This is a genomic window from Tsukamurella sp. TY48 (assembly GCF_019656655.1).
GTDB classification, from domain to species: Bacteria; Actinomycetota; Actinomycetes; order Mycobacteriales; family Mycobacteriaceae; genus Tsukamurella; species Tsukamurella strandjordii.
In genome coordinates this window covers 623803-679587 of record NZ_BPMV01000001.1, presented here as the reverse complement: position 1 = coordinate 679587, position 55785 = coordinate 623803, and the positions used below count along the sequence as shown (strand labels likewise).

Sequence of the window (55785 nt, the reverse complement as noted above, 5' to 3'; positions counted from 1 at the left end):
GCCGACGCACGCGATCAGTGGTTCCGACACCACGCCTCCGATTTCCGTAGTTGTGCAGGGCCTGTGGGCGATGCTACCTTCTGTGACACGCATCACGCAACGATGATTGCAACATATGCAACGTAGCAGATTGGAGAGCTCGATGGGCAACAGGGTCGAGGCGCGACCGGATGCATTGAGTGTGGCCGACAAGGCCGTGCCGGCGTGGGCGGACGGCCTCGACCGGACGGAATTCCTGGCCCGGGAGCCGCACCTGAGCGATCTGTCCACGCCCGTCCTGGTGCTCGACCGCGCGGCGATGGACCACAACGTGGCCGAGTTCGCCCGCTGGACCGCCGCCCATGACGTCGACCTCGAACCGCACGGGAAGACCACGATGGCGCCCGCGCTGTGGCAGGACCAGCTCGATGCCGGATGCACCGCCATCACCGTGGCGAACCTCCCGCAGTTGCAGGTCGCGGTGGCCGCCGGATTCCGAGACCTGCACGTGGCGAACGCGATCGCCGATCCCGCGGGACTGCGCTGGCTCGGCGCGGCCCTCGACGCCGATCCCGATCTGGCCGTGACCCTGTGGGCGGACGGCCTGGGCACCGTCGACGCACTGGAACGCGGACTCGCGGACGCCGTCCGGCAGCCCACCGTGCTCGTCGAACTCGGTGGTCCCGGCGGCCGTACCGGGGCCCGCTCGATCGACGACGCCTACGCCATCGGCGAGCGGATCGCCGCATCCGAGCGGCTGCGCCTCGGCGGCGTCACCGGCTACGAGGGCGCCTTCGCGCACGACACCTCCGCCGCATCGCTCGCCACCGTCGACGACTATCTGAACAACCTTCTCGCCCTGCACGACCGACTCCGGCCGCTGTACCCCGAGGGCCGGATCGTGCTCTCCGCGGGCGGCAGCGCCTACTTCGACCGCGTCGCAGCCGTGCTCGGGGGCGTCGAGGGCGCGCGCGTGGTGGTGCGGTCGGGGGCGTACATCATCCACGACGACGGCTTCTACCGCTTCATCACACCGTCGGGCCGCGACACCGAGGCGCCGAGACTCCGCTCCGCCATGCACGTCTGGGCGCGCGTGATCTCCCGGCCCGAGCCCGGACTCGCTCTCCTCGACGTGGGGCGCCGCGATGTCTCCTTCGACGAGGGACTACCCGAGCCGCAGGCCGCGGCTTCCGAACTCGGAGCCGAGCCGCGACCGTTGACCGCCGAGATCTCCGCCGTCAACGATCAGCACGCCTTCCTCCGGCTCGCCGCCGACGATCCGCTCCGTGTGGGCGATGTGGTCCGGCTCGGACTGAGCCACCCGTGCACCGTCTTCGACAAGTGGCGCGTCATCCCGGTGGTCGCGGACGACACGGCGAATCCGCTCGTCGTCGACCTGATCTCCACGTACTTCTGAGAGCGGAAACCATGCACGACATCCTCATCCGCGGCGCCGCCGTGGTCGACGGCACCGAGACGCCGCGGTACACCGCCGATGTCGCCGTCACCGGAGACACCATCACCGCCATCGGTACCGATCTCGGCGGCGCGCACCGCGTGATCGACGCCGACGGCCTGGTGCTCAGCCCCGGCTTCATCGACATGCACGCCCACTCGGACCTGCAGGTCCTGCTCAACCCCGAGCACCCGTCGCGGATCACGCAGGGCGTCACGTGCGAGGTGATCGGCCAGGACGGCCTGAGTTACGCGCCGGTCAGTGACGACACCCTCGCGGTCGTGCGCCGCCAGATCGCCGGGTGGAACACCGATCCCGAGGACTTCGACTTCGCCTGGCGCACCGTGGGCGAGTACCTCGACCACATCGACGCGGCCGGGGTGGCGACGAATCTCGCCTACCTCGTGCCGCACGGCCTGCTGCGCGCGCTTACGCGCGGCTTCGACGACGGGGTCGCCACCGCGGCCGAAGTCGAACGCATGCAGCAGATCCTGGCGCAGGGCCTGCGCGAGGGCGCGGCCGGCCTGTCGACGGGTCTCACCTACACCCCGGCCATGTACGCCGACGGTGCCGAACTGGACGCATTGCTGCGCACCACCGCCCGGCATGGTGGCTACTTCTCGCCGCACCACCGCAGCTACGGCGCGGGCGCGATGGAGGCCTACCGCGAGATGATCGACCTCTCGCGCGCCACCGGCTGCCCCCTGCACCTGGCGCACGCCACGCTGAACTTCGGGCCCAACAAGGGCCGCGCGCCCGAGCTCCTGGCCCTGCTCGACGAGGCGGTCGCGGGCGGTGCCGACATCACCCTCGACACCTATCCCTACCTCCCGGGCGCGACCACCCTCTCCGCGATCCTGCCGAGCTGGGTGGCCGCCGGTGGCACCGACGCCGTCCTGAACCGGCTGCGCGATCCCGCATCGCTGGCTCGGATCCGGGACCACCTGGAGCACACCGGGTCCGACGGCTGCCACGGTGTTATCGCCGAATGGAACACCATCGAGATCAGCGGCGTGGGCGATCAGGCGCTGGCCGGCTACGTGGGCCGCACCATCGAGCAGATCGCCGCGGACGAGCGCCGCGACCCGTTCGACGTGTGCATCGGCATCCTCCTCGCCGACCGCCTCGCCACCGGCATCCTGCAGCACGTGGGCCACGAGGAGAACGTGCGCGCCATCATGGCCCACCCCACCCACACCGGCGGCAGCGACGGACTGCTGGTGGGAGCCAAACCGCACCCGCGGGCCTGGGGGACCTTCGCCCGCTACCTCGGCCACTACAGCCGCGATCTGGGTCTGATGAGCCTGGAGGAGTGCGTCGGCCACCTCACCGGTCGCGCGGCCCGCCGACTGAAACTGCTGCGCCGCGGACTGATCCGCGAGGGCTACGCCGCCGATATCGTCCTGTTCGACCCCGATACGGTGATCGACCGCGCCACCTTCGACGCCCCGCGGACCCCCGCCGCGGGTTTCACCCACGTCCTCGTGCGCGGCGTCCCCGCGCTCGACGACGGCCACCTCACCGGCGCCCGCGCGGGCGGAGCGCTGCGACTCACCGATGAAGGAGTCCTGTGACCACCACCCTGCTCGACGACCTGCGCGCCGACCGGGCGCTCACCGTCGTCCGCGCCACCGAGCTGCCCGATGCCGCCGCCCTGTGCCGGGCCCTGGCCGAGGGCGGCATCCGCACCGTGGAGCTCACCTTCACCACGCCCGGCGTGCTCGGGCACCTCGAACGCGCCGCCACCGTCCCGGGAACCAGCCTCGGCGTGGGAACGGTGCGCACCGCCGCGCAGGCGCGTGACGCCGTCAACGCCGGCGCCCGGTTCCTGGTGACCCCGGACGTGAACGAGGACGTGGCGCAGGCCGCGCGCGACCTCGACGTCCCCGTCTTCCTCGGGGCGCTCACGCCCACCGAGGTCGCGCGCGCCGCCGCCCTCGGGTCGGTGGCCGTGAAGATCTTCCCCGCCCGCGCCTTCGGCCCGGTCTACCTCAAGGACCTGCACGGTCCGTTCCCGGGCCTGCCCCTGCTGCCGTCCGGAGGCGTCAGCGAGGACAACGCCCACGAGTTCCTGGACGCGGGCGCCGTCGCCGTCTGCGCCGGCACGTCCGTCGTGCCACCCGCCACCGTCGCCGCCGGCGACTGGGCCGACATCACCACGCGTGCCGCGCGTTTCGTGGCCGCACTCGGATAGGAGACGCCGATGTCCTCGGTTGTTGATTGGTTGCAGCACGATACGGGCGGGCTGCTGACGCTGGCGGCGGTCTCGATCGCCGTGCTGCTGTTCCTCATCATCAAGATCAAGCTCGAACCGTTCATCGCACTGATCATCGTGTCGGTCGGGCTCGCCCTGGTCGCGGGCGTATCGGTGGAGAAGCTGGTGGGATCGCCCCAGAAGGGGGCGGCGCAATCGCTCTTGGAGACCGGGTTCGGCGGCATCCTCGGGCACATCGCCCCGATCATCGGCCTCGGCACCGTGCTCGGCGCGCTGCTCGAACGGTCCGGCGGCGCCGATGTGCTCACCAGCTGGCTGCTGCGGCTGTTCGGGCCCAAGGGAGCGCCGCTCGCCATGGGCGTCACGGGCCTGATCCTGGGCATCCCGGTGTTCTTCGACATCGGCATCTTCATCCTGGCGCCGCTGGTCTACGTGGCCGCCAAGCGCGGCGGCAAGTCGCTGGTCATGTACGCCATGCCGATGCTCGCGGGCCTGTCGATGACGCACGCCTTCCTGCCGCCGCACCCCGGCCCCGTGGCCGCGGCGGGCCTGCTGCACACCTCGCTCGGCTGGATCATCCTGATGGGCATCATCTGCGGCATCCCGGCCTGGTTCGTCTCCGGCGTCGTCTGGGGCTCGTGGATCGGTAAGCGTGTGATCGTCGAGGTGCCGGAGGACTTCATCCCGGAGGAGGAGCACGCCAGCAAGAACCCGCCCTCGCTGGGCCTGATCGCCTTCATCATCGCGGTCCCGATGCTGCTCATCCTGGGCGGCACCTTCGGCTCGGTGATCCTCGAACCGGGATCGCAGCCGTACTCGATCCTCGTCTTCTTCGGCACCCCCGCGATCGCGCTGACCCTGGCCGTGGTGCTGGCCTTCTACCTGCTGGGGATCCGTCGCGGCATCAGCGCCACGCAGCTCGCGGAGATGACGGGCAACGCGCTCAAGCCGATCGGCATGATCCTGCTCGTGGTCGGTGCGGGCGCGCTGTTCGGCGCGGTGCTCCGCGCCACCGGCGTGGGCACCGCCCTCACCGACTCGATGTCGAACCTGGGGCTGCCGCTCCACGTATCGATCGTTAAATGCGTGAGAGAGTAACTTTAGTACTTCACAAAGATGGTTTTTCCGCTATCACTGTTACAGTCAAACGTATCATTTCTGAGGAGAGTGGTGCCCGCTTCCATGGTTTCAGAGGTCAGGACTCCAACACCCACAGATCTTTTATTTCTGGCAACCCATCGATCTCAGTTGACGCCGCGAACGACCATCGGCTCCCGGATCACGCGAACGCCTTCACAACACATGATTGCTCGAACAGCATAACGCGCGATCGATCGTCTTCAGGTTTATCCTTCATAACTATTTCCCATGATGGAGTGCTTCTGTGCCAAGCCTTCAGTTCTTAGAATCATATCCCCTAAAAAGTCGCTTTTAAATGAAGATGACAGTTGGATCTGCATATCATGGAACCCAATGAGGTGCCAGAGTCTCAGTCATCCCAGTTAGCAGACACCTAGTTTTTTGGTTTCATACACAGATGGTCACACTGGTGCCCAGGATCCGGGATCTGACATAATGATGTCCAGCAGGACGGCCACTGGAGCGTCCAATCCTGGAACCTTCTAGATCCAGACAGAAGAGGCGCCCTGGCACTTCTGGCTGAAGACTGCGCAGCATCCTCGCTTAATGCAGCTTCTTCCACTGAGGTCCATTTATATCGGGAGGTGATCATCTATATGAATCAAATATAAACGTACGCCGCCCCAGTGGTATCCATATACTTCCCCAGCCAAGCAAGACAACCCATCTTCACTTATAGCTGGTCACAGATCCACTGCCAGGTCCCCGCCGCTGGGAAGGCTTGCGGCAACCTTCATCGACACTCCTGACGACTGGTGCAAGATGCCCCATCCAAAGGCTGAGTTTACGCTCAATCCTTCATCTTCTGTAATCTCCCACTATGGATATCAAACTGACACCATGGTGGCAGGCTTCTCAACACTGGTGGTAGGCTTCAGCCAAAAAGTCAAAATTTGAGAAATTCATAATCCGGTCAAACCTGAGATATTAGCGCCTTCTCTGGCGCGTCCTTGTTTGAGCTCAAAACTGGTTGATTTACCTGATATTCAAGAACTTCCACAGTACGATCATATCATAAGAATTATGAGAGGATCCCCGGATATATGGCGTCATACATACTGGCGTGGAACCTTTGCGCGCTTTTCCAGAATCCGAACGGACACCGTGCAGCGGTTCGACTTCCTCGACTCCTACGTCGGAGATCTGCCGTCGGTGCTGCACCTGGACAAGATCCGTGACGCCCGCGTGCGGATCGGCGCCGACCCGCTCGGCGGCGCCGCGGTGGGTTACTGGGGCGCGATCGGCGACCGCTACAACCTGGACCTGACGGTGGTGAACCCCACGGTCGACCCGCAATTCGCGTTCATGACCCTCGACACCGACGGCAAGATCCGGATGGACTGCAGTTCCCCGAACGCGATGGCCTCGCTCATCGCGAACAAGGATCAGTACGACATCGCCACCGGTAACGACGCGGATTCCGACCGGCACGGCATCGTGACCCCCGACGGGGGCCTGATGAACCCGAACCACTACCTCGCCGTCGCGATCGACTATCTCTTCGCCTCGCGCAAGGGGTGGCGTGACGATGCGGCCGTCGGCAAGACCCTGGTGAGCTCGTCGATGATCGACCGGGTGGTGGCCGAGCAGCAGCGCACGCTGCTGGAGGTGCCCGTCGGATTCAAATGGTTCGTCCCCGGCCTGCTCGACGGCAGCGTGGGCTTCGGCGGCGAGGAATCGGCCGGCGCCTCCTTCCTGCGGCTCGACGGCGGGGTGTGGACCACCGACAAGGACGGCATCATCCTGGCCCTCCTCGCCTCGGAGATCCTGGCCGTCACCGGGAAGACGCCGACGCAGCACTTCGCGGTGCTCGGCGAGCAGTACGGCGTGCCCGCCTACGCCCGGATCGATGCGCCCGCCGATCGCGAGCAGAAGGCCGTCCTGGCGAAGCTGTCGCCCGAGCAGGTCTCGGCCGGTGAACTGGCGGGGGAGCCGATCACCGCCAAGCTCACCCGCGCGCCCGGCAACGGCGCGCCCATCGGCGGCCTCAAGGTGACCACCGAGAACGCCTGGTTCGCCGCCCGTCCGTCGGGCACCGAGGACGTCTACAAGATCTACGCGGAATCGTTCCGCGGTCCGGAACACCTGGCCCTCGTGCAGGCCGAGGCGAAGACGATCGTGGACGACGTACTTTCTTCATAATCGCTTGACCAGCTCATAGTCCGGTTCCCGCTATGGTGTGGGGGTGAGCAAGGGAAAGAACGCCAAGTACGTTCCAGTGAAGCAGTCCAACACGATGACCTACGTGCTGGGCGGTATCGCCGTCCTGGTGGTGATCGTGGTCGTGATCGGCGGCGTGCTGCTGCTGAGCAAGAAGGAGGGCTCGCCCGCCGACAAGGTGCAGGCGGCCATCGACAAGGCCACCCCGGTCTTCGTGCTCGGCAAGGACGACGCCAAGACGAAGCTGACCTTCTTCGAGGACCCCTACTGCCCCGCCTGCGGCAACATGGAGCGCAAGTACGGCGAGCAGATCACCAAGGGCATCGAGGACGGCAGCCTGCAGATCAAGTTCTTCATGCTCTCCTTCCTCAACCGCCAGAGCCCCTCGGGTGACTACTCCGATCGCGCGGGCGGCGGCCTGCTGGCGATCGCCAAGTCCTCCCTGCCGGAGGATCAGAAGCAGAAGGCGTGGCTGGGCGCCCACGGTGCGATGTACGCGCAGCAGCCGCAGGAGGGTTCGGGCGACCGCGATAACGCCGGGCTCGCCACGGTGCTCGGCGACGGTGCCAAGAGCAAGGGCGTCGAGCTGCCCGCCGATGTGACCGCTGCGATCCGCGACGGCAAGTACACCGCCGAGTCGGCCTCCAACGCCGCTGCCGGCAGCAAGCTGCTGCAGGAGACCGGCAGCACCGGCACCCCGACCGTGGTGCACAACGGTCAGCTGATCCAGGTGCAGGGAGACTGGCTCACCGAGGTCATGAAGTGACCTAGCCTGCTGACCAGCCGATTTGGTGGCGGCACGCGCCTCCTGTAATGTTCTCCCGGCGGGAAACCGCAGGTGAACAACTCGATACGGGGCTATGGCGCAGCTGGTAGCGCACCACACTGGCAGTGTGGGGGTCAGGGGTTCGAGTCCCCTTAGCTCCACCATCACAGCAGCAAGAACCCCTCTCGGAACTTTCCGGGAGGGGTTCTTCTGTATCGCGGGTCCGTGACAGGTCTGAACGAATCAGGCGGTGATCGGCCGTAGCCTGCGGACGCTGATCGTCGGGTAGTTTCGCTCTCGTGGAGACCGAATCGGTAGTTGGCGAACCCGGGTACCGCGTTTCGGTCCGGTTGATGATTTCCTGTATCGCCGTTGGTGTTACGGCGCTGATTCTGCAGTATTCGATCATTCCGTTCTACGCGCCACCGGGATTCGGCTTGCTCGCGAACGGCGGAGATTTCTACGTCTACATCGCCGGCGCCGAGAAGGTGATGAACGGCGAACCGCTGTACTCCTTCTGGTTCACCTACACTCCCTTCGCCGCGTTGCTCTTCGTGCCGTGGAGCCTCGGCAATACCGGGGTGCTGTGGTTCCTGCTGATCCTTTTCGCCCTCGGTATGACTGTGTGGAGGTGCCTTCGCCTCGTCGGTTATCGGCGTCAGTGGCAACTGGCCGTCGCGTCCTTCGGTATCACCCTCGCCGCCATCGATCTGGAGGCTGTGCGGGGGAGTGTGTGGCAGGGGCAGGTCAACATCCTCCTCATGGCGATCGTGGTGTGGGATCTGACCCGCCCGCCCGGCGCGCGACTGCGCGGCTGGTCCGTTGGCTTCGCGGCCGGCATCAAGCTCACGGCGCTGATCTTCGTTCCCTATCTGCTCCTCACTCGCCAATGGCGCGCCGCGGTGACCTCGGTTCTCACCGCATCGGTCACCGTCGTCATCGGATTCGTCGTTCTGCCCGGCGATTCGCGGGACTATTGGCTGGACAAGGTTCTCGACGTCAGCCGCGTCGGGGATGTCACGCATCCGGCGAATCAGTCGGTCAACGGGGTATTGGCGAATCTTTATGCGCCGGCTACGGTTCCGTTCGCGTTGTGGGCGGCCTGCTCCCTTGCGGTTGCCGGGGTGGCGTTCGCGGCGGCGCGAAAGCTGCGGACCCAGTACCGCGAGACGGTCTCGGTCTGTCTGGTGGGACTCGCCGGGTGCGCTGTGACGCCCTTGGCGTGGAGTCATCACTGGGTCTGGTTCGTCCCGATCATCGTGATCATGATTTCTCGTGCGCTCACGAGCGCGGGAGCCGTCAGGCGTCGGTGGGCGATCGCGACGGCGATCCTCGTCGCTGCGACGTCGATGTGGTTGACGGTGCTGATCTACGAGATCGTCAAGGCGATCGGTATGACGAGCGCGGTCGGTTACGTACCGGCCATGGACGCGGCGATCGAACACATCCCGCACTGGGCCCGCGTGATCACCTGTGGCGTGCCGGTGCTGATCCTCATCGTCATCAGCGGCGCAGTTCTGCTGAGCCGGCCGCGCATCGACCCCGCGCGAGACGAAGCCGGCGCACCTATGGCGAATCCGTCGCCGTAGTGCCCCGAGTCGGCCCTCGGCCTACAGTGGGAACGCAGGCTGGAACAGCGCAACGATCAATCGAGATCAACGAGGAGACATCATGACCGTTCTCGTGTCCGCCGTGGTGAAGCCGACCGCCGAGGGGCGCGCCGCGGTGCGCGAGGCGATTGCGACCGCGCTGCCGCTGGTGCGGCAGGAGCCCGGGTGCATCTCCTACGACGCCGCCGAGAACGAGTCGGAGTTCTTCTTCATCGAGCAGTGGGCGAGCCCGGAGGCGTTGAAGGCGCATTCCTCATCGCCCGCGTTCACCGCGATGGTGCAGGCGATCGGCGAGCTGCTGCAGGAGCCGCTGCAGGTTCGCACCGGTCTCGCGCTCTGACGGCGGCGCACGCTGTTTCGCTCATCGCCGCTGCAGCGGCGATCGGGCTCGAACGTCAGTCGATGCCTTCGATGATGCGGAAGTCGCGTTCGACGCCGTCATTGAGCACAGCCAGGGCCTCCTGGTAGGCGGCGCTCTCGCGGGCCGCGACCGCCTGCTCGAAGCTGTCGAACTCGATCAGGATGGTGCGCTCGGCGATCCCGGCGTCGTGCACCACGACGCGGCTGCCGCGTGACAGCAGCCGACCACCCGCGGCGCGGACCGCCGGGCCGGCCAGCGTGTCGTAGGCGGCGACCTTCTCGGGATCGTTGATCGTGCGGTAGACGCTCACCCAATAGCCCTTGGTCATGGAAACTCCTGCGGTCGACGGTGCGGGGACTGCTCGAACCGAAACGGACGATGCGCGTCGCGTCAACTGCTGCCCGCAGTGATGAGAATCACCCCGGTGTAATCACTGCGCGGCAAGCCTGCTGCCTGCACTGATAGGTGTTTATGATGGGTGAACCAGGACGTATCGATTTGTCCAATCAATGTCCCGGACATAACCTCGAATCCGAACCCAACCGGTACCCCCGAACGAAACGAGGAAGCACGTGTCGCTGATCAACAAGCAGATCAAGCCCTTCTCCGCCGAGGCATTCAAGGACGGCAACTTCGTCACCGTCTCCGACGAGGACATCAAGGGCAAGTGGGCCGTCTTCTACTTCTACCCGGCCGATTTCACCTTCGTGTGCCCCACCGAGCTCGGCGACCTCGCCGACCACTACGAGGAGCTGCAGGGCCTGGGCGTCGAGGTGTTCTCGGTCTCGACCGACACCCACTTCACCCACAAGGCGTGGCACGCCTCGTCGGACACCATCGCCAAGATCAAGTACGCCATGATCGGTGACCCGAGCCTGCAGATCAGCACCGATTTCGAGGTGCTCCGTGAGGGCCAGGGCCTCGCCGACCGCGGCACCTTCCTGGTCGACCCCGACGGCGTCGTCCAGTTCACCGAGGTCACCGCCGAGGGCATCGGCCGCAACGCCGCCGAGCTCGTCCGCAAGGTCAAGGCCGCCCAGTACGTGCGCTCGCACCCGGGCGAGGTCTGCCCCGCGAAGTGGGAAGAGGGCGCCGACACCCTGGCTCCGTCGCTGGAGCTCGTCGGCAAGATCTAGTCCATTCGCGCGACCGTGGAGCGGGGCTCACCTCCCGCTCCACGGTCGTCCACCACCTGCACGCTTCTCTTTGGAGGGGAACGGATCACCATGCTCGAAGCCTCGCTCGCCACTCAACTCAAGGCCCTGCTCGCGAACGTCACGATGCCCGTCGACCTCGTCTCGACGCTCGACGACGGCCCCAAGTCGGCCGAACTCGCGGAGCTGCTCGACGAGATCGCGAGCATGTCCGAGCACATCGCGCACGACCGGACCGGCGATGACCCGCGGCGTCCGTCGTTCCTGATCCGCCGTGCCGGCACCGATATCGCGGTGCAGTTCGCCGGAATCCCCCTCGGCCACGAGTTCTCGTCGCTCGTGCTCGCGCTGCTCCAGGTGGGTGGGCACCCGTCGAAGGAGGCCGCCGATCTGCTCGAGCAGGTCCGTGAGCTGGACGGCGACTACCACTTCGAGACCTACTTCTCGCTCTCCTGCCAGAACTGTCCCGACGTGGTGCAGGCACTGAACCTCATGTCGGTCCTGAACCCGCGCATCACGCACACCGCGATCGACGGCTCGCTGTTCCAGGACGAGGTCGATCGCCGTCAGGTGATGGCCGTGCCCACCGTCTTCGTCAACGACGAGCTCTTCGACTCCGGCCGGATGACCCTGGAGCAGATCGTCGGCAAGCTGGACGACGGTGCCGCCGAGCGCACCGCGGCGTCGCTGTCGGAGAAGGACCCGTTCGACGTGCTCGTGGTGGGCGGCGGTCCCTCGGGTGCCACCGCCTCGGTCTACGCGGCCCGCAAGGGGATCCGCACCGGCATCGTCGCCGAGCGGTTCGGCGGCCAGGTGCTGGACACGATGGCCATCGAGAACTTCACCTCGGTCTCGTACACCGAGGGCCCGAAGTTCGCGGCGGAGCTCGAGAACCAGGTCCGTCAGTACGACGTCGACATCATGAACACCCAGCGCGGCGCGCACATCACCCGCGACGATGCGACGGGCATGATCACCGTCGAGCTGGCGAGCGGCGCCGCGCTGCAGTCGCGCACGGTGGTCGTCTCGACCGGTGCCCGCTGGCGCTCGATGGACGTGCCCGGCGAGGCCGAGTACCGGAACAAGGGCGTCACCTACTGCCCGCACTGCGACGGTCCGCTGTTCAAGGGCAAGCGCGTCGCCGTGATCGGCGGTGGCAACTCCGGTGTCGAGGCCGCGATCGACCTGGCGGGCATCGTCTCGCACGTCACCCTGATCGAGTTCGACTCCGAGCTGCGCGCCGACGAGGTGCTGCAGCGCAAGCTGCGCAGCCTGCCCAACGTCGACATCCTGGTGAGCGCGATGACCACCGCGGTCCTCGGCGACGGCGGCAAGGTGACCGGCCTGAGCTACAAGAACCGCGTGACGGACGAGTCCCACTCCGTGGAGCTGGACGGCGTCTTCGTGCAGATCGGCCTGCTGCCCAACACCGAGTGGCTCGAGGGCACGCTGGACCTGAGCCCGCGCGGCGAGATCGTGGTGGACGAGGCCGGCCGCACCTCGCTGGCCGGAGTGTTCGCCGCCGGCGACTGCACCACGGTGCCGTTCAAGCAGATCGTGGTGGCCGCCGGTGCCGGCGCGACCGCGGCGCTCAGTGCCTTCGATCACCTGATCCGTACCGACGTGCCCGCCGAGGCCGCGGCCGTCACCGGCTGACCGGATCCCCGGGCCCGATCGGTCGTCACAGGCGGCGGGAACCGCTCACAGCGCGATCGCCCGGAAGTGCGGCTTGATGGAGCCGTTCACGAACCGTCCCTTGGAATCCGCGTTCCGCAGCTGATCGAAGATCGGCTGCGGAACGTCGGGGTAGAGGTAGGTGGCACCGCCGGTGAACCTGATCGCCAGGACCCGTTCCACGGGGTCGTAGCCGATCGCCTCGACGGCGCTCGACTCGACCGCCTCCATCTCGGGTGGCACGGCGGGCCTCAGTTCAGCTGCTGCATCCAGTCGCCGGGCACCCGGCCGGCGGGACCGGGGGCGGGCTGATCGACGGGGTGACTGGTGGGTTCGGCGAGGTCCGGACCCTCGAAGACGAGCTCGGTACGGAAGTCCCAGAACCAGTCCTCCCCGGGTTCGAAGCTCTGGATCACGGGGTGGTCGGTCGCGAGCGCATGCTTGCTCGCGTGCTTGCTGGGCGAGGAATCGCAGCACCCGATGTGCCCGCACTGCGCGCACCGCCGCAGGTGGAACCACCACCCGCCCGCGGCATCGCATTCCTGGCAGCCCGTGCCACTGGGCACGGCCGTGAGATCGATGCCGCTCATTCGGCTGCTCCCGCCTCGGGGGTGTGGGAGGCGGCGATCGCCTCGCCCCGGCTCTCGTACAGGTGCGGCGCCAGGCCGCGGTCGGCCAGGTGGTCGGCCAGCTTGAGCCGGAGGAACGCGGACGTCGTGTAGCGGGTCACCGTTTCACAGTAGCGATTCGTGGTGCGCACGCACGCCGCGAAGCTGTCCGCCAGTTCCGGTGGCAGCGAGAAGTTGTCGTAGTTGACCACCATGTTCACCTGGCGCCCGATCTTGGCGAGTCGCTGATCGATCTCGGTGAAGGCGTCCTGGATGTCGTCCTCGGTGCGGACCGCGATGCCTTCCAGGTTGAGGAAGAAGATGTTCCGGTTCGCGTCGTAGCTGAACCGGGCCTCCAGCGGCACGGTGAGCAGGTCGTCGCCCAGGCCCATCGGTTCGTCGCGGAAGATCCGCGGGTCCATGGTGACCGGCGGGTTGTCCATCACCGGCTCGAATTCGATGAGGTCGAGCACATCGCGCTGCAGGTCGATCCCAGGCGCGATCTCGGTGAGTTCCATGCCCCGTTCGGTGAGGACGAAGACGCAGCGCTCGGTGATGAACATGACCGGCTGGCCGCTGCGCACGGCGTACTCGCCCGAGAACGTGCGCTGATCCACGTCCTTGAGGAACTTCGGCGCGGCCGGCCCCTGCGTGGTGACGATCGTGCCGTCGACCACCTCGGCGTGCGCGGGCGCGAGGAAGGTGCCGAGGAAGTACACGGACTTCGCGTTCTGGCTGATGTTGATGAATCCGCCGGCACCCGCCAGCCGCGGCCCGAACCGGCTCACGTTCACGTTGCCGTGCTGGTCGGCCTGCGCCAGGCCGAGGAAGGCGGCGTCCAGACCACCGCCGTCGTAGAAGTCGAACTGCGAGGGCTGCGCGAGGATCGCATCGGGATTCACCGCGGATCCGAAATCGGTGCCACCCGCGGGCATTCCGCCGATCACCCCGGGTTCCGCGGTGAGTGTCAGGTAGTCGAGGATGCCCTCCTCGGTGGCCACCGCGGCGACGCCCTCCGGAACGCCGATGCCGAGGTTCACCACCGAATTCGGCCGGAGCTCCATGGCGGCACGGCGCGCGATCACCTTGCGGGGGTCCAGCGGCATGGCCGCGACCCGCGACATCGGCTGCCGGATCTCGCCGCTCATGCTCGGGTTGTACTGCGAGCCCCACGACTGCGTGTGCCGCTCGGGCGAGGTGGCGAGCACCACGCAGTCCACGAGCACCCCGGGGATCTTCACATCACGCGGGTGCAGCGAGCCGCGTTCGGCGATCCGCTCCACCTGCACGATCACCAGTCCGCCGCGGTTGTGCACGGCGATCGCGATCTCCAGTGCCTCGAGGGTGAGCGATTCCTTCTCCAACGTCACGTTGCCAGCCGGATCGGCGGTGGTGCCGCGGAGGAAGGCAACGTCCAGCCGGTCGAAGGCCTTGTAGAATAAGTACTCGGTGCCGTCGATCTCCATGATCCGCACGCGGTCCTCGGTGGTCACGTCGTTGACCTTGCCGCCGCCCAGCCGGGGGTCGGCAAAGGTGCCCAGGCCCACCCGGGTGAGCAGCCCGGGTTTTCCTGCGCCCGTATCGCGGATGAGTTGGGCGAGTACCCCCTGCGGCAGGTTGTAGGCCTCGATGCCGCCGGACACTGCCAGCTTCTGCAGGGCCGGCGCCATCCCGTAGTGGCCGCCGAGCGAGCGCTTGAGCATGCCGTCGTGGCAGAGGTGGACGAAGCCGCGGTCGCCGCGGTCGCCCTGGGCCACGGTGAACACGAGGGACAGGTCCTTGGGGTTGCCGCTCGCGAGGTAGCGGCGTTCGAGTGCGAGCACCAGCTCCTCGGCGTACCCCTGTCCGGCGAATCCCTCGACCACCAGGTAGTCGCCGTTGCGGATCAGGCGCACCGCCTCATCCGCTGTGACCACCTTGTCGCGGATCGGTGACGCGCTGGTCCGGGTCAGAACTGGGTCGATCGTCATTTGCTCCCTCATTCCTACTGTGACGCGGGTCACCATCCGGTTCGTACTCTAGCCCGACCCGAACCCCTTCTGCGGGCGAAAATCAGGGGAATCGGTGGCAGTATCGGTGCATGACCGACGATGCGATCCACGCCCGGATTCAGCGACTCATCGACACCGAGCACGAGCTGCGCAGCAAGCTCGCCGCCGGCGAGATCGACGCCGCTGAGGAGAACGCGCAACTCCAGACGCTCGAGGAGCAGCTGGACCAGGCGTGGGATCTGCTCCGGCAGCGGAAAGCCAAGCGCGAGTTCGGGGAGAACCCGAATGATGCGGCGGCGCGTCCCGCGCCCGTGGTCGAGGACTACCGGAACTAGGGGAGCGGCGCGAGCATGCGGTGCTGCTCGCGCAGGGCGACCGCGACGGGGTCGTCGCGGCGCATCGCGTTGTGCCCCGGGGCGGACCGGACGTCCAGGTCGCGCACCGTCGGGACGGTGCCGCAGTGTGAGCACAGGCCGGTCTCGTCGATATCGGTACCGCAGGCCGCGTGGCTGAAGATCTTCGGTGGGTGGGCGCCCGAGAGGTAGCGCTCGCCCCACCGGCTCAACGAGTAGACGGTGGGCCAGAGCGCCTCGCCGGCCTCGGTGAGGCGGTACTCCACCTCGCGTCCCGATCGCTCGCGGGTGAGGATCCCCGCCTCGACCAGGGTGTCGAGGCGTTCGGCGAGCACTCCGCGGGAGACGTCGAGATGGGCCAGTAGATCGCTGAAGTGGCGCACGCCGTAGAAGCAGTCGCGCAGGATCAGCAGGGTCCAGCGCTCGCCGACCACTTCGAGCGCCCGCGCGAGGAAGCATCCCTGCCGGTCGTATCCCGTCCCCAGAGCCACGAGCCGAGTCTAGCAATCAGGTCTTGTGACGAGACTCGATCTGGACCATGATGAGTCTTATGACAAGACTTGATGGCGGCTACGGCGCGGTGCTCGCCACCGTCACCGGCAGCACCTTCGTCGCGATGCTCGCCTATGCGGGGCCGCTCGGGAACGCCGTCACGCTCAACGGCGCGCTCGGGGCCGGCCCGGCCGGGGCCACCTGGATCCTCGCGTCGATGAGCGTCGGCCTGGCGGCCGCGCTCGTGGCCGCCGGTGTGGTGGCCGACCGCATCGGCCACCGGCGCGTCTTCCTCGCCGGTGCGGCCGTCTTCGTTCTCGCCGATCTCGCCTGTGCGGTGTCCACCACGGCGCCGTGGTTCGTGATCGCCAGAGTCGCCGCCGGGATCGGAACCGCGGGGATGATCGCCACCGGCCTGGGGCTCGTCGCCGCAGTGAGCGAGCACGATGGGCACCGGGCGCGCACAGCGGTGTGGTGGAGTTCGTCGATGGGTGCCGGGATCGCCCTGGGGCCGGTGATCACCGGGCTGCTCGACCTCGCGAACGGGTGGCGCCTGTTCTATCTGGCGCTCGCCGTCGGCGGTGTCGCACTCTGGTGGTCGGCCCGCCGTATACCGGCGCGCAGCCCGCAGCGGCCCGACCGCCCGTTCGATGCGGTCGGGGTGGTACTGCTCACCGGTGCACTGGTCGCAGCGGTCTCGGCGATCGTCGAATTCCGTGCCGCGGCGGGCGCTCTCGCCCTAGCGCTCGCGGGTGCGGCGGTGCTGCTCGCGGTGGGGCTCGGGGTCAGTCAGCGTCGCGGCCGGGCGACGCTGGTCGATCCCGGACTCTTCCGTCGGCCGCGATTCCTCGCGGCCACGATCGCGGCGTTCGGCACGGGCATCGGCGTGATCTCGGCGATGTCCTATGCGGGCACCTTCGTGGTGCACGGTATGGGCTTGAACACTCTCCAGGCGGGCGGGCTGCTCGCGTTGTGGTCCGGGACGAGTGCCATAGCGGCGCTGTGCTTCTCCCGCCTCGCACAGGTCCTGTCCGGGCGTGCACATCTGGTGGGCGGCCTGATCGGTGTGGCCGTCGGCCTGCTGCTCACGGCGGGCCTGTCCGACGGTGCTTCGCCGGCGCGCATGGTGCCGGGGCTGATCCTGGCGGGGGTGGCATCGGGCCTGCTCAACACCGGTCTCGCGCGGGAGGCGATCGCGAGCGTTCCGGCTGCTGATGCGGCAATGGGCAGCGGCGCGAACAACACTGCGCGGTACGTCGGCTCGTCGCTGGGTGTAACGATCGCGGGCGTCCTGGCTGCGGGATCGGGATCCGCCGTGGCGGGGTGGAACGCCACCGCTCTTGCCGCCGCCGGTGTCTCACTGGTGTGCGCGGGGGCAGTGTGGGCTATGCGTTCAGGTGCTCGCGCAGGCGATCCAGGAACGCGCCCTGCGCCTTCACCAGCTTCTCCGCCGCCTCGTCGAGGCTGAACCAGCCGGCGCGGTCGACCTCGGGGAAGCGTTGCATCCGGCCCGATCCGCGCGGCCACTCCAGTTCGAAGTCGTTCGAGGTGATGCGCTCGGCGTCGAAGTCGCCGGGGCGCGCGAATACGGTGACCGTCTTGCCACCCGACTGCCGGACCGAACCGAGCGGCACCGTCGGACCGGAGGGCGGCGGCGATCCGAGTTCCTCGGTGAACTCGCGCTCCGCGGCGGCGAGCGGTTCCTCGTCGGTGTAGAGGCCCTTGGGGATCGACCAGGCGTGCGCGTCCTTGCGGCTCCAGAACGGGCCGCCCATGTGCGCGATCAGCACCTCGGTGCCGGAATCCGTGGTCCGGTACAGGAGCAGGCCCGCGCTGGTCGTGGTCACGCGATCGAGCCTACTGGCGCCGCACCAGGAGTGTGTTGGCGATGCCGGCGGAGAGTACGACCAGTGCCGCGATCACGGGCGTGCCCTGCGCCGCAGCGGTTCCCACGTTCTCGGCGAGCAGGCCGTTGATCGCCGACGCGGTCGATTGGCCGAGGATCAGGGCCGAGCCCATGATCGTCATCACGGTGGCCGAGCGGCCCACCGGGCTGCGGTCGGCACCGAGGCTGAAGTCGGTCACCAGGGTGGGGCCCACGCCGATTCCGGCGACGGCCAGCCCCAGAACGAGCCAGGGCAGCGACGGTGCGGCTGCCATGATCGCGGCGCCGGTCACGAGAACGGCGGCGAAGCCGACCCAGCGCATCGCGAGGGTGAACCGCTCTGGCAGCAGGGCCGAACCCAGTGCCAGCGCAGCGGAACCCACGCCCATCACGCCGTAGTACAGGCCGGCCGATTCGGCGTTGCCCGCATCGCGCATGAAGGCGGTGAGCCCGGTGAGGGTGGAGCCGAAGAACAGCCCCATGCCGAAGACGCCGGCCACCACGACGAGGACGCCGGGGCGCAGCAGCTCGCGGGCCGGGGCCTGGACCACCGCGCCGTCGTGTGCGGCGGGAACGGCCCGGCCGCTGGGGTGCAGCGCGAAGGCGGTCACGAAGATCGCGGTGAGCACGGCCGCGCCGATCATGGGGGCGGCCACGTTCATGGTGGTGGCGAGCAGGCCCACGATCACCGGCCCGAAGACGAAGATCACCTCATCGGCGGCGGACTCGTAGGCCATGGTGGACAACAGGGTCCGCGAACGGCGGCGTGCCGGAAGCCGGGTGGTGATCATCGCGACGAGCCGGCTGCGGGACATCGGCCCCACCTGCGGCGCGGAAGCGCCCACCAGTGCGGCGGAGGCGAGCACCGCCCAGCCGGGCAGTGAGCTGAACACGACCCAGGTCATGAGAAGCAGCGCAAGGCTGTTGACGATTCCGGCGGCGAGTACGGCGCGGCGCTGGCCGAAGCGGTCCGCCGCGGCGCCGACGAGCGGGCCGACCGCGGCGGCCCCGAGGCCGACCATCGCGGAACTGAGGCCGCCGAAGGCGAGCGACTCGCGGCCGGCGACCACGAGCGTGAGCACGCCCACCACCATCATCGCGAACGGGAGCCGCGCGATGAAGGCGATGGGGAAGTAGGTGGGACCCGCGACGGAGAGCAGGGAGGGGCCGGACTCGGTGGTCTCGGGGGTGGCCTCGGAATCGGGCGCGGTCGTGGTGGCGGTCACCGGGGGTTTCCTTCCCGCGGCTGCATCGCCGCGACGCTTGCGTGCCGCCTTGGAATGCCCGCAGGCCGTGCCAGGTAGATACACGGAGATTGTGGTGTGGCCGCAACGGGCCGACGAATCATTCTACCAATCGTCGTCAACCCGCCGGCCGCCGTTGCAATCGCCCGCTTGCCGAGACTAACAAAACCCCAGGTAGAGAGGTGTTTTGTCCGATTAGGCAGATGAGGTTGGCAAGGCTACGCTCACTCGACTATGACAAGCCTCACCATGCTCGAAGCGGCCGCCGGGCCGGCCGCACCCCCGCTGTGGCGGATCCTCACTCAGGTCGGGTACTTCGGTGCGCTCGCACTGGCCACCGGGTTCTTCCTCACCCTGGCGTTCCTCCTGCCCGCCCATGCGCGCGGAGGCGCGGCGGACCGGAGCGTGCGGGCGCTCGCCGTCCCGGTAGCGGCCTTCGTCGCCGTGGCCGGTTACGCCCAGTACGCGGCTCGGATCGCGCGCAGCAAGCTCGGCTCCACGTTCGCGGAATCGCTCTCGCCCGCACGGTTCGGCGATTACCTCGCGCTCCCACGGGAGAAGGGGGCGTGGATCTCCGCGGCCGCGATGGCCACCGTCCAGCTCGCCCTGTTCGCGCTGTTGGCCGTCACGATCGTCGCCATGGTGCGGTTCGGTGGCCGCGCGGTGGCGGTCGCCGGCTTCGCGGTGGCGATCCTCGCTGCTTCGGCGCCGAGCCTCACCGCGACGATCACCACGCTCGACGCGACGGCGAACCGGGCGCTCAAGCTCACGCACATCCTGGCCTGTGTGATCTGGCTGGGCGGCGTCTTCGTGCTCGGTGCCGCGGGTCTGCGGGCGCGCCGCACGGGGGTCGACGGAGCCGGTGCCTTCGAGCGGATGTGGGCGCGGTTCAGCGTCTGGGCGATGGCCGCGGTCGTGGCGGTGATTGTGAGCGGGGTGTGGCTGTCCTGGGTCCACGTGGGCACCGTCGGCCAGTTCGTCAGCACGTCGTACGGGCGGTTCCTCCTGCTCAAGATCGTGCTCGTGATGCTGATGGTGGCCGCCGGCGCATACAACGTGCGGGTACTGATCCCCGGTATCCGCCGGGCCCGGCTCGCGGGCGACGACGCCGGATTCGTCCGGCTCGCCCTGCGGCACTTCCCGGTGGTCGTGGCGGCCGAGGCCCTCGCCGGAATCGCGGTGCTGCTGATCGTGCCCTTCCTGTCGGGGTCCGCGCGCAAACAGGCCGACGGTGCGGCGGCCGGTCCGTTCGACTGGAACTCCTTCGGTGTGGGCGCGCTCCTGGTGGCGCTCCTCGTCGGCGGGTGCGTCCTCGCGGTGCGCACGGTGCCCGATCGCGCGACCGCACCCGACGGGCCCGTCGCCGCCTGATCGCTAGCGGCGGGGCGGTGCGAGCACGTCGTTGAGCGTGACCATCTGCAGGTTGCGGGAACGGATGATGTCCACCAGCTGCGGATACACGCGCGTCACCGGCAGGTGGTTCGCATGTCCGATCACGATCGCCTGCTCGGTGAAGTACTTGCGCGCGCACTCGAGCAGGTACTGCTCGGTGATGAGACCGGAGTCCGACAGCGAGCCGAACCACAGTGCGGGCACCGTGTATCCGAGATCGGCGGCGACCGCGTCCACGGCGGCGTTCCGGTACCCGAAGGGCGGACGGTAGTACGGCGTACCGTCCACCCCGAAGTTCTGGCGCAGGAAATCCTTGGTGCGCCCCAGTTCTCGCGCCACGCCCTTCGCGGAGAGGGCGATCAGCGACGGGTGGCTCCAGGTGTGGTTCGCCAACTGCACCTGTCCGGAGTCGACGAGCGGCCGGAGCGTGTCGCGGTGCGCCGTCCAGCCCTCGAAGCTCCCGGTCACGAAGAAGGTGATCCGGGCTCCCGTGTCCTGTGCGAACCGGGCGTAGGCGCCCACCACCTCGGCGTTGGCACCGTCGTCCACGGTGAGGGCGAGGTTGCGGCCGGGGCCGGGCAACCGGGTGATCGGTGCCGCGGGGATCGGGGTGCGCACGGTGCCGGGCGCCGGAGGCCCGAGGACCTTGGTCGGGGCGGGCGCGGGAGGCGGAGGCGACGAGGGCTCCTCGTCACCGGGGTGCGCGGGCGCGGACGCGGCGCACCCGGACAGGGCGGTCACGGTGCCGGCGGCGAGCATCGCCAGGAGGCCGCGCCGATCGATCCCGTGTCCGCTCATCGTGTGCCGCCGATCCGGATGACCTCGAGCGGGACGGTGCGGGTGTGGACGAAGCCCATGGCGTCGTAGAGGGCGCGCGCCGGATTGTCGTCGGAGGTGTGCAGGAAGGGGAGTTCGCCGCGCTCGCGGATGCCGTGCGCGACGGCGCGGATGAGCCGCGCCGCCAGGCCTCGTCCGCGCGCCTCCGGGGCGGTGCACACCGCACTGATCTCGGTCCATCCTTGCGGGTGCATGCGCTCGCCCGCCATCGCGATGAGTGCGCCCTCGGCGTCCCGGATGCCCAGGTAGGTGCCCAGTTCTATGGTGCGCGGCAGGAATGGCCCTGGCTTGGTGCGCTGGACCAGGGCGGTCATCTCGGGGATGTCGTCGGCGGTGAGCCGCGCCGCGTCGGGTGCCGGTGCGGTGTCGATATCGGCCCCGCTGTACTGGACCAGCCCGATCGTCTCGTGCACCGTCCAGTCGGAGGGCAGCGGCGTCGCGCGATCGCGGAGCAGGACCACGCCGTGGTGATCGGCCAGGCGGGCCGCGTCGGCGTAGTCGTCCGCAGTGAGCTCGCGCGGGTGGCCGAAGAACACGGAGACGTCCGGCTGATACCGGGAGATCCGTCCGCTGACGTCACGGAATCGGCGGTGGGGCCCATTCAGTGCGGTGTTGACGGGATCGGAGAGGGCGCTGGTCTCGGTCACCCACGAATTGTTCCAGACCGCAGTGCCGTCACAGGGCCTCCGCGGTCGCGCGGAGACGGGGGAGCACCTCGTCCCGCCAGCCCGGCCCCATCCGGGTGAAGGCCGCCGCCATCCGCTGATCGTCGAGGTCGAAACCACTGTGTTCCAGGAACAATCGGGTGCCGCTGCCCTCGGGTTCCAGGGTCCACGTGAGGGTCCACGCGGGAGTGAAGGTGTACGCGAACCGGTGCGGCGGTGTCGACTCGATCACACGGCACGGCTGGGCTCCGAAGCCGGGCATATCGAGCGTGAACTCGTGTCCCGGTTCCGCGGAGATATCGCCGGTGGCCCACCAGCGCTGTACCAGTTCGGATTCCGTAATAACTCGCCACACGGTGGCCGGTGCGGCGGCGATGAACTGATCCAGGGTGATGCTCGTCATTCCAACTCCTCAGCGATCGTGGCGAGCGCGGACAGGCGTGCCCGCCAGAACTTCTCGAACGGGTGCAACCATTCGCCGAGGTCGGCCAGGGGCTCGGCGGTGAGGCGGTAGATCCGTTTGCGCCCGATCGGTTCATCCGCCACGAGCCCGGCTTCGCGCAGCACCTTGAGGTGTTCGGCGACGGCGGGGCGGCTCAAGGCGAACCGCTCGCTCAGCTCACCCGCGGCGAGCGGGCCGGCGCGCAGGATCTGCAGGAGCTCGCGGCGCACGGGGTTGGCGAGCGCCAGGAAGACGCGATCGGTGCTGTGCGTGGTCACCCGCCGAAGATATGTCGGAGATTTCCGACGTGTCAACTATCTCCGACGCGTCGTCCCGCATTCGGGATGTCTCCGGCGTCGCAATGAGTGGATTACCGCAGATTCCTCTCACTCCGCCGCATACGATGCCCGGTATGGATCTGAAGGGCTTGGTCACGGCGCCGTTGCGCGTCGCATTCTCCACCGCCGATGCCGCGATGGCGGCCGTCGAGGGCGGGGTCGCCGTGACCCGCTTCGCCGTCCAGAACGTGGAGGCGGAGGTGAACAGCGCCCTGCACGTGGAGGGCGAGCATGGTGCGCTGTCGCCGACGCAACTGCTGCAGCGGTTCGCGAGCATGCTCGAACCCGACCGGCCGATCGGGATCATCATCAAGCGTGGGGGACCGTTGGACCGCGTCCTCAAGCCCGGCGGCGTCGTCGACCGGCTCACTGAGCCCGGCGGCATGCTCGAAAAGCTCACCGCGCCCGGTGGTCTGCTCGATCAGGCCACCAAGGACGACGGTCCCATCTCTCGCCTCACCAACGAGGGCGGCCCCCTCGACCGGCTCACCCGGCCCGGCGGTGTGGTGGACCAGATCACCGAATCCGAGGGCGTTCTGGAGCGTCTCACCTCCGAGGGCGGCGTCATCGACAAGCTCACTGCGCCCGACGGGGTGCTGGAGAAGCTCATGTCCAAGGACGGCGTGCTCGACAAGCTCACCGAGAAGGGCGGCGTACTCGACAAGCTGGCCGCCAAGGACGGTGTGCTCGACAAGCTGACCGGCCAGGACGGACTGATCGACAAGCTCACCGCCGACGGCGGCGTGATCGACCGCGCCATCGAAGACGGTGGCCTCGTCGATCAGCTGCTCGGTCAGCAGGGCGCGATCGAGCGGGCGGTCGCGCCCGGCGGCACCCTCGACGCCGTCTCGCAGCTTCCCGACGTGGTGGCCGAGCTCAACGAGGCCGTCGCGCTGATGACCGCAGCGGTCAACCCGATGAGCGACCTGGTCAATCGTCTGCCCAAGCGTATCCTCAAGGGCCGGGAGCCGCGCCGTGGCGCGGGCACGGCGGAGTCCTCGGCCCCCGATGCGCCCGGCGCGGAGTAGCCGCTCGGGTAACGCGGCGTTGACGAACGGCTAACACCGCGCGGCGGAGCCGCGGCCTGCATGAATCCCTGCGTAACCCTTGCCGAACTAGGGCCCGGCGAGCTTCCGTGTCGGCATCTCGCCGACCTACCTTCGGCGCATGAAGATGACAGTGCTGGGTACGGGATACCTGGGAGCCACGCACGCGGCGTGCATGGCGGAGCTGGGCCACGAGGTGCTCGGCGTCGATGTGAACCTCAGCAAGATCGCGGCGCTGTCCGAGGGCAAGGTGCCCTTCCACGAGCCCGGTCTGCCGGCCGTGCTCAAGCGGAACATCGAGGCGGGCCGGCTGCGGTTCACCGACTCCTACGAGGAGGCCGGGGAGTTCGGCGATGTGCACTTCATCGCCGTCGGTACCCCGCAGCGCAAGGGCGAGTTCGCCGCCGACCTCACCTATGTGAATTCCGTGGTCGACTCGCTCGTGCCGCACCTGCGCCGCGACGCGGTCATCCTGGGGAAGTCGACGGTGCCCGTGGGCACCACCGAGCTGCTGCGCGCCCGCGCCGCCGAGTTGACGCCGGAGGGCATCACCGTGGAGTTCGCCTGGAACCCCGAGTTCCTGCGCGAGGGGCACGCCGTCAAGGACACCCTGGAGCCCGATCGCCTGGTGCTCGGCGCCGAGCCGGGTGGCCGTGCCGAGCAGGTGGCGCGGGAGATCTACGCCCCGATCATCGCCCGCGAGACCCCGTTCTTCCTCACCGACACCGCCACCGCCGAACTGGTGAAGATCTCCGCGAACGCCTTCCTGGCCACCAAGATCTCGTTCATCAACGCCGTCTCCGAGGTCTGCGAGGCCGCCGGCGCCGATGTGGTGGCCCTGGCCGACGCGATCGGCGTGGACTCCCGGATCGGTCGTCGTTTCCTCGGTGCCGGAATCGGTTTCGGCGGTGGATGCCTGCCCAAGGACATCCGCGCCTTCATGGCCCGGTCCGGCGAACTGGGTGCGGGCCACATGCACGGACTGCTCCGCGAGGTGGACGCGATCAACATGAGCCGGCGCACCCGCATGGTGGACCTCGCCCGCGAGGCCTGCGGTGGCTCACTGCTCGGCGCGAAGGTGGCCGTTCTCGGCGCCGCGTTCAAGCCCGATTCCGACGATGTGCGCGATTCCCCGGCCCTGAACATCGCCGGACAGATCCAGCTGCAGGGTGCCGCGGTCTCCGTGTACGACCCTGAGGCCATGGACAACTCGCGCCGCGTCTTCCCCACGCTGGACTACGCCACCACGGCCTTGGAGGCGTGCGAGGGCGCCGATGTGGTGTTGGTGCTCACCGAGTGGACGCAGTTCCGCGAGCTCGATCCGGCGGCGGTGGGCGCCGTGGTGCGCCGGCGTTCGCTGCTCGACGGCCGCAACTGCATGCCGGCCGAGCAGTGGCGCGCCGCCGGGTGGGCGTACCGCGCCTGATTCGACAATCCAGTGCACGACTGTACACTCAATTGTCATGAGTGCAGTCGTGGACCGGCGTCGGGCCGAGGTCAGGGCCCTCGCCGAACTGGGATGCAGTGAGGTGGCGGTGGCCACCGGCGGGGTCCACGGTGTTCACCGGGCGATATCCGACCGGGTGTTCGCCGCCATCCGGCTCGGTGTGGGACCCGCCGCCGCGCCGGTCCGGGTGCTGCACGACGGCATCACCGACGGCGTGTACCGGGCGATCGGCTCCGCCGCGCGGGCGGCGGGCAGGATCGCCGGCGCCGCGGCGGACTACCCGGGTGACCGCCCGCCCTCGGAGACGGTGCGGGGTGCCAGCCTGATCGGCGCCGTTCTCGGGCTCGTCGGTGACGAGCTCGCCGCGGCCGGCTCGCCACTGGCGGCCGATCCCGTCACGGTGCGGGTGGACGGCGCCATCGTGCACCTCGAAGCGACCGAGATGCCTGCGGGTCGCCTGGACCCGCAGGAGGTCTACGACGGTGCCACGGGGCGGATCGTCGTCTTCCTGCACGGCCTCAGCGAGACCGAACACGCCTGGGGAGCGGGCGGTCTGGCAGCGGACGATTACGGCGTGCGGCTCGCGATCGACCTCGACGCGACGCCGGTGTACGTGCGCTACAACAGCGGGCGCCACATCAGCGACACCGGCGCCGATCTGGCGACGCTGCTCGAACGCCTGCATGCGATGTGGCCGGTGCCGATCACGGACATCACGGTGATCGGGCACTCGATGGGCGGTCTCGTCGCCCGCAGCGCGGCACATCTCGCCCAGCAGGCGGGCATGCGCTGGGTCCGGACGGTATCCGCCACGGTGAGCCTGGGGACACCGCACCTCGGAGCTCCGCTCGAACAGGCGGCGCACTACGGCAGCGCCGCCCTGGTCGCGATCCCGGAGACCGCGCCGTTCGGTCGGTTACTGCGCAGGCGCAGCGCGGGGATCCGGGATCTGCGCGCCGGATCGATCGTCGACGAGGACTGGACCGGCCGCGACCCGGATGCGCTGGGCCGGGCGGTGGCGGCCGAGGTGCCACTCCTGGACGGTGCCGCGCACTACTTCGTGACGGCCACCGTGACCAGGAGCGCCGCGCACCCCGTGGGACGGCTCGTGGGCGACGGGCTCGTCCTCGCGCCCAGTGCGGCGGGCCGAGACCGCGCCCGCCGCATCGGATTCACCGATGACGCGGGCGTCCACCTCGGCGGCGCCCACCACTTCACCCTGCTGCGCTCCGAGGCGGTGTACGCCGCGCTCCGGAACTGGCTCTCTCAGCCGCGCTGCCGGGCGGGCGTCACCGGGGAGTAATCGGACGCATCGCCCTTGAGCGCCACACCCTCCCGGCCGTCGACGCCGACGGGGATGTCGCCCGCCAGCGTCACCCGACGCAGCAGGCGCTTGTTGTCGCCGTAGTCGTTGATACCGAAGTGCTGCGTGGAGCGGTTGTCCCAGATCGCGACGTCGCCCGGCTGCCAGGCCCACCGCACGGTGTTGTCCGGGTTCTCGATCCGACGCTGAAACAGTGCCAGGATCGGCGCCGAATCCTGCGAGCTCAGGCCCGCGAACTTGCTGACGAAGTGGCCCAGCAGCAGCGATCGGCGGCCGGTCTCGGGGTGCACGCGCACCACCGGATGCTCGGACTCGAAGATGTTCCGGATGAACTCCTGGTGGTACTCCGCGCGCTGGTAGGTCGAGTTGTGGCCCGCGTAGTCGTAATCGTTGGTGTGGATCGCGCGCAGGTTCTCCGCGAGCACCTTGAGCGGCTCCGGAAGCCGGTCGTAGGCGCGGGTGGTGGACGCCCACGTGGTGTTGCCGCCGTGCGGGGGCAGCGTGACCGGGCGCAGGATGGACGCCTTCGGCACGCGGTCCACGAACGAGACATCGGTGTGCCAGCTGTTCGCCGCGCCCTCGATCGGCAGCAGATCCGAATCGGACCGCACGGTGGGGTGCGGAGTGGTGGGAACACCGATCCGGCCGGCGAAGGCGTGCTGGCCGGCATCGTCGAGGTGGTGCTGGTCGCGGAAGAAGATCACCTCGTGCTCGGCGAGCAGGTCCAGGATCCGCTCCGCGGTGGCGTCGTCGATGTCGCCGCCCAGCCGGACCCCGTGCACGATCGCGCCGATGTGCTCACTGAGCTTCGTGACGGTGATCTCGGAGGTGGTGGTCGGTTCGAGCGTCGCGGTCATGAGTGCCTCCCGGGCGGCAGATCGATTGCTTGTGGTTCAAGGACACTCGACGAGCGCGCGGATCGCCAGGGTTGTATTCACCGCAAGCGCAATGCGATCAATCCGCCTCCTCCTCGGCCTCCTGCTGCAAGCGCTCGATCGTGGCCGCGGGCACCGCGACCGCCCCGGGCGTGTACGTCACCGAACGCAGGGAGCCGGAGTACGGGAAGACGCCGCGGCGCTCGCGCAGATCCCACGACACGGGACCGCGCGCGTCCACGCCCACCGAGATCCCCGTCCAGGGAGCCATGCCGATCAGCTGGACGCGGTCCGCGAGCGCCGCGGCGGGCGCACCGTCGACGGTGAGCGCGAGGTCCCACCGCAGGCCCGGCCGCACGGACGCGGTGAGCCCGACGGTGCGCGTGCCCGGCGGGATCGCGGCGCGGGCCTCCTCGTACCGGCCGTACGCGTTGTAGCCCACCACGGCCGCGCCGCCCTCGATGTACACGAGGTAGCCGCCCAGGGCGTCGCCGTGCGCCACCAGCACGCCCTCGTCGCCGGGCTCGAACCGCAGGTCGATGTCGATGCGGAAGTCGCGGTACTGCACAAGCTTCGCCGACCGGTACCGCTCCAGCACCGGTGTGCCGGGCAGCAGCCGCACGGGATCGGCCAGCCGCCGCTCCGCGGGGTTGCGTGTGGAGCCGTCGATCACGATGGGGAAGACGGTGTTCCGCCACGCCTGGAGTTCCCACTCGGCGGCCAACTCGGCCACCAGATCCGGATGCTCAGCAGCGAGATCGCGGGTCTCGGCGGGATCGGTGCGGTTGTCGTACAACTCCCAGCGGGGCGCCAACGGATCGTCGCCGGGATCGAAGCGGCTCAGCAGCTTCCATCCGTCCCGGTAGTACCCGCGGTGTCCGCGGAACTCGGAGTACTGGTACGTGCGGGCCGAGGGCGCCGCCGGGTCCGACCACGCCGCGCGCTGGGAGAGCCCGTCGCGCTGCTTGGCCGCCACCCCGTGCCGGCTGTCCGGCGTCGGTACGCCCGCGAGATCGAGAAGGGTGGGCGCCACATCGGTGACGAACGAGTACTGATCCCGGACGCCCCGGGCGTCGAGGCCGCCCGGCCAGGACAGGACCAGCGGCACCCGCACGCCGCCGGCGAAGGTCTGGCCCTTGTAGAAGCGGAAGGGCGTGTTGGAGACCTGCCCCCAGCCGCGCGGATAGTGCACCCCGAGGCGTGCGGAGCCGATCAGCTCCTCCGGATGATCGACATCGCCCTCCCAGCTCTGCGGGGCCCCACCGGAGGCGAACTTCACGAACTCCGCGAAGTAGCTGCGAGTGCCCTCGGGGCCGCCCTCGGCGGTGCCGCCGTTGTCGGAGCTGAAGACCACGATCGTGTCGTCGAGCTCGCCCAGTTCTTCCACGGTGGTCAGCAGTGCGCCGAGACTGTCGTCCACGGTGCGCACCATCGCGGCGTACACCTGCATGTACCGCGCGAACCGGCGCTGCCGGTCCGGGTCGAGCTCGTCCCAGGCGGGCACGTCGTAGCCGGGTTCGGTGTTGCGCGCGGCGGGAGATACCTCCGGGCCGAACAGGCCCAGCTCTTGCTGGCGCGCGAATCGGGCCTCCCGCACCGCATCCCAGCCGCGCGCGTAGTCGAGATCGCCGCGCGGCAGGTCCTCGTCCTTGACCTGCAGCGGGCCGTGCATCGCGATGTGCGCGAAGTACAGGAAGAAGGGTTTGTCGGCGTCGTGGGCGCGCAGGTCCTTGATCCAGCTCGTCGCGGTGTCGGTGAGGGCATCGGTCACGTAGAAGCCCTGCGGATACTCGGTCACGGGATCGACGGTGTTGTCACGCACCAGCTGATTCGGATGGAAGAAGGAGTTCAGCCCCTCCAGGGATCCGTAGTAGTGATCGAATCCCCTTTGCAGTGGCCAGGATCCGCGATCGGCGTCGGGTCCGAGTCGGGAATCCTTCGCGAGGTGCCATTTGCCCACGGCGTAGGTGGCGTAGCCCGATTCACGCAGGATCTCCGGCAGGGTGAGCACATCGTCGGCCAGGCTGAGCCGCAGATTCGGATATCCCGGATCGGAGTTCGCCACCGAGCCGTACCCGGCGCGATGCGGATTGAGTCCGGTGAGGAGGGCGGCCCGGGTGGGGGAGCACACCGGTGTGGTGTGGTGATTGGTGGAGACGATGCCCCGCGCAGCGAGCGCGTCCAGGTTCGGTGTGGGGATCTCCGAACCGTACGGGCCGATATCGGAGAAGCCCATGTCGTCGACGAGCACCACGATGATGTTGGGCGAGCCCGCGCGGGCGCGGCGTTCCTGCGGCCACGCAGGGGTGGACTCCTCCTCGGTACGACCGATCCGTCCGGTGAATCCCTCGTAGCCCCGGGCGTAGTCGGGGATCGTCATGCGGGAGCGGTCACCGCCTCGTGCTCCTGGTCGACCCCGAGGGCGTCGAGGAGCCGGCTGCGCAGCTCCGCGAAACCGTTCTCACCGGGACGGCGCCCGGTGTCCGCGGGCAGGGTGAGATCGACCGACAGGATGCCGTGATCGAGCACGAGGATCCGGTCGGCCAGAGCGATGGCCTCATCGACGTCGTGCGTGATCAGGAGGACTCCGGGGCGGTGCCGCGCCACCAGTGCCCGCAGCAAATCGTGCATCTTCAGCTTGGTGAGGGCGTCGAGCGCACCGAAGGGCTCGTCGGCGAGCAGCACCGCGGGCTCGCGGACCAGGCTGCGCGCCAGCGCCACCCGCTGCTGCTGACCACCCGAGAGTTCCTTGGGCCAGGCCGTCTCCCTGCCGTCCAGGCCGACCTCCTTCAGCAGCGCCCGGCCCACCTCCTTCGGATCGGAGCCGGAGAGCCCGAGCACCACGTTCTCCAACACCCGCGCCCAGGGCAGCAGGCGGGAATCCTGGAAGACCACCGCGCGACGCGGATCCACCTCCAGTACGCCGGAACCGGGCACCCCGTCGTCCAGCGAGGCGATCGCGCGCAGCAACGTCGACTTACCGGAGCCGGAGCGGCCGAGCAGCGCCACGAACTCGCCCCGGCGGATCGTCAGGTCCACACCGCGCAGCACCGCGCGGCCGTCGAAGCCGCGCACCAGGTTCCGCGCGACGATCACCGGCTCCTGATCGAGTGCGGGATCGTTCAGTGCGCCAACGTGCTCTGCCATGAGAGTGCCTTTCGGGAGAGGGTGCGCACCGCGAGATCGGTGCCGAAGCCGAGTACGGCGTACACGGCGAGTCCGACCACGATCACGTCGGTGAGGCCGTACAGCCGGGCCTTGTACATGAGGTAGCCGATGCCGTCCGAGGCGCCGACCTGCTCGACCACCACGAGGGCGAGCCAGGCCACGGTGGCGCCCAGGCGCAGTCCGGTGAAGAACCCGGGGAGCGCCCCCGGGATGGCGATCCGCCGTACGAACGCCGCGCGGCTGAGCCCCACGGTCTCGGCCAGCTCCACGTACTTGCGGTCGATGCCGCGTAGGCCGGCGTGGGTGTTCAGGTACACCGGCGTGGCCACCGCCAGGGTGATGAGGACGATCTTCATCTCCTCGCCGATGCCGAACCACACGATGAACAGCGGCAGCAGTGCCAGCGCGGGGATCGCCCGGTAGATCGTGACGGTGCCGTCGATCAGTGCCTCGCCCGGGCGGGTCAGGCCCGAGAGCAGCGCGAGCGCCACCGCCAGGGCGACGCCCAGGACGCCGCCGACGATCGCGCGCTGCGCGGAGGCCCAGATGTTGGACCACAGCGAGCCGTCGGCGGCGAGGTTCCACGCGGTCCGGACCACCGTCCAGGGCGCCGACAGCACGGTGTCGGGGATGACGCCGGTCGCCGAACCGGCCGCCCACACCGCGACCACCAGCGCCGGGCCGGCCAGGATCCACGCGCCGATGGGGCGGGCGTCGACGAGTGCCCGCCGCGATGCGGGCCGGGGGAGCAGCTCGTGATCGGGGTCGAGCGCACCGGGCCGTTGTTCCGGGACGGTATCGCCGCCGAGGCCGCTACCGAGGCGGCCGAGGGGAGTACTGGTCATGAGGGGTCCTTCTCGGTCGCGAAGCGGAAGTCGACGGAGCCCTCGGCGGAGATGCGGCCCCCGGGGATCTCGTCGAACTGGGCGAGGGTGTCGATGGTGTCCTGCTGGCGCTGCACGAGCGCCGGGTCGAGCGCCACCGGTCGCCAGCCGCCCTGGCCGTCGTACGCGACGGAGCCCACGGCGGCGGGGATCTTCAGGGCGCCGACGTAATAGGTCTGCACCCAGCGGTTCTTGTCGGCGTCCACCCAGCCGCGGGCCCGATCGAGCGCGGACGACAGATGGCGCAGCGCGGACGCCGTCGCCGGATCCGCCAGCGCGGCCTGCGGCGAGTACAGGAACATCAGCCCGGACTGCGCGGCCTGGGCGACCGGGTCGGGCAATGCCTGCGCGTCCGGGTGGGCCTTGCGGTACTTGGTGTTGATCGGCTCCATCAGGGGCGCGATGTCGATCTGCCCGGCGCCGAGCGCCTCGCCCACCTCGGTGAGTTGGAGCGGCACCAGCTGCACATCGTGCTTGGACAGTCCGGCCGTGCGCAGCAGCCGCAGCACCATCGCCTGATGCGCCGTGCCCTCGGCGTAGCCGATCTTGCGTCCGCGCAGGTCGGCAAGGCTGCGCAGGGTGATTCCCGGCCGCGCCACCACGCCCACGCCGCCGCGGTCCTGCTGCCACGCCTTGATGATCGGGCTGGGGAACCGGGCGATCTGCGCGTGGATCGGCGGCACATCGGCCACGATCGCCACCTGCGCCGCGCCCGCGCGGAAGGATTCCAGGATCGCCGGGCCGCCGGCGAAGTCGGCGAACTTCACCGTGAACGGCAGCCGGCCGAGCTCACCCGAGGCGGTGAGCATCGTCTTGAGGATCGACTGCTGATCGGCGACGGTGATCGTGGTCCCGGCGGGGACGTCCGCGGGGATCGGGGCGCGCGGGTCGTAGGCGGGCCCCGCCGGACCGGAGCAGGCGGCCACGGTGACGGCCGCGACGAGGGCCGCGGCGAGGCGCGGCAGACGAAAACGCATGCGACAGAGTGTTCGGCCCAGGCGCTCCGCACGGAAGCCTTGCGCGCAGGCTGAGCGCAAGGCGGTCTCGATAGACTGGGGCGGTCATGGGAAAGATCGTGCTGTTCTACGTGTTCACCCCGCTCGCCGATCCGGAGGCGATCCGGCTGTGGCAGCGGTCGCTGTGTGAGGCGAACGGTCTGCGCGGCCGGATCCTGGTGTCCCCGCACGGGATCAACGTGACGGTGGGGGGCGAGATCCGCGCCGTCAAGCGCTACCTGCGCGCCACCAAGGAGTACCCCGCGTTCGCGCGGGCCGACGTCAAGTGGTCGGACGGCTCCGCCGACGATTTCCCCAAGCTCACCGTCCGGGCGCGCGAGGAGATCGTCACCTTCGGCGTGCCGGACGAGCTGGTCGTCGACGCCGACGGGGTGCGCGGCGGCGGCACCGCACTCAGCCCGGAGGAGGTGAACGAGCTGGTGCGGCAGCGCCCCGATGCCGTCTTCTTCGACGGACGCAACGCGATCGAGGCCGAGATCGGGCGCTTCGCGGGCGCGGTGGTGACCCCGGCGAAGACCACCCGCGACTTCGTCGGCCTGCTCGATTCCGGTGAGTACGACCATCTCAAAGGCCGGCCGGTGATCACCTACTGCACCGGAGGGGTGCGCTGCGAGGTGCTCAGTGCGCTCATGCGTAACCGCGGCTTCGGCGAGGTCTATCAGCTCGACGGCGGGATCGCCCGCTACGGCGAGCGGTTCGGCGACGGTGGTCTGTGGGAGGGCGCGATGTACGTCTTCGACCGCCGGATGAGCCTCGAATTCTCCGACCACAGCAAGCGGATCGGACGGTGCGCCCAGTGCGGCACGCCCACCTCGAAGGTCGCGAACCTTCCCGAACCCCACGACCGGGAACTCGCGGTGCTCTGCGAGGACTGCGCATCGTGAGCCGGCGCCCCGTGCCCGTGGTGGTGGTGGCGGGATACCTCGGCGCGGGTAAGTCGACGCTCCTCAACCACCTGCTCAGCGGCGCCACCGGTGCCCGCATCGGGGTGGTGGTGAACGATTTCGGGGCGGTCAACATCGACGCCCTCCTGGTGGCGGGCGCGGGCGGTTCCGGGGCGGTCCAGACGGTCTCGCTGAGCAACGGTTGCGTGTGCTGCACCGTCGACGACGACGAACTGGAGGACGTGCTCGGCGCGCTGGCCGCCCGCGAGCTCGATGTGATCGTGGTGGAGGCCTCCGGGTTGGCGGAGCCCGCCGCGATGGTGCGTCGGGTGGTGCTCGCGGAGGACCCGCGGATCGACTACGGCGGCCTGGTCTACGTGGCCGATGCCGCGCACCTCCACGACACGCTGCGCCGGCATCCCTCGCTGCGGCATCACCTCGCGCTGGCCGACCTCGTGGTGCTCAACAAGATCGATCTCGCCACGGACGCGGATGCGGTGCACGCGACGGTGCGCGAGCACGCACCGTCGGTCCCGATCGTCCGGACGGTGGAGGCCGCGTTGCCCACGGAGCTGCTCGTCGACCCCGAGGTGCTCGCCGAACGCGCTGCGGAGCGTGAGCGGGCGCCGCGACAGCTGACGCTCGACGAGGCTCTGCGCGCCGAGGAACAGCACGACCACGATTCGCACGAGCATGCTCACCTGCACGACGGGTACGCCGCCGTCGACGTGCAGACCGGTCCGCTGGACGCGCGCCGCGCGGCGGACCTGCTGTGCGACCCTCCGCCGGGAGTGTTCCGGGTGAAGGGCTTCGTCACCGTGGCCGACGGCACCCGGCTGGAGGTGCACACGGTGGGACGGCACGTGCGGACGGCTCTGGAGCGTGGCCGCCGGTCGGGGGAGCCGTCCGTGCTCGTCTTCCTCGGTATCGACCTCAATGAGGCCGATATCCGTGCCCGGGTCGAGGCGTGCGCGGGCACGGCCGAATCGGCCGCGGACACCGCCGCCGTGCTCTCGCTGTTGCGTTTCTCGACTGCGGCCCAAGAGGATTCGGCGATCACCGAACTCTGATCGGACTCGGCCCGAAGATAACGGAACGGTAACGATCGCCATCCGGGTTTCCCTAAAGTCTCAATTGATGGTTCACTGTTTCTCGTGTGACTGATGTGACGAAAGTTGCACAAGAGACTCGGAAGGAGAGCGGCACCACTTCCCCGGTGCCCAGCTGCCATGAAGAAGACCAGTGTTCTCGCAGGTTCGCTGGCCGCTGCTGCCGTCGCGTTGTTCGCGACGCCCGGCATCGCGGCCGCAGACCCCGCACCCGCTCCCGCAAAGCCCCTCGACGGCAAGACCGTGTTCCTCGACGCCGGTTCCTCGGTCTCGTCCGCGATCGACCAGGCGAAGAAGGTCGCCGACGGTCGCGGCGGCACCGTTCCGTGCGTGAACCCGGTGGCCATCGCGGCCAACGGAACCCCTGATCACAAGGTCAACTTCGCCGTCACCAAGATGGTCGAGGCCGCACTCCAGAGCCAGGGCGCCAAGGTGATCCTGTCCCGCGCCGACGACGCCGGCTTCGGCGGTTGCGTCGACCAGCGCGCCGCCGCGGCGAACAAGTCGGGCGCCGACCTGGCCGTGAGCATCAACAACATCGTGCAGGACGCGGCCCAGCGCGGCTTCCTCCTCGAAACCCCGGCCGCCGGTGCCGCCGACGCCAAGGTCTCCGATGCGCAGGCCGTGAGCGCCCCCGCGAGCACGGTGGTCCGCGACGCGCAGCGCCTGGGCGGCTTCATCCCCGCGCAGTACCTGGGCGGCAAGGACGGCATCGCGCAGACCGCGAGCGCGCTGCCCTCGCTGGTGAACATCCCGCTCGTCTACGCGAACCTGGGCAACCTCGCCAACCCCGAGGACGCCGCGCTGCTCACCTCGCCCGACGGCCAGGTGCAGTACGCCGCCACCATCGCCAACGGCGTCATCGCGCAGCTGACCGGCAAGCCGGTGGCGGGCAAGGCCGTCGCCGAGCCCGTGCAGGCACCGGTGCAGACCGATCCCGGCGCGATCCCGCAGCCGCCGGCCGGCACCGCCCCGGCCGCTACCGCCCCGGCCGGTACCGCACCCGCGGTGACCGCGCCGACCGCACCCGCAGCGACGGTTCCCACCGCTCCGGCACAGACGCCGATCGTCCCCGCCGTCCCCGGTGGCACCGCGACCACCCCGGTCAGCCCCGTCACTCCCGGAACGCCGGGCACCTCGCCCATCGTCTCGGGCGTCCCGATGCTCCAGGGCGGCGCCCCGGCCGGCACCGTCCAGGCCCCCGCGGCCACGGTCCCCGGCGTGGCGGCCCCCACCGCGGCACCGGCACCGTCGGTCTCGATCCCGGGCGTGGGGCAGCTGACGCTGCCGCAGCTCCCGCAGGTCGTGATCCCCGGCCAGAGCCAGCCCCTCGGCGTCAACACCCTGTTCGAGATGGGTCCGAAGGCCGTCGAGTTCCTGGCCAGCCCGCAGGGTTCGCAGCTGGTGAACACCCTGATGTCCAGCCCGCAGGCGCTCAGCGCGCTGCAGTCCGCACAGGGTCCCGGCGCCGCCGCGGACATCCTGAAGTCCATCCTGGGCGCGGGCGCGCTGCTTCCCCGCTAACACCCCAGTAGCTTCCGTCGGGGACGTCACGCCCCGGCGGGAAGCGGTAGCGCGGCCCGTTCTGGCAAGCTGGCGATATGGCACTTCGCGATATCGTCCGGCTCGTCCACATGGCCCCGCCGATCAAGGACCTGAAGGGGAAGAAGGTCCTCGTCACCGGCGCGGCCAGCGGGATCGGCCGCGCTACCGCTGATCTTCTCGCGGCGCACGGCGCCGAGCTCGTGCTCACCGATATCAACGCCGAGCAGCTCGACGCCGTCACCCGCCACGTCACCGCCCTGGGCGCGAAAGTCATCGCGTCCAGGGCTTTCGACGTCTCCGACTACGACGCGGTGGTGGCCTTCGCCGATGAGGTGCACGCCGCTGCCGGCTCGCTCGACATCGTGATGAACATCGCCGGGATCTCCGTGTGGGGCACCGTCCAGAACCTCACCCACGACCAGTGGCGCAAGACCGTGGACGTCAATCTCATGGGCCCGATCCACGTGATCGAGACCTTCGTGCCGCCGATGATCGCCGCCGGTCGCGGCGGGCAGCTGGTCAACGTCGCCTCCGCCGCGGGACTGCTGGCGCTGCCCTGGCACTCCGCGTACTCCGCCGCCAAGTTCGGTCTCGTGGGCGTCTCCGAGGTGCTCCGCTACGACCTGCGTCGCTACAACATCGGCGTCAGCGTGGTGTGTCCCGGCGCGGTGGACACCGGCCTGGTGAAGACGGTCGAGATCAACGGCGTCGATCGCACGAACCCGAAGGTGAACAAGGGGATCGACTCGTTCCCCAAGGTCTCGCCGGAGAAGGCCGCGCGGGCCATCATCGCGGGCGTGCTGAAGAACAAGTACCTGGTGTACACGTCCTTCGACACCCGCTTCGGCTACTTCTGGAAGCAGAAGTTCGCGCCTCCCTACGAGATCGCGATGCGCATCGCCAACGATCGCTTCGCCTACCTCGCGAAGATCTCCGAGCGTGGGCAGCAGTCGGAGCCGAAGCAGCTCTCAGAGCGCGGTCAGTAGGAGTACGTGCTCCGTCCAGACCGCGTCCAGCGCCTCCTGCGAGACGCCGGAGGCGAGCTGGTGGAGCACCCAGGCCGGGCTCAGTGTGGCCATGAGCGCCGCGGCCCAGACGTCCGCGTGCTCCGTGCGGCCGGCGGCTACCAGCATCGAGCGCACCGTCATCGCGGACACCCGCCACGGGGGCTCGTCGTAGGGATCGCGGGCGGCCTGCTCGGCACCGCGCAGGAGATCGCCGTGGCGCGCGATCATCTGCATCCGGGCCTTGCCGTACTCGACGAGGCGCTGCTGTGGATCACCGCCTGGGCCGAGCGGCGGCGGGCCGAACATGAAGGTCTGCTGCAACTCGATCTCGTCGTGGTCGAGCAGGGCCTGGAGCAGTCCCGCGCGCGAGCCGAAGCGCCGGAACACGGTGCCCTTGCCCACGCCCGCGGCCTGCGCCACGGCGTCCATGCTCACCGCGTCCACGCCGTGCTCGGCGAACAGCCGCTGCGCGGCGTCGATCAGCAGTTCGCGGTTGCGCGCGGCATCGCGCCGCGGGCCGGCCTGCGGCTGGGCGAGGGGGATCAGTGGACCGGTCATCGAAAGTGAGCGTACCGGGCCCGATTTGCGCTCACCATGATCCGGGGGAAGAAATCCGGACCGAAGTCCGTTAGCTTGGGGCGGATGTCGCCCGGTCGGGCGCACCGCACCGCTTGGAAACGAGGAGTCGAGAACATGTCCGACATCACCGTGCTCGCGATCGTCGGATCGCTGCGCAGCGCATCGCTCAACCGCGAACTGGCCGAGGTGATCGCCGAGAATCCGCCGCAGGGCGTGCGGATCGAGATCGCCGACGGCATCGCCGACGTGCCCTTCTACAACGAGGACATCGACGGTGCCGACGCGCCCGCTCCGGCGGCGGCGCTGCGCGACCGGATCCGCGACGCCGATGCGCTGCTGCTGCTGGCGCCCCCGAACAACGGCACTCTGAGCGCGGTCCTCAAGAACGTCATCGACTGGGGCTCGCGCCCTTACGGCGCCAGCGCACTGTCCGGCAAGCGGGTGGCGCTGGCCGGTGTGGGGCACCGCCTCGACACGACTCTCGCGGATGCGGAGCGGGCAGTCACCATCGCCGGCGGGGAGGTCCCGGAGGGGCTGGTGGTGGAGTTCCCGATCTCCGGTCTCGAGGGCAAGTCGCCGCGCGAGCACGACGAGGCCGTGCGCCGCGCCGGGGACCTCGTGGCGCGCCTCGTCGAGCCCGTTCGCTGACACGCCGGGCGCGTCGGTCGGCGTGTCGTGACTTCCCGGCGTGTCCTGGGGATTCACGATGAAAAAGGGCGATCGGCCGACTTGCGACCTGGTAATTTCACGAATGTGGTTCGCAAGTGGTTGTGTTGCTTCCCGCAGGGCACCACTAGGTGTAGTGTTCTGAGCACTGCGCGAGCGGACGTCCCCACGGAGCGTCGAGTGCGCTCCGAAGGGTCGATGACGGGTCATTCGGAACGGCTGGGTTCACGCAGGCAAACGCCCCTCGGGGCGGCGAAAACTTGTCAGTCCATCGATCCATAATCGAGTTCCGAGTAAGCCTCGGGGTCGAGTCCAGCGAAGGGGAGCCGTCCATGAGCCAGGTCGAGATCACCGTCTACACGAAGCCCGCGTGCGTGCAGTGCAATGCCACGTACAAGGCGCTGGACAAGGCCGGGCTCGAGTACCGCGTCGTGGACATCACGGAGGAGCCGGAGGCTCGTGACTACGTGATGGCCCTCGGCTACCTGCAGGCCCCCGTCGTCGTCGCGGGTGAGGATCACTGGTCGGGCTTCCGTCCCGACCGGGTCAAGGCGCTCGTCGCCGCCACGGCCACGGCCTAGGCCATGTCGGGCCCGCTCGTCGTCTACTTCTCATCGGTGTCGGAGAACACGCACCGATTCGTGAAGAAGCTGGGCCTGCGCTCGCAGCGCATCCCGGTGACGCGGGTGGATGAGCCGATCACGGTCGACGAGCCCTTCGTCCTGATCACCCCCACCTACGGCGGCGGGAAGCAGGCCACGGCGCTCTCCGGCGGGGGATACGTTCCCAAGCAGGTGATCCGGTTCCTCAACAACGAGCACAACCGCTCCCTGATCCGGGCCGTGATCGCGGCCGGTAACACCAACTTCGGCGAAGAGTTCTGCTACGCGGGCGACATCATCTCCCGTAAGTGCCGGGTCCCTTACCTGTACCGATTCGAGCTCATGGGCACCACCGAGGACGTGCACCGCGTCCGCACCGGGCTCACCGACTTCTTCGCCGCCTCCGAACACCGCACCACCGACCGCAAGGAAACCGCGCGCTCATGACCGCAACCCAAGAAGACCTCGTCCCCTCGGCCAGCCAGTCCGGTGTGCACTCCGGCCCCGGTGGTCATTCCGAGCTCGACTTCCACGCGCTCAACGCGATGCTGAACCTGTACGACAAGGACGGCCGCATCCAGTTCGACAAGGATCGCGAGGCCGCGCGGCAGTACTTCCTGCAGCACGTGAACCAGAACACCGTGTTCTTCCACAACCTGGACGAGAAGCTGGACTACCTCGTCGAGGAGAACTACTACGAGCCCGAGGTGCTGGACAAGTACAGCCGCACCTTCGTCAAGAACCTCTTCGATGCGGCCTACGCAAAGAAGTTCCGGTTCCCCACGTTCCTCGGTGCGTTCAAGTACTACACCAGCTACACGCTGAAGACCTTCGACGGCAAGCGCTACCTGGAGCGCTTCGAGGACCGCGTGTGCATGGTGGCCCTCACCCTGGCCGACGGTGACGAGAAACTCGCCACCAGCCTCATGGACGAGATCATCGCGGGCCGCTTCCAGCCCGCCACCCCCACGTTCCTCAACTCGGGCAAGAAGCAGCGCGGCGAGCCGGTGTCCTGCTTCCTGCTGCGCATCGAGGACAACATGGAGTCGATCGGCCGCTCGATCAACTCGGCGCTGCAGCTGTCCAAGCGCGGCGGCGGTGTCGCCCTGCTGCTCAGCAACATCCGCGAGCACGGCGCACCGATCAAGAAGATCGAGAACCAGAGCTCCGGCGTGATCCCGATCATGAAGCTGCTCGAGGACTCGTTCAGCTACGCCAACCAGCTCGGTGCCCGCCAGGGTGCCGGCGCGGTGTACCTGCACGCGCACCACCCCGACATCTACCGCTTCCTGGACACCAAGCGCGAGAACGCGGACGAGAAGATCCGCATCAAGACCCTCTCGCTGGGCGTGGTGATCCCCGACATCACCTTCGAGCTCGCCAAGAACAACGACGATATGTACCTGTTCTCCCCGTACGACGTGGAGCGGGTGTACGGCGTGCCCTTCGCCGATGTGAACGTCTCGGAGAAGTACCACGAGATGGTCGAGGATTCCCGGATCCGCAAGACCAAGATCAACGCGCGCGAGTTCTTCCAGACCCTCGCTGAACTGCAGTTCGAGTCGGGCTACCCGTACATCATGTACGAGGACACCGTGAACCGGGCGAACCCGATCGCGGGCAAGATCACCCACTCGAACCTGTGCAGCGAGATCCTGCAGGTGTCCACCCCGTCGACCTACAACGACGACCTGTCCTACGCCGAGATCGGCAAGGACATCTCCTGCAACCTGGGCTCGCTGAACATCGCGAAGACGATGGACAGCCCGGACTTCGGCGTCACCATCGCCACCGCGATCCGTGGCCTCACCGCTGTCTCGGACCAGACCGCCATCACCTCGGTGCCGTCCATCGAGCACGGCAACAACCTCAGCCACGCCATCGGCCTGGGGCAGATGAACCTGCACGGCTACCTGGCCCGCGAGCGCGTCTACTACGGCTCGGACGAGGGTGTCGACTTCACGAACATCTACTTCTACACGGTGCTGTTCCACGCGATCCGCGCATCGAATGCCATTGCGCGCGAGCGGGGTCAGTCGTTCGGTGGCTTCGAGGACAGCAAGTACGCCTCCGGTGAGTTCTTCGACAAGTACACCGAGCAGGAGTGGAAGCCGGCCACCGACAAGGTGACCCAGCTGTTCGCCGACGCCCAGATCCACATCCCCACGCAGGACGACTGGCGCGCGCTGAAGGCGGACGTGCAGCAGTACGGCCTGTACAACCAGAACCTGCAGGCGGTGCCGCCCACCGGCTCCATCAGCTACATCAACCACTCCACCAGCTCGATCCACCCCGTCGCGGCGAAGGTCGAGATCCGCAAGGAGGGGAAGATCGGCCGCGTGTACTACCCGGCGCCCTACATGGACAACGACAACCTGGAGTACTACCAGGATGCGTACGAGATCGGCTACGAGAAGATCATCGACACGTACGCCGCCGCCACCCAGCACGTGGACCAGGGGCTCTCGCTCACGCTGTTCTTCAAGGACACCGCCACCACCCGCGACGTGAACCGTGCCCAGATTTACGCATGGCGCAAGGGGATCAAGACGCTGTACTACATCCGCCTGCGTCAGATGGCACTCGAGGGCACCGAGGTCGAGGGCTGCGTCAGCTGCATGCTGTAGTCGGGTATGTGAACAAGGGGAGCAGGCCGGAGGAGCAGTCCTCCGGCCTGCTTCGTGTTCGCGGACCGATCACGGTAGGGACGATGCCCGCCAGACCCTGTCCCGGGAGAGCGGTAGTTCCCGGATCGGGGTGCCGATGGCGTCGGCGACCGCGGCGGCGAGGGCAGGGGCCACCGGGTTGTAGGGCGCCTCGCTCATCGACTTCGCGCCGAGTGGCCCCAGTTCGTCGTAGGTCTCGGCGAAGACCACCTCCGTCTCCGGCGCATCGCCCATCTGCGGCACGTGATAGTTCCGCAGCTCCGGGTTCTCCACCGCACCGGACTCGTCGATCCGCATCTCCTCGTACATCGCCGTGCCGAGCGCCTGCACCACCGCGCCCTCGATCTGGCCGCGCAACTGCTCGGGGTTGAGCACCGTTCCCGCATCGGCGGCGTGCACCGACCGCAGGATGCGCACCTCGCCGGTTTCCCGCCGCACCGCGACGACGAATCCCTGCACGTTGAAGGCGAGCGAGCGCGGCGTACCGTCGTGCCGCCCACGCCCGATGATCCCTGTGGCGCTGCGCAATTGCGCTCCCGAGAAGGACTCGGTCCCGTGCGTGGCGCGCAGCTGCGCCGCCGCGTCCTGGGCCGCGGCCAGCACCGCCCGCCCGGCGACCACCGTGCCGGCCGAACCGAACGCACCCGTGTCGTGGCCGACCGCGTCGGTGTCGGACTGCCGGATCGACACCTCGTCGGGGTCGCAGCCGAGCGTCTGCGCCACGAGCTGTCCCAACACGGTGGTGGTGCCGTTGCCGAACTCCGCGGTCCCCACCGACAGCAGGGGACCGTCGGCGGTGAGCTCGACGGTGGCGTCGGCGATGTGGCCGCGCGGCGGCAGCGTCGCGATCATCGCGAGCGCCGCGCCACGGCCCACCGCCCATCCCGCCGGGGCGTCCACGGGCGGGCCCAGCCGGTCATGCACAGCATCGAGGCACTGATCGAGACCGTAGCTGCCGCCGTAGGTGAGATCGCCATCGGCCGGATCGGGGCCCGCCACATGGAAATCCACCAGTGGGTCGCCGGCGCGCACCGCGTTGCGGCGCCGGAACTCCACCGGGTCCAGACCGGCCTGTCGAGCCAGCTCCGTCATCGCGCCCTCGATCGCGAAGCCCACCTGCCCCAGGCCGTATCCGCGGAAGGCGCCGGACGGCAACGTGTTCGTGTACACCGCCCGCGCCTCGATCCGCTTGTTCGCGCAGCGGTACACCGCCGTCGATTCGCTGCAGCCGTGGAACATCACCCCGGTCGAGTGGTTGCCGTACGCACCGGCGTTCGCCAGGACGTCGATATCGAGCGCGGTGAGCACCCCGTCGGCATCGCATCCCGCCCGCACCCGCACCCGCATCGGATGCCGCGACGGTGCCGTCACGAATTGCTCCCGCCGCGTCATCTCGCACTGGACCGGCACACCGAGGCGCAGCGCGGCATGCGCCACATACGCTTCCACCAACATCTCCTGCTTGCCGCCGAAGCCGCCGCCCACCCGGCCCGTGAGCACCCGCACGCGATCGCGGTCCAACCCCAGGAGCAGCGCCAGTTCGTCGCGCACCAGGAACGGGACCTGCGTCGAACTGCGGACGGTGAGCCTGCCGTCGTCACCCGTCCACGCCCGTGCGCAGTGGGTTTCCAAGTGCACGTGCTGTACCCGGCCCGTTCGCCACACCTCGTCGACGGTGAAGGCCGCATCGTCCAGACCGCGGTCGGCGTCGCCGGTGTGCGCGGACCCCGCGGCCACCAGATTGCGCGCCGGATCGGCGATCCTGGATGCGGCGTCCTTATCGCCGTGCACTCGTACGTCGCTCGTCAGCGCCTGCTCGGGATCGAGGACGGCGGGCAGGATCTCGTACTCGATCGTCACCGCCGCGGCGCCGCGTTCGGCGGCGCGCGCATCGTCGGCGATCACCGCCACCATGCGCTGCCCCGCGTACCGGGCGATCGGGTCGTACAGGAGCGTGTCATCCGGGTCGTCGGCGCGGTCGTGGTGCCGCGCCCACGAATGCAGCACTCCCGGATCGTCGTCCGGCCCCAGTACCGCCCGCACTCCGGGGATGGCGAGCGCCGAGGTGGCGTCGACGGTCAATACGCGGGCGTGGGCGTGCGGGCTGAGCACGAAACGCAGGTGGAGGGTGCCGGGCGGCGCCTCCTCGTCCAGGGTGAACGCCGCCGCGCCGGTGACGACCGCCGCGGCGGCGGGGGCGCGGGGACAGTCCGCACCGGGCGCGCCGGCCAGTGCGCTGCGGACGGATCGATAGCCCGTGCACCGGCAGAGATTGCCCTTGAAGGCCTCGGCCTCGGCGCGCGGTCCCTGCCCGGCCCGGTGCGCCGCCGCCGTGACCACCATTCCCGGCGTGCAGTAGCCGCACTGGAATCCTGCCGCCGCCACGAAATCCTGCGCGACCGAGCAGGTCTCGCCCGGGGCGGCCAGGCCTGCCGCGGTGACGATCTCGGCACCGTCGGCGCGGAACGCGGGCGTGATGCACGAGTGCCGCGCCGCGCCGTCCACCAGCACGGTGCACGCGCCGCAGTCGCCGTGATCGCAGCCCCGCTTCACGGCATGGGTGCCCAGGTCGCGCAGTACGGTGCGCAGGCATTGTCCGGGGGCCGGGTCGACTTCGACGGCACGGCCGTCCACGGTGAGCTTCACGACGTCCACCCCAGTTCGTCGGCGATCTCGGCGGCGAGCACCCCGACCACCGCGCGCCGCCAGTCCGCCGCGCCGTGCACATCGTCGACGAAGAGCTCGTCGGCGATGACGCTGCCCGTCGACGCCCACGGGGTGCCGGCCCCGAGAACGACGGGCCGGTGCGTCGCGGCCGTCACCACGAGGCGTGGCGATCCGTCGGCCGCGGTGCGGCCGATGAGCAGCGCTCCGGAGCGGCCGCGGTCGGCCATCGCCGCCTTGCGGAGCGCCGTCGGCGAGGCCAGCGCCGTCGCCGGGAAGTGCAGGCTGCGGATCAGGTCTCCCGGGCCGAGCACGGTGCGTCCGCTCCCGCGCACGAAATCCGCGGCGGCCACCACGTCGGCCGTCCCGTCGGCGCGCCACACCAGGACCTCCGCATCGAGCGCGACCGCGGCGGCGATCATCGCCCCCGCGGGGTACGCGAGCGCCAGGTTCCCGCCGATCGTCGCAGCGCCCAACACCTTGAACGAGGCCAGCAGACACTGTGCGGCCTCGCCGAACAGCCCCGTGGCGGGCCATGCCGCGGGGTAGTCGAACCCGGCCAGCTCGTCGAGCGTCGCGGTGGCGGCGACGTCGACGCCGTCGGATCGCACAGTGACCGGGCGCCACCCGAGCGCCATGAGGTCCACGAGCACCGTCCGGTCGAGCTGCGGTTCGGAGAAGACCCAGGTTCCACCGGCCACGAACAGCCCGGATACGGGGAGCGCCTCCCGTTCGGCGGGGGCGATCACGGTGTGGATGGCGGGGAGGTCCATGGGGTGATTCAACGGGGCCCGCGCGCCCCCGGATACCGCTCGCGCTACGAAATCCGGTGGTTACACGGCGCCGTTATTGTGGGAATCTACGACGGAAGGAGGCGGCGTGCGGCTCGGCGAACTCATCGACATCCCGGAGTTCCGGCTGCGGCTCCTGGTGGATCCCGGGGAGGCACGCGCGGTGGAGCTGGGCCGGGTGTTCACCACCGATCAGCCCGTCCCCGAGCGCTACCTCAGCGGCGGCGAGCTGGTGCTCACTGGCCTGCTCTTCCACTCCGGTGATGCCGCCGAATCCGAGCAGTTCGTGCGGTCCGTGGCGGCCGGCGGGGCGGTGGCGATCGGCGCCGGCATGGACCACTTCGGTGCGGTGCCCGACCACTTCGTGGACGCCTGCTCCCGCGCGGGAATGGCGCTGTTCGCGGTGCCCGCCGATGTCTCCTTCGGTGATCTGACACACGCCTTCATCCACGCGGCGCAGCGCCAGGCCGAGCAGGTGCACGCCGCCCTGGATCGCTCCCGCAAGTTGCTCGCGGCGCTGGCCGAGGGGAGGGCGCTCGATGAGATCGCCGCTTCGGTGGTGGCGGCCACCGGCATCGGCTGCCAGTTGCTCACCGCCGCGGGGAAGCGAGTCGCGGCGGTGGGGCTCGCCACCACGGACGCCCAGCTCGACGAGATCGCGGCCGCCGCACAGTCGGCCCGCAGCTTTCCGCTCGCGGTATCGGGAGGAACGCTCGTCCCGGTCGGTTCGCGCCGCACTCTCGCGACCGCCTGGTACCTGTTCCTCGGCGCCGCACCGGCGGCGATCCCCCGCGACGCTTGGGACGCCTACGACGAGTTCATCGCCATCACCTCGCTGGTGCGTGCGCGCGAATCGGATGTCGCGCGGCTCGCCGATGCGGACGGTGACGCCGCGGTCGCAGCGCTCGTCGCAGGCGATGGCCGCCTCGGCGCGGGCACCGTCGTGGTGGTCCGGGGCGGCGATCCGCGGCTGCTGCGTGGCCTGGTCCGGGATGCGCTCGTGGCGCTCGCCGGGGTGACGGTGGGCGTCGACGAGGGTGATGTGATCGCCCACCTGCCCGGCGGTGCAGTCGGCTCGGCCTGCGACGAGCTGCGGCGGCATCTCCTGCGCGTGGCGCCGGCCCTCGACGGCCCGGTGCGGATCGGGGTCTCCGACCCCTCGCCCGCCGAGGGCGTGGGCGGCGCCGTGCGCGCGGCCCGGCTGGCCGCCGATCTCGGCGACGGGCCGGTGTCCCTGCACACGGCGGCCGAACTCAGCTCGGCCCGGGCATTGTTCGCCTATGTGCCCGACCGGGTGCGCGAGGACTTCGTGGCCCGCGTACTCGGACCGCTCATCGACCACGACGAGCGTTCGGGGTCGGACCTGTTGGCGACGCTGCGCGTGTTCCTCGCCACCGGCGGGTCCTGGGTGCGGACCGCGGACGAGCTGCACCTGCACCCGAACTCGGTGCGCTACCGGATCGCCAAGGCGGCGGAGCTGACCGGCCGCGACGTCTCGGACAACCGCGCGCGGGTGGACGTCTCCCTCGCACTCGAACTGCTCTGACTCACAGCGCGGGCGAGAGCACCTGGCGCCCGCGCACGTAGGTCGAAGCCACGGCGTCCTCCCGCATGGTCATGAGCAGCGTGAACACCGCAGCCTCGGAACCGCTTCCGCAGTGCTCGAGCGAGGCCCGGAGCCCGGAGGAGCGGTGAGGATCGACCACCACGAAGTCGGCCTCCTTGCCCGCCTCGAGGTTGCCGATGCGGTCGTCGAGGTCGAGTGCGCGGGCACCGGCGAGGGTGCACAGGTCGAGCAGGGTTGCGGCATCGAGCGCCACCGAGTCGCGATCGCTGAGGTGCACCTTGTACGCCGTGTTCGCGACCCGTGGCAGCAGCCATTCGTCGCCCGCCCCCACGTCGGTGCCGAGGGCCACCGTGACCCCCGCGTCGATCGTGCGCCGCCAGGGCATGGTGCCCGAGCCGAGGAAGAGCTGCGAGACCGGACAGTGCGCGATCGACGATCCCGCCGCGGCCAGTGCGGAGAGTTCGCCGTCGTCGCAGTGGACCGCGTGCGCGAACACCGAACGGCGACCGAGGAAACCGGCGTACGCATCGAGGTAGTTCGTGGTCCCGTACGCGCGGCGCACCGCGGCGACCTCACCGTCCGGGCCGGAATCGTTCTCGGAGAGGTGGGAGTGGAAGTAGACGCCGTCGCCGCGCACCTCGTCGTAGAAGTCGGCGAGCCGGCGCATCTCGGCGGGCGCGAGGGAGAGGGCGAACCGCGGTACCACCGCCGACCGCACGAGTCCGTCGCCCGCGCCGTGCCATTCGCCGATCTCGTCCCGGCACAGTCCGAGCGCGGTGTCGATGTCGGTGAGCAGGGGTGCCGCCGCCGCGGGTCCGAGCGTCTGGACGCCGCGGCCCGAGATCGTGCGCAGGCCCCAAGCGAGGGACTGCGTGTACAGCGCCTTCTGCGCTCCGGGGAAGGCGGACCCGAAGACCAGGGCGGTGGTGGTGCCCGCCGCGGCGCGACGCGCGCAGAAGGCGTCGGCCGCGATGTCCGCGAACGCGGGATCGGCGAGCCTCGCCTCGGCGGGGAAGATGCAGCGCTCCAACCACGTCAGGAGCCTGCCGCCCCCGTACGCGCCGGTCGAGAACACCTGGGGGAAGTGCACGTGGGTATCGACGAACCCCGGTAACACGAATCCGTCCCGATGATCGACGACGGGCGCGGCGCCGTATTCGGCGGGCAGGTCGGCCCACGCCCCGCGGAAGCCGATCGTCCCATCCGAGCGGACCGCCAGCGCACCGTCGACCTCGATGCGGAGCGCGGGGCCGTTCGAGCCGGGAACGGTGTCGACGAGCCGGGAACGGAAGACGGTGGTGGGCAGGGCCATCACCACCTTCCCTCGATCGAGGGACCCGCGCCGAGCGCGGACGCGATCGGGTTCGCGTTCGCGACGGTGTCGTCGAAGCGGTAGTTGACGATCTTCGCGATCTCCACGACAGCGAAGGCCCGCTCGGTGGCTGCGGAGTTCTCCAGTCGTTCGCGGCCCGAGCGCACCACCCGGTCGTAGCGTGCGATCTCCCGGGCGCACACCACCAGCGGGAATCCGAACTGGTCGCGGTAGGCGACGGCGAGCGCATCGACCTCGGCGCGCTCGTCCGGACCGAGATCGGCCAGCGCGGTGTGATCGGCGGCGAGGGCGGCACCCTCGGCGTCGCGGGCGCCCAGGTCGGGGAAGCTGCGGATCAGCTCCGCCTTCTCGGCATCCGAGCCGGAGAGGATGGCTTCGGCGAAGGCCGCCCGCAGATCCCCGGTGTCCGCGAACGGCGCCCCGGCGAACGCGCGGTCGAGCACCCAATCGCTGTTCTGCACCACGGCGCCGAAGGTCTCGCCGAACTGCTCGCGCGACATCGCGTTCACCTCGGGCAGCGTGATCACGCCGTCGGACGGGCCACCCGCGACCGCGGGTCCCTCTCGCCGTCCCACGTGGAAGAACAGCAGGTTCAACGCGATCGCGGTCACGCTGCCGAGCGTGATGCCCGAGCCGAACAGGATCTCCAGCCACGGCGGCACCGCCTCGGAGACCTTCGGATAGGTGGTCACCAGGATGCCCATGCCGAGTGAGGTGGCCACGATGATCAGGTTCCGGTGATCGGAGAAATCGACGCGGGACAGCACCTGGATGCCGATCACCGCGACCGTAGCGAACAGCGTGAGCGCAGCCCCGCCCAGGACCGGCGCGGGGATCGACGCGACGGCAGCGGCTCCCTTGGGAAGCAAGCCGAGCACGATCATGATGCAGCCGGCCGCTGCGACCACCCAACGGCTCTTCACACCGGTGAGCCTGACCAGTCCTACGTTCTCCGAGAAGCAGGTGTAGGGAAAGGAATTGAAGACACCGCCGATCACGGAGGCGACGCCGTCGGCCCGCACGGTGGCGGCGATCTCCTCCTTGCCGATGCGTTTGCCGACGATGTCTCCGGTCGCGAAGACGCTGCCCGTGGACTCGACGGCGATGATGAGCATCACGACGATCATCGAGATGATCGCGACCGGATCGAAGCGGGGAAGCCCGAAAACGAAGGGATGGGCGAAGCCGACGACATCGGCGCGACCGACCTCGTCGAAGGACGCGTCGCCCAGCAGGAAGGCGACCGCGGTCCCGCCGACGAGGCCGATCAACACTGCGACCGTCTTCATGAAGCCGCGGAAGAAGCGCTGGATCAGGACGATGACCGCGATGGTCCCGAGCGCGTACAGCAACCAGCGGATGTTCCCGGGATCCTCCTGGCCGGTATGCGGATTGGTGACGGCGTCATGTGCGCCCACCGGCAGCAGGGAGATGCCGATCAAGGTGAGGACGGTACCCGTGACCACCGGCGTGAAGAACTTCAGCAGTCGCGCGAAGTACGGCGCGATGAGGAAGGTGAACACCCCGGCCACGATCACCGCGCCGTAGGCGTAGAGCAGCCCTGCGGTGCCGCCGCCCTTGCTCAACGCGATGGCCACCACCGGGCTCACGCAGGCGAAGGTGACACCTTGAAGCAGCGGCAGCCGCACGCCCACCTTCCAGAAGCCGACCGACTGGATGATCGACGCGATCCCGCAGGTGAACAGGTCGGCCATGATCAGCAGGCGCAGTTCATCTGCGGACAGGCCGATCGCGCGGGCGATGATGATCGGTACCAGGACGGCGCCGGCGTAGAAGGCGACGACGTGCTGCGCGCCGTAGGCCACGAGCCGTCCCGCCGACGGTACGCGGTCGACAGGGTGGGGCTGGACCGCGGATGTCGGCCGGAGCGAGGTGGTCATGCCGCCCAGAGTGCACCCGGTTCGCCACGGCGCGCGTGTGCCGGAGAAACGAAAAGTGGAGCCCCGCCCCGCCGGCCTTTGGAGGATCGCACAAGCGCCGCGCGAGGCCGGCGGAACCGTGCCTACACTGCGGCGATGCCGATCGAACTGCTCGCCGAACAGGCGGAACCGCGCCTCACCGGGGTGCTGCTCGCCGCCGGTGCGGGAACTCGGTTCGGCATGCCCAAGGTGCGAGCGGCAGGCGGCCGATGGGCACGAACCGCGGTGCGCGCACTGGCCGACGGTGGATGCACGCGAGTCCTGGTGGTGCTCGGAGCCGATCCCACGGCGCACATCCCCGGCGCCGAGATCGTGGTGGCCGGCGACTGGTCGGTGGGGCTGAGCCGTTCGGTGGCGGCGGGTCTCGCACGCGCCCGCGGCGACGTGGTCGTCGGGCTGGTCGACACCCCCGACATCGGGGCGCAGTGCGTGCGCCGCGTGATCCGCGCCGGGCGCAGGTCCGAAGGCGGCACGGCGCGTGCGGAGTACGACGGCGTACCCGGGCACCCGGTGTATCTCGCGGCACGGCACCGGGAGCCGCTCATCGCAGCACTGCTCGGCGCGGGCCCCCGGGATGCGGACCGGGGCCTGGGACCGCACCTCCCCGAGACCACCGAGCTGATCGACTGCGGGGACCTCGCCACCGGCCTCGATATCGACCGGCCGGTTCCGATCGGGGGTGCACGATGAACCGCCTTCTCCCGGAATCCTTCCGGCGAGCGGTGACCGCGGCCTCCGGAGACATCGCGGTGGCGACCATCGACGAGGTCACCCGCCCCGCGCCGCTGCCCGTCGGCGAGCAGCTGCTGGTGTGGGAGCACGGAGTGGTGGGCACCGTCTCCGCCGGATGCGTGGAGGGCGATGTGGTGGCCGCGGCGCATCGGGTGCTCGCCGACGGCCGCCCGCGCACGCGGACGTACGGCCCCGGTGGTGGCCCGTTCGCCGCCACCACGTGCGGCGGCACGCTGCGGATCGGTATCGAGCGATTCCCGGTGCTCGACCCGGATTCCACTCTCGCCGCCATCGCCGCGCGCAGCGGCAGGTGCGAGCCCCGGCGGCGACTGTTCCTGGTGGGCGCGACCAGTCTCGCGGCGGCCCTGGCCGGGCTCGCGGGACCGCTGGGCTACCGGGTGGTGGTGATCGACCCGCGTCCCGCGTTCGCCACCCGACTTCAGGTGGACGAGGCCGACGAGGTGATCTGTGGCTGGCCCGACCGGGTGCTCGCGGAGGCGCAGGCCGGTCCCGCCGATGCACTCGTGCTGCTGACGCACGACGAGCGCTACGCCACAGACGTTCTCGCGGAGGCGCTGCGCAGCGGTCTCGGCTACGTGGGAGCACTGGGATCGGCCGCCACCGGGCAGGGCCATCGCGCCGCGCTCGCGGGGGAGCTCACCGCTGCGGAGGTCGCGCGACTCCGCTCGCCGGTGGGCATGGCGATCGGCGCCAGCGGGCCGGCCGCGATCGCCGTGTCGATCGCGGCCGAGCTGATCGCCCTGGGGTAGTCAGTCGAGGACGCCGCCGCCCAGGTTGACCGGACTGTCCTCGATGTTGCCGACGATCCCGCGGATGATCCCGGCACCGTCGGCGCCCCGGAGTCCGTCGTACCAGGCCTGCGTGACCTGAGGATCGAAGGCGTGCGTCTCATCGCCGCGCTTGCGGGCGCGCAGAACGAGATCGCCCGCCCGCTCGGACCGGATCTTCTGGTACCGCAGCAGCGTGTCCTGCACCGAGACGGTGTTGGTCGCGACCGCGATGCCCAACGCGAAGGAGTCCTCCAGGGCCGAGCACGCGCCCTGGCCGATATCGGGGGCCGTGTTGTGCGCGGCATCGCCGAGGATCGCGACCCGCCCCCGCACCCACGTGTGGAACGGATCGATGTCCCAGATCTCGACCCGGTTGATCGAGGTCGCGGGGTCGATGCTCGCCAGCAGGGCCTGCACTCCCGGCGCCCAGTCGTCGAACGCCGCACGCAGGGGCGCGATCCCGTCGGACGGGTCGTACGGGAGTCCGTGCTCCTGGGGGACGTCGAACCAGAAGTAGAAGCGATCGCCCGCGATCGGCATCACGGCGGCGCGCTTGCCCTCCGCGACGTAGGTGGTCCACTGATCCGGTGGCCCGATCTCCGCGGACAGCGGCACGAGTCCGTTGAAGTTGGTGTAGCCGGAGTACTTCCGTTCGATCCGCGGTGCGCCCTCCGGTGTCACGTAATCGCGCACCGTCGACCGGGCCCCGTCGGCGCCGATCAGCATGTCGGCGGTGTCCGTACTGCCGTCGGCGAAGGTCGCGGTCACGGTGGTCCCGTCGTCCGCCACGTCGACCAGCTGCCTGCCCAGATGGATCCGATCCATCCCGAAGGTGTCCATCAGCAGGGCCTGCAGATCGGCCCGGGCCACGGGATAGGGCTTCTGGCCCGTCTGCGCGGTCACAGGGGCGAGGCTGAACCGGCACAACTGCTCACCGCTGTGACCGTCGAGGTAGGCCATCGTCGCCATATCGCCGCCCAGCGCCGCGACCCGGTCCGGCAGCCCCAGCCAGTTGAGCACCTTCACACCGTTGGACCACAGCGACAGCGCGGCGCCCACCGGCCGGTTCTCCCGCATCTTGTCGTAGATCGTCACGTCGTGTCCGAGCCGGCGCAGGGCGATGCCGGCGCTGGTTCCGCCCACGCCCGCGCCGATGATGATGACCTTCATGTCCAGCACGCTATGCGGGCCGTGTCACACGGGTATTTCCGATCGGGCCCAGGGGATTACGACGATGTTTCCGCGGCGGTCAGCTGCCCCGGTAGGTGGTGTACGAGAACGGGCTGAGCAGCAGCGGAACGTGATAGTGGGGAAGGCCCGCCACGGTGAAGGCGATCATCACGAACGGGTGGAAGCTCTCCTGCCCGGTGTCCGCGAAGTACCGGCCGGTCTCGAACCGCAGCAGGTAGTCGCCGTCGGGCAGGTGCTCGGGCCCGAGTGCCAGCCGTCCGTCGGAATCGGTACGGCCGCGATCGATCTCCGTCCCGTCGGCGCGCGCGAGCACCGCCTCCACGTCGGCGGCGGGGGCGCCCGCTACCGAATCCAGGATGTGCGTGGTCAGATGGCTCATGCGGTGGCCTCCTCGGGTAGATCGGATCGCATGCGCAGGGTGGCGATCTCGCGGAGCGCGTCGAGTCCCTCGGCGATCTCCGTCGCGTCGTCGTTCGTCAGTCGTCGTTGCGCCTCCACGAGGATCTCCTGTGCTGATCGTCCCGCCGCACGCACCAGGAAGACACGGCCGAAACGAGATTCGTAGGCGGCATTGGCGGCGGCGATCTCCGCCCGCACCGCGGTATCGGCATCGGACACCGCGGCCTGCTCCGAGGCCGAGGCGCGTGCGTCGGCGTCGTTACCGGTGGCCCGCTGACCGATTCGCGGGTGGTGGGCGAGAGCCGCGTCCAGATCCTCGGCAGTCCACTCCGCGGACAACGCCGAGGCGTGCTCGACCAGCTCCGCGGTCGACCCGTAGGGCCGGGCGGCCACGACCGCATCGGCCCAGGCCGGAACCGCCGCCCACACGCGCACGAGGCGCGCGGCGTCGCGGGAGTCGAGAGCGTTGAAGTCACTGAGCTGCACGGGCTCAGCTTAATGACACCGCGGCGATCGCACCGGACACGGCGGCGCCGGACGGTCGACTCCGCGCTACTGCAGGCGGAACCGCAGCGAGGCGATCACATCGTCGAGTGCATCGGTGAGCAGGCGAATCCGATCGGCCGGCCCCGGCGCCGCGAGGGCCCGGTGCCGATCGGCATCGGACAGCGGCAGCGCGCGGGCGAGGAAGTAGCTGCGCTCCACCCGATTCTCGGGGAGCTTGAGCTTGGGCCACCGTCGCGGCTTGGCCCCTTCGCGGCGCGCGAGTTGCGCGGCGAGGCGTTCGATCTCGTCGCGTTTGCCGAGCAGGGGGATGAGGTCGACGGCGGGCTGCACCTCGTCGGGCCACGGCTCCGCCTCGGCGAGCGGGTACGGGTCCTCGGGGAGCCAGCTCCGTACCCGGATCCGCTCCGTGCCGCGGCACACCAGAGTGAACTCGCCACCCATCCGGCGCACGTAGCGGTCGATCTGCGCGACGGTGCCAACATCGGTGCGGACGTCGCCGCCGCCCACCTCGCTGCCGCGTTCGATCAGGACGACGCCGAACCGGCCGTCGGTCGCCAGGCAGTGCTCCACCAGCCGCCGGTAGCGCGGTTCGAAGATGCGCAACGGCAGCTCCTCACCCGGCAGCAGCACGGCGCCCAACGGGAACATCGGCAGTTCGGTCACGGCTCCAGCATGCCCCTTCGGCGGTATCGTCGCGATCATGATGGGCCCGAACGATTGGATCGCCGCACTCGAACGCGACGGCGCGGCCGTCGCGGCAACACCCGCCGAGCGTCTCGGGGAGGATGTGCCGAGTTGCCCCGGCTGGACGGTGCGCGATCTGATCGTGCACCTCGGCGCGGTGCACCGATGGGCTGCGACCTTCCTCGTGACCGGCCCGGACTCGACGGAGCGGTTCGCGCCGATCGAGGACGATGCGCCGCACGGCCCGGCCGTGACCGACTGGTACCGCGACCGGTTGACGGGCCTGGTGGATGAGCTCCGCCGGCACGACCCCGATGAGCCCGCCCGCTACTTCGCGGGCCGCACCACCGCGCGGTTCTGGATGCGACGCCAGGCCCACGAGACGGCGGTGCACCGATGGGACGGCGAGAATGCTTCGGCTGCGGCACATCCCGTCGATTCGCTGCTCGCCGCCGACGGCGTCGCGGAGTGGGCCGAGGTCTTCGCCCCGCGGTTCCTCTCCCGTGGACCGGGGTTGCCCGCCGAACTCGCCGGGCGCACCGTCCACCTGCACGGAACCGATCGCGACGATGCCGAATGGACCTTCACCCTGGCGCAGGACTCGCTCGCACTCGCGCACGGCCACGCGAAGGCCGATGTGGCGTTGCGCGGTGACGCCTCGGATCTGTATCTCGCGCTGTGGCGGCGCGTGCCCCTGGGCGCACTCGACATCCACGGCGACCGCGCAGTGGCCGAGGCCCTGCTCGATGCCGTGCGAATCACCTAGGCACTGAGGAACCTAACGAACGCGCAGCTCCCGGATCACTGCGTCGACCTTGCCCCGCGCCTCGGCGTTGGCCTTGTTCGCCCCGCCGAGGAAGTACGACGTGGGCGTGGTGTCCAGAACGACGATGGTGAACCAGTCCGTCTCCGCGGACTTGTCTCCCTGTGGGGTGATGTTGACGTTGAGATCGAGGCGTGTGCCCGCGACCGGACCGAAGCGGACCGGGGTGGTGCGGCGATCGACCGTCTCCTTCGACGCGTCGTTCGTGATCGCCGGATTCGGGAAGCGGCACAGCGAGAAGGCGATCGCCATTCCCATCGTGTCGTGGCTGCCGGGCTCGACGCGCAGGCGGCCGACCTCGACGAGATTCATCACATTGCCGCCGGGGGAGTAGCGCGCGGAGGCAGTGGTTGCGGCGCCGCGCGAGAACCCCGTGCCGAGGTCCCACCCGGCGACGAGGGGTGCGGGGAAGGTGAGTGGTGCGGTGCCGAACAGGCCGCCCGCCGTCGACGGCGGGCCGACATCGGGCGACGAGGCGCACCCCACGCTGTTCGGCTCCGCCTGTGCGACGGGCGGCGCGAGAACAGCGACCGCCGCGACGGAAGCGGCCGCCACGAGTAGTGTCCGGAGCTGCATGACATTCCCCATTCGTGATGTTTGATACTGAATTCGGACGATAGCAGCGGCCCTTCCGGACAGCGCGCGAAACGGCTGAACTGAACCCGACGTGCGACGAGCCCGCCACTCGTAAGGTCGGGGAATGGCCACTGCCCTCTGGTTCGACTCCATCGCCGCCGACGGTGCCCGCATCGCCGCTACCGACCCCGAGGGGCTCGGCCGGCC

54 protein-coding genes, 1 tRNA gene and 2 pseudogenes (2 of these 57 cut by a window edge) are annotated in these 55785 nt (G+C 69.4%); 30 read left to right on the top strand and 27 right to left on the bottom strand.

Features of this window, described 5'->3' with window-relative positions:
* Positions 1-30, bottom strand: the beginning of a protein-coding gene (locus TTY48_RS03335; protein ID WP_255585479.1) for a sugar kinase. Its footprint begins 1002 nt before the window's first position; only the first 30 of its 1032 coding nucleotides appear in the window; its start codon is at positions 28-30; the stop codon falls past the left edge of the window.
* A gap of 112 nt (positions 31-142) precedes the next feature.
* Between TTY48_RS03335 and TTY48_RS03330 the strand changes: the two genes are divergently transcribed.
* The 9 genes and pseudogenes from TTY48_RS03330 to TTY48_RS03290 all read left to right on the top strand — a co-directional run bounded on the left by TTY48_RS03330 (position 143) and on the right by TTY48_RS03290 (position 9666).
* Complete coding sequence (locus tag TTY48_RS03330; protein WP_220656156.1) at positions 143-1396, top strand: amino acid deaminase; 1254 nt, start codon at positions 143-145, stop codon at positions 1394-1396.
* A gap of 11 nt (positions 1397-1407) precedes the next feature.
* Entirely contained in the window at positions 1408-3009 is a 1602-nt protein-coding gene (locus TTY48_RS03325; RefSeq protein WP_220656155.1) for an amidohydrolase family protein, read from the top strand.
* Complete coding sequence (locus TTY48_RS03320) at positions 3006-3629, top strand: bifunctional 4-hydroxy-2-oxoglutarate aldolase/2-dehydro-3-deoxy-phosphogluconate aldolase (protein WP_220656154.1); 624 nt, start codon at positions 3006-3008, stop codon at positions 3627-3629. Before TTY48_RS03325 ends, TTY48_RS03320 begins: the two co-directional genes overlap by 4 nt.
* Positions 3630-3638: 9 nt before the next feature.
* Positions 3639-4736, top strand: a pseudogene (locus tag TTY48_RS03315) (GntP family permease); the annotation flags it as partial.
* Between the two features lie 1155 nt (positions 4737-5891).
* A pseudogene (locus TTY48_RS03310) lies at positions 5892-6932 on the top strand (phosphoglucomutase, alpha-D-glucose phosphate-specific); the annotation flags it as partial.
* 43 nt (positions 6933-6975) lie between these two features.
* Positions 6976-7716 (top strand): thioredoxin domain-containing protein, encoded by a 741-nt coding sequence (locus TTY48_RS03305; RefSeq protein ID WP_220656153.1) that lies wholly within the window; start codon positions 6976-6978, stop codon positions 7714-7716.
* Positions 7717-7804: 88 nt separating this feature from the next.
* Positions 7805-7880: transfer RNA gene (locus tag TTY48_RS03300), tRNA-Ala, on the top strand.
* Positions 7881-8015: 135 nt separating this feature from the next.
* Positions 8016-9305 carry a glycosyltransferase 87 family protein gene (locus TTY48_RS03295; protein ID WP_220656152.1) on the top strand — a complete coding sequence of 430 codons (1290 nt, stop codon included), beginning with the start codon at positions 8016-8018 and terminating at the stop codon, positions 9303-9305.
* Between the two features lie 82 nt (positions 9306-9387).
* Complete coding sequence (locus tag TTY48_RS03290; protein WP_220656151.1) at positions 9388-9666, top strand: putative quinol monooxygenase; 279 nt, start codon at positions 9388-9390, stop codon at positions 9664-9666.
* A 55-nt stretch (positions 9667-9721) separates the two neighbouring features.
* On the opposite strand, the gene TTY48_RS03285 is transcribed toward TTY48_RS03290, so the two are convergent.
* On the bottom strand, positions 9722-10015 hold the full coding sequence (locus tag TTY48_RS03285; RefSeq protein WP_220656150.1) for a DUF1330 domain-containing protein: 294 nt from the start codon (positions 10013-10015) through the stop codon (positions 9722-9724).
* Between the two features lie 244 nt (positions 10016-10259).
* On the opposite strand from TTY48_RS03285, the gene ahpC reads away from it, so the two are divergent.
* Together ahpC and ahpF are read left to right on the top strand one after the other, a co-directional pair.
* Positions 10260-10823 (top strand): alkyl hydroperoxide reductase subunit C, encoded by a 564-nt coding sequence (gene ahpC, locus TTY48_RS03280; protein WP_220656149.1) that lies wholly within the window; start codon positions 10260-10262, stop codon positions 10821-10823.
* Between the two features lie 90 nt (positions 10824-10913).
* Complete coding sequence (ahpF, locus tag TTY48_RS03275; protein WP_220656148.1) at positions 10914-12497, top strand: alkyl hydroperoxide reductase subunit F; 1584 nt, start codon at positions 10914-10916, stop codon at positions 12495-12497.
* A 45-nt stretch (positions 12498-12542) separates the two neighbouring features.
* Here ahpF and TTY48_RS03270 read toward each other — a convergent pair whose 3' ends face one another.
* From TTY48_RS03270 to TTY48_RS03260, 3 genes are read right to left on the bottom strand one after another with little or no spacing between them, the layout of a single operon-like run.
* Entirely contained in the window at positions 12543-12758 is a 216-nt protein-coding gene (locus TTY48_RS03270) for a KTSC domain-containing protein (protein ID WP_220656147.1), read from the bottom strand.
* An 8-nt stretch (positions 12759-12766) separates the two neighbouring features.
* Positions 12767-13105: a UBP-type zinc finger domain-containing protein gene (locus tag TTY48_RS03265; protein WP_220656146.1), complete on the bottom strand. Its 339-nt coding sequence runs from the start codon at positions 13103-13105 to the stop codon at positions 12767-12769.
* On the bottom strand, positions 13102-15093 hold the full coding sequence (locus tag TTY48_RS03260) for an acyl CoA:acetate/3-ketoacid CoA transferase (RefSeq protein ID WP_220656145.1): 1992 nt from the start codon (positions 15091-15093) through the stop codon (positions 13102-13104). The genes TTY48_RS03265 and TTY48_RS03260 overlap by 4 nt, the downstream gene beginning before the upstream one ends.
* Positions 15094-15203: 110 nt before the next feature.
* Here TTY48_RS03260 and TTY48_RS03255 point away from each other — a divergent pair, with 110 nt between their 5' ends.
* Complete coding sequence (locus TTY48_RS03255; RefSeq protein WP_220656144.1) at positions 15204-15449, top strand: DUF2630 family protein; 246 nt, start codon at positions 15204-15206, stop codon at positions 15447-15449.
* On the opposite strand, the gene TTY48_RS03250 is transcribed toward TTY48_RS03255, so the two are convergent.
* A complete protein-coding gene (locus TTY48_RS03250; RefSeq protein WP_220656143.1) occupies positions 15446-15958 on the bottom strand; it encodes a helix-turn-helix domain-containing protein in 513 nt (170 codons plus the stop codon). The genes TTY48_RS03255 and TTY48_RS03250 overlap by 4 nt on opposite strands.
* Positions 15959-16017: 59 nt before the next feature.
* Here TTY48_RS03250 and TTY48_RS03245 point away from each other — a divergent pair, with 59 nt between their 5' ends.
* Positions 16018-17427: an MFS transporter gene (locus TTY48_RS03245; RefSeq protein WP_220656142.1), complete on the top strand. Its 1410-nt coding sequence runs from the start codon at positions 16018-16020 to the stop codon at positions 17425-17427.
* Here TTY48_RS03245 and TTY48_RS03240 read toward each other — a convergent pair.
* On the bottom strand, positions 17345-17806 hold the full coding sequence (locus tag TTY48_RS03240) for an NUDIX domain-containing protein (protein WP_220656141.1): 462 nt from the start codon (positions 17804-17806) through the stop codon (positions 17345-17347). The two genes, TTY48_RS03245 and TTY48_RS03240, sit on opposite strands and share 83 nt — an antisense overlap.
* Positions 17807-17816: 10 nt before the next feature.
* Positions 17817-19070, bottom strand: a complete 1254-nt coding sequence (locus tag TTY48_RS03235) for an MFS transporter (protein WP_220656140.1) — start codon at positions 19068-19070, stop codon at positions 17817-17819.
* Positions 19071-19322: 252 nt separating this feature from the next.
* Here TTY48_RS03235 and TTY48_RS03230 point away from each other — a divergent pair, with 252 nt between their 5' ends.
* On the top strand, positions 19323-20459 hold the full coding sequence (locus TTY48_RS03230; protein WP_220656139.1) for a CopD family protein: 1137 nt from the start codon (positions 19323-19325) through the stop codon (positions 20457-20459).
* A 3-nt stretch (positions 20460-20462) separates the two neighbouring features.
* Here TTY48_RS03230 and TTY48_RS03225 read toward each other — a convergent pair whose 3' ends face one another.
* The 4 genes from TTY48_RS03225 to TTY48_RS03210 are packed head-to-tail and all read right to left on the bottom strand — an operon-like array spanning position 20463 to position 22702.
* A complete protein-coding gene (locus tag TTY48_RS03225; protein ID WP_220656138.1) occupies positions 20463-21278 on the bottom strand; it encodes a polysaccharide deacetylase family protein in 816 nt (271 codons plus the stop codon).
* Complete coding sequence (locus TTY48_RS03220) at positions 21275-21964, bottom strand: GNAT family N-acetyltransferase (RefSeq protein ID WP_220656137.1); 690 nt, start codon at positions 21962-21964, stop codon at positions 21275-21277. Before TTY48_RS03220 ends, TTY48_RS03225 begins: the two co-directional genes overlap by 4 nt.
* Before the next feature lie 28 nt (positions 21965-21992).
* Positions 21993-22385, bottom strand: coding sequence for an SRPBCC domain-containing protein (locus TTY48_RS03215; RefSeq protein ID WP_220656136.1), 393 nt, complete (start codon positions 22383-22385; stop codon positions 21993-21995).
* Positions 22382-22702, bottom strand: a complete 321-nt coding sequence (locus TTY48_RS03210) for a helix-turn-helix transcriptional regulator (RefSeq protein WP_220656135.1) — start codon at positions 22700-22702, stop codon at positions 22382-22384. Before TTY48_RS03210 ends, TTY48_RS03215 begins: the two co-directional genes overlap by 4 nt.
* Before the next feature lie 134 nt (positions 22703-22836).
* Here TTY48_RS03210 and TTY48_RS03205 point away from each other — a divergent pair, with 134 nt between their 5' ends.
* The 3 genes from TTY48_RS03205 (at position 22837) to TTY48_RS03195 (ending at position 26558) form a co-directional block, all read left to right on the top strand.
* Complete coding sequence (locus TTY48_RS03205; protein ID WP_220656134.1) at positions 22837-23790, top strand: hypothetical protein; 954 nt, start codon at positions 22837-22839, stop codon at positions 23788-23790.
* A 139-nt stretch (positions 23791-23929) separates the two neighbouring features.
* The gene (locus TTY48_RS03200) at positions 23930-25234 is read left to right on the top strand and encodes a UDP-glucose/GDP-mannose dehydrogenase family protein (RefSeq protein ID WP_220656133.1); all 1305 of its coding nucleotides are present in this window, start codon (positions 23930-23932) and stop codon (positions 25232-25234) included.
* Positions 25235-25271: 37 nt separating this feature from the next.
* Complete coding sequence (locus TTY48_RS03195) at positions 25272-26558, top strand: alpha/beta hydrolase (protein ID WP_220656132.1); 1287 nt, start codon at positions 25272-25274, stop codon at positions 26556-26558.
* On the opposite strand, the gene TTY48_RS03190 is transcribed toward TTY48_RS03195, so the two are convergent.
* From TTY48_RS03190 to TTY48_RS03170, 5 genes are all read right to left on the bottom strand, one after another.
* Positions 26522-27436 (bottom strand): TauD/TfdA family dioxygenase, encoded by a 915-nt coding sequence (locus tag TTY48_RS03190; protein ID WP_220656131.1) that lies wholly within the window; start codon positions 27434-27436, stop codon positions 26522-26524. The two genes, TTY48_RS03195 and TTY48_RS03190, sit on opposite strands and share 37 nt — an antisense overlap.
* A 97-nt stretch (positions 27437-27533) precedes the next feature.
* Positions 27534-29834, bottom strand: coding sequence for an arylsulfatase (locus TTY48_RS03185; RefSeq protein WP_220656130.1), 2301 nt, complete (start codon positions 29832-29834; stop codon positions 27534-27536).
* Positions 29831-30601: an ABC transporter ATP-binding protein gene (locus TTY48_RS03180; RefSeq protein ID WP_220656129.1), complete on the bottom strand. Its 771-nt coding sequence runs from the start codon at positions 30599-30601 to the stop codon at positions 29831-29833. The genes TTY48_RS03185 and TTY48_RS03180 overlap by 4 nt, the downstream gene beginning before the upstream one ends.
* On the bottom strand, positions 30577-31467 hold the full coding sequence (locus TTY48_RS03175) for an ABC transporter permease (RefSeq protein ID WP_220656128.1): 891 nt from the start codon (positions 31465-31467) through the stop codon (positions 30577-30579). The genes TTY48_RS03180 and TTY48_RS03175 overlap by 25 nt, the downstream gene beginning before the upstream one ends.
* A complete protein-coding gene (locus tag TTY48_RS03170) occupies positions 31464-32483 on the bottom strand; it encodes an ABC transporter substrate-binding protein (RefSeq protein ID WP_220656127.1) in 1020 nt (339 codons plus the stop codon). Before TTY48_RS03170 ends, TTY48_RS03175 begins: the two co-directional genes overlap by 4 nt.
* Positions 32484-32569: 86 nt before the next feature.
* Between TTY48_RS03170 and TTY48_RS03165 the strand changes: the two genes are divergently transcribed.
* From TTY48_RS03165 to TTY48_RS03150, 4 genes are all read left to right on the top strand, one after another.
* Positions 32570-33406, top strand: a complete 837-nt coding sequence (locus TTY48_RS03165; RefSeq protein WP_220656126.1) for a rhodanese-related sulfurtransferase — start codon at positions 32570-32572, stop codon at positions 33404-33406.
* Positions 33403-34476 (top strand): GTP-binding protein, encoded by a 1074-nt coding sequence (locus TTY48_RS03160; RefSeq protein ID WP_255585478.1) that lies wholly within the window; start codon positions 33403-33405, stop codon positions 34474-34476. Before TTY48_RS03165 ends, TTY48_RS03160 begins: the two co-directional genes overlap by 4 nt.
* A gap of 159 nt (positions 34477-34635) precedes the next feature.
* Complete coding sequence (locus TTY48_RS03155) at positions 34636-36039, top strand: N-acetylmuramoyl-L-alanine amidase (protein ID WP_220656125.1); 1404 nt, start codon at positions 34636-34638, stop codon at positions 36037-36039.
* A 77-nt stretch (positions 36040-36116) separates the two neighbouring features.
* On the top strand, positions 36117-37046 hold the full coding sequence (locus TTY48_RS03150) for an SDR family oxidoreductase (RefSeq protein ID WP_220656124.1): 930 nt from the start codon (positions 36117-36119) through the stop codon (positions 37044-37046).
* On the opposite strand, the gene TTY48_RS03145 is transcribed toward TTY48_RS03150, so the two are convergent.
* Positions 37029-37625, bottom strand: a complete 597-nt coding sequence (locus tag TTY48_RS03145) for a TetR/AcrR family transcriptional regulator (RefSeq protein WP_220656123.1) — start codon at positions 37623-37625, stop codon at positions 37029-37031. The genes TTY48_RS03150 and TTY48_RS03145 overlap by 18 nt on opposite strands.
* A 135-nt stretch (positions 37626-37760) precedes the next feature.
* Here TTY48_RS03145 and TTY48_RS03140 point away from each other — a divergent pair, with 135 nt between their 5' ends.
* The 4 genes from TTY48_RS03140 (at position 37761) to nrdE (ending at position 41541) form a co-directional block, all read left to right on the top strand.
* Positions 37761-38294 carry an NADPH-dependent FMN reductase gene (locus TTY48_RS03140; RefSeq protein WP_255585477.1) on the top strand — a complete coding sequence of 178 codons (534 nt, stop codon included), beginning with the start codon at positions 37761-37763 and terminating at the stop codon, positions 38292-38294.
* A 350-nt stretch (positions 38295-38644) separates the two neighbouring features.
* Entirely contained in the window at positions 38645-38893 is a 249-nt protein-coding gene (gene nrdH / locus TTY48_RS03135; RefSeq protein ID WP_220656122.1) for a glutaredoxin-like protein NrdH, read from the top strand.
* 3 nt (positions 38894-38896) lie between these two features.
* Positions 38897-39361 carry a class Ib ribonucleoside-diphosphate reductase assembly flavoprotein NrdI gene (gene nrdI / locus TTY48_RS03130; RefSeq protein ID WP_220656121.1) on the top strand — a complete coding sequence of 155 codons (465 nt, stop codon included), beginning with the start codon at positions 38897-38899 and terminating at the stop codon, positions 39359-39361.
* Complete coding sequence (gene nrdE / locus TTY48_RS03125; protein ID WP_220656120.1) at positions 39358-41541, top strand: class 1b ribonucleoside-diphosphate reductase subunit alpha; 2184 nt, start codon at positions 39358-39360, stop codon at positions 41539-41541. Before nrdI ends, nrdE begins: the two co-directional genes overlap by 4 nt.
* Positions 41542-41610: 69 nt before the next feature.
* Here the strand turns inward: nrdE and TTY48_RS03120 are convergent, their stop codons facing one another.
* Both TTY48_RS03120 and TTY48_RS03115 read right to left on the bottom strand, forming a co-directional pair.
* On the bottom strand, positions 41611-44226 hold the full coding sequence (locus tag TTY48_RS03120; RefSeq protein WP_220658425.1) for a molybdopterin-dependent oxidoreductase: 2616 nt from the start codon (positions 44224-44226) through the stop codon (positions 41611-41613).
* Positions 44223-45017, bottom strand: coding sequence for an FAD binding domain-containing protein (locus TTY48_RS03115; RefSeq protein ID WP_220656119.1), 795 nt, complete (start codon positions 45015-45017; stop codon positions 44223-44225). Before TTY48_RS03115 ends, TTY48_RS03120 begins: the two co-directional genes overlap by 4 nt.
* A gap of 106 nt (positions 45018-45123) precedes the next feature.
* Here TTY48_RS03115 and TTY48_RS03110 point away from each other — a divergent pair, with 106 nt between their 5' ends.
* Positions 45124-46581 (top strand): helix-turn-helix domain-containing protein, encoded by a 1458-nt coding sequence (locus TTY48_RS03110; protein ID WP_220656118.1) that lies wholly within the window; start codon positions 45124-45126, stop codon positions 46579-46581.
* Position 46582: 1 nt separating this feature from the next.
* Here the strand turns inward: TTY48_RS03110 and TTY48_RS03105 are convergent, their stop codons facing one another.
* On the bottom strand, positions 46583-47914 hold the full coding sequence (locus tag TTY48_RS03105) for an amidohydrolase family protein (protein WP_220656117.1): 1332 nt from the start codon (positions 47912-47914) through the stop codon (positions 46583-46585).
* The gene (locus TTY48_RS03100) at positions 47914-49836 is read right to left on the bottom strand and encodes a solute carrier family 23 protein (protein ID WP_220656116.1); all 1923 of its coding nucleotides are present in this window, start codon (positions 49834-49836) and stop codon (positions 47914-47916) included. Before TTY48_RS03100 ends, TTY48_RS03105 begins: the two co-directional genes overlap by 1 nt.
* Before the next feature lie 135 nt (positions 49837-49971).
* Here TTY48_RS03100 and TTY48_RS03095 point away from each other — a divergent pair, with 135 nt between their 5' ends.
* Positions 49972-50565, top strand: a complete 594-nt coding sequence (locus TTY48_RS03095; protein WP_220656115.1) for an NTP transferase domain-containing protein — start codon at positions 49972-49974, stop codon at positions 50563-50565.
* Positions 50562-51377, top strand: coding sequence for an XdhC family protein (locus TTY48_RS03090; protein WP_220656114.1), 816 nt, complete (start codon positions 50562-50564; stop codon positions 51375-51377). The genes TTY48_RS03095 and TTY48_RS03090 overlap by 4 nt, the downstream gene beginning before the upstream one ends.
* Here TTY48_RS03090 and hpxO read toward each other — a convergent pair whose 3' ends face one another.
* The 4 genes from hpxO to TTY48_RS03070 form a co-directional block, all read right to left on the bottom strand.
* On the bottom strand, positions 51378-52568 hold the full coding sequence (hpxO, locus tag TTY48_RS03085) for an FAD-dependent urate hydroxylase HpxO (RefSeq protein ID WP_220656113.1): 1191 nt from the start codon (positions 52566-52568) through the stop codon (positions 51378-51380).
* Positions 52569-52647: 79 nt separating this feature from the next.
* Positions 52648-52968: a hydroxyisourate hydrolase gene (uraH, locus tag TTY48_RS03080; RefSeq protein WP_220656112.1), complete on the bottom strand. Its 321-nt coding sequence runs from the start codon at positions 52966-52968 to the stop codon at positions 52648-52650.
* Positions 52965-53474, bottom strand: a complete 510-nt coding sequence (uraD, locus tag TTY48_RS03075) for a 2-oxo-4-hydroxy-4-carboxy-5-ureidoimidazoline decarboxylase (RefSeq protein WP_220656111.1) — start codon at positions 53472-53474, stop codon at positions 52965-52967. The genes uraH and uraD overlap by 4 nt, the downstream gene beginning before the upstream one ends.
* Before the next feature lie 66 nt (positions 53475-53540).
* Positions 53541-54158, bottom strand: a complete 618-nt coding sequence (locus tag TTY48_RS03070; RefSeq protein ID WP_308443051.1) for an LON peptidase substrate-binding domain-containing protein — start codon at positions 54156-54158, stop codon at positions 53541-53543.
* 37 nt (positions 54159-54195) lie between these two features.
* Between TTY48_RS03070 and TTY48_RS03065 the strand changes: the two genes are divergently transcribed.
* Complete coding sequence (locus tag TTY48_RS03065) at positions 54196-54945, top strand: maleylpyruvate isomerase family mycothiol-dependent enzyme (protein ID WP_255585476.1); 750 nt, start codon at positions 54196-54198, stop codon at positions 54943-54945.
* A 12-nt stretch (positions 54946-54957) separates the two neighbouring features.
* On the opposite strand, the gene TTY48_RS03060 is transcribed toward TTY48_RS03065, so the two are convergent.
* Positions 54958-55578: a hypothetical protein gene (locus tag TTY48_RS03060; RefSeq protein WP_220656110.1), complete on the bottom strand. Its 621-nt coding sequence runs from the start codon at positions 55576-55578 to the stop codon at positions 54958-54960.
* A gap of 124 nt (positions 55579-55702) precedes the next feature.
* On the opposite strand from TTY48_RS03060, the gene TTY48_RS03055 reads away from it, so the two are divergent.
* Positions 55703-55785, top strand: partial view of a maleylpyruvate isomerase N-terminal domain-containing protein gene (locus tag TTY48_RS03055; protein ID WP_220656109.1) — the 5' end (the start) only. The gene runs 667 nt beyond the window's last position; only the first 83 of its 750 coding nucleotides appear in the window; the start codon lies at positions 55703-55705; its stop codon lies off the right edge, out of view.

What these genes read in the sequence shown, in the direction of transcription:
- TTY48_RS03225 (WP_220656138.1), bottom strand. Translation starts at nt 21,278, where the DNA reads ATGAGCGGACACGGGATCGATCGGCGCGGCCTCCTGGCGATGCTCGCC.
- TTY48_RS03180 (WP_220656129.1), bottom strand. Translation starts at nt 30,601, where the DNA reads ATGGCAGAGCACGTTGGCGCACTGAACGATCCCGCACTCGATCAGGAG.
- TTY48_RS03255 (WP_220656144.1), top strand. Translation starts at nt 15,204, where the DNA reads ATGACCGACGATGCGATCCACGCCCGGATTCAGCGACTCATCGACACC.
- TTY48_RS03325 (WP_220656155.1), top strand. Translation starts at nt 1,408, where the DNA reads ATGCACGACATCCTCATCCGCGGCGCCGCCGTGGTCGACGGCACCGAG.
- TTY48_RS03145 (WP_220656123.1), bottom strand. Translation starts at nt 37,625, where the DNA reads ATGACCGGTCCACTGATCCCCCTCGCCCAGCCGCAGGCCGGCCCGCGG.
- TTY48_RS03155 (WP_220656125.1), top strand. Translation starts at nt 34,636, where the DNA reads ATGAAGAAGACCAGTGTTCTCGCAGGTTCGCTGGCCGCTGCTGCCGTC.
- nrdE (WP_220656120.1), top strand. Translation starts at nt 39,358, where the DNA reads ATGACCGCAACCCAAGAAGACCTCGTCCCCTCGGCCAGCCAGTCCGGT.
- TTY48_RS03095 (WP_220656115.1), top strand. Translation starts at nt 49,972, where the DNA reads ATGCCGATCGAACTGCTCGCCGAACAGGCGGAACCGCGCCTCACCGGG.
- TTY48_RS03060 (WP_220656110.1), bottom strand. Translation starts at nt 55,578, where the DNA reads ATGCAGCTCCGGACACTACTCGTGGCGGCCGCTTCCGTCGCGGCGGTC.
- TTY48_RS03090 (WP_220656114.1), top strand. Translation starts at nt 50,562, where the DNA reads ATGAACCGCCTTCTCCCGGAATCCTTCCGGCGAGCGGTGACCGCGGCC.
- TTY48_RS03205 (WP_220656134.1), top strand. Translation starts at nt 22,837, where the DNA reads ATGGATCTGAAGGGCTTGGTCACGGCGCCGTTGCGCGTCGCATTCTCC.
- TTY48_RS03175 (WP_220656128.1), bottom strand. Translation starts at nt 31,467, where the DNA reads ATGACCAGTACTCCCCTCGGCCGCCTCGGTAGCGGCCTCGGCGGCGAT.
- TTY48_RS03330 (WP_220656156.1), top strand. Translation starts at nt 143, where the DNA reads ATGGGCAACAGGGTCGAGGCGCGACCGGATGCATTGAGTGTGGCCGAC.
- nrdI (WP_220656121.1), top strand. Translation starts at nt 38,897, where the DNA reads ATGTCGGGCCCGCTCGTCGTCTACTTCTCATCGGTGTCGGAGAACACG.
- TTY48_RS03140 (WP_255585477.1), top strand. Translation starts at nt 37,761, where the DNA reads ATGTCCGACATCACCGTGCTCGCGATCGTCGGATCGCTGCGCAGCGCA.
- hpxO (WP_220656113.1), bottom strand. Translation starts at nt 52,568, where the DNA reads ATGAAGGTCATCATCATCGGCGCGGGCGTGGGCGGAACCAGCGCCGGC.
- TTY48_RS03290 (WP_220656151.1), top strand. Translation starts at nt 9,388, where the DNA reads ATGACCGTTCTCGTGTCCGCCGTGGTGAAGCCGACCGCCGAGGGGCGC.
- TTY48_RS03195 (WP_220656132.1), top strand. Translation starts at nt 25,272, where the DNA reads ATGAGTGCAGTCGTGGACCGGCGTCGGGCCGAGGTCAGGGCCCTCGCC.
- TTY48_RS03185 (WP_220656130.1), bottom strand. Translation starts at nt 29,834, where the DNA reads ATGACGATCCCCGACTACGCCCGGGGCTACGAGGGATTCACCGGACGG.
- TTY48_RS03150 (WP_220656124.1), top strand. Translation starts at nt 36,117, where the DNA reads ATGGCACTTCGCGATATCGTCCGGCTCGTCCACATGGCCCCGCCGATC.
- TTY48_RS03165 (WP_220656126.1), top strand. Translation starts at nt 32,570, where the DNA reads ATGGGAAAGATCGTGCTGTTCTACGTGTTCACCCCGCTCGCCGATCCG.
- ahpF (WP_220656148.1), top strand. Translation starts at nt 10,914, where the DNA reads ATGCTCGAAGCCTCGCTCGCCACTCAACTCAAGGCCCTGCTCGCGAAC.
- TTY48_RS03100 (WP_220656116.1), bottom strand. Translation starts at nt 49,836, where the DNA reads ATGACCACCTCGCTCCGGCCGACATCCGCGGTCCAGCCCCACCCTGTC.
- nrdH (WP_220656122.1), top strand. Translation starts at nt 38,645, where the DNA reads ATGAGCCAGGTCGAGATCACCGTCTACACGAAGCCCGCGTGCGTGCAG.
- TTY48_RS03200 (WP_220656133.1), top strand. Translation starts at nt 23,930, where the DNA reads ATGAAGATGACAGTGCTGGGTACGGGATACCTGGGAGCCACGCACGCG.
- TTY48_RS03170 (WP_220656127.1), bottom strand. Translation starts at nt 32,483, where the DNA reads ATGCGTTTTCGTCTGCCGCGCCTCGCCGCGGCCCTCGTCGCGGCCGTC.
- TTY48_RS03245 (WP_220656142.1), top strand. Translation starts at nt 16,018, where the DNA reads ATGACAAGACTTGATGGCGGCTACGGCGCGGTGCTCGCCACCGTCACC.
- TTY48_RS03285 (WP_220656150.1), bottom strand. Translation starts at nt 10,015, where the DNA reads ATGACCAAGGGCTATTGGGTGAGCGTCTACCGCACGATCAACGATCCC.
- TTY48_RS03260 (WP_220656145.1), bottom strand. Translation starts at nt 15,093, where the DNA reads ATGACGATCGACCCAGTTCTGACCCGGACCAGCGCGTCACCGATCCGC.
- TTY48_RS03230 (WP_220656139.1), top strand. Translation starts at nt 19,323, where the DNA reads ATGACAAGCCTCACCATGCTCGAAGCGGCCGCCGGGCCGGCCGCACCC.
- TTY48_RS03265 (WP_220656146.1), bottom strand. Translation starts at nt 13,105, where the DNA reads ATGAGCGGCATCGATCTCACGGCCGTGCCCAGTGGCACGGGCTGCCAG.
- TTY48_RS03105 (WP_220656117.1), bottom strand. Translation starts at nt 47,914, where the DNA reads ATGGCCCTGCCCACCACCGTCTTCCGTTCCCGGCTCGTCGACACCGTT.
- TTY48_RS03190 (WP_220656131.1), bottom strand. Translation starts at nt 27,436, where the DNA reads ATGACCGCGACGCTCGAACCGACCACCACCTCCGAGATCACCGTCACG.
- TTY48_RS03215 (WP_220656136.1), bottom strand. Translation starts at nt 22,385, where the DNA reads ATGACGAGCATCACCCTGGATCAGTTCATCGCCGCCGCACCGGCCACC.
- uraH (WP_220656112.1), bottom strand. Translation starts at nt 52,968, where the DNA reads ATGAGCCATCTGACCACGCACATCCTGGATTCGGTAGCGGGCGCCCCC.
- TTY48_RS03065 (WP_255585476.1), top strand. Translation starts at nt 54,196, where the DNA reads ATGATGGGCCCGAACGATTGGATCGCCGCACTCGAACGCGACGGCGCG.
- TTY48_RS03115 (WP_220656119.1), bottom strand. Translation starts at nt 45,017, where the DNA reads ATGGACCTCCCCGCCATCCACACCGTGATCGCCCCCGCCGAACGGGAG.